Consider the following 57,671-nt stretch of genomic DNA (forward strand, 5'->3'; position numbering starts at 1 on the left):
GGTCAGACCGCGTCGGACAGACTGGTAAAATTGAAGTCTCGCACCTTGAGGGGCGGCATGGCCACACCGGGCCCTCCTTCGCCGCCCGCAGTGCGCACGGCTTTACCGATGCCTTCGAGATTGTTCAACATGAAGAGCGGTGAATCATTGAATCGGAAGTTCTTGATGGATCGCGCGATCTTGCCGTTTTCAATGAGGAACGTTCCGTCACGGGTGAGGCCCGTGTACATGAGCGTGCGCTGATCCAGCGGGCGCAGGTACCACAACCGCGTTACCAGCACGCCCCGAGACGTTCCGGCGATGAGTGATTCCAGCGATTCCGCCCCATCGGCCATGCGGAGTCCGGCGGTGCTACCGGTTGGTGTCTTACCCTGCTTATTGGCCCAGAACCGATTGTAGGCCAGCTGATTGAGCACGCCGTTCTGAATCCAGGTTTGCCGGGAAAGCGGCAATCCTTCGTTGTCAAACGGGGAAGCGAGGATGAGCCCGTCGGATGGATCGGAGTACAGCGTGACCCGATCATCAACAATTTTCTCCCCAACCTTGGTGCCGCCGGTCTTGGAGAAGGCCGATCGTCCTTCGTCGGCCGCACGGGCCTGAAAGGCATTGGCCATGAGCCCCACCAGGTTGGCCGTGGCCTCTGGCTCAAAAATCACTGTGTACCGCCCGGGCTCAAGACCAACGGGGGTGCGAGACCGGCGCGCTTTTTCAATGGCGCGATCGGCTACCGACTTGAAGTCGATGCGGCTCCAATCGGTGTCTTCGGCGCCTACCCAGCCTGATCCCGTGCCGTCATTGGTGCGCGCGGTAAGTGTGTAGTTGGCCGTTGTGCCGCGGTGGTAGGCAAAGAGCCCGGCATTGGTGCCAATCGCGGTCGCGGCAGCGTTGCAGATAATGAACCCGGCCACCGTGAGCTCGTTGCCCGCCCGTGCCGGTGCCAACGCCGTGAGTGCGGCGCGCGCGCGATCGTCTGCCGACAGTTCGGCGGTACGATCACTCCACGACTCAATAGCCCGGTACTGCTGCGCCGGCAACTCGCCCAGGTACTCCGGGTCTTCGGGCGCCAGCCTGGCCAGCGCTTCTGATTGCTGCACCGCACGACGCAACCCTTCATCGCTGCGGTCGTTGGTCACCACACTGGCTTTGCGTTTGCCAAAGACACTCTGCACGCGAATGGTGGTGTTGGTGGTCACCCCACTCGTGGACATCTGGTTGTCGGCAAAACGCAGATTGGTTTCGCGGCCGCTTTGCACCGACACGCGCACGGCGTCGGCTTTGCTGAGCTTTACCGTGCGCTCCACCAGCGCCTGGGCCTCCTCGCGTGACAGTACGCCCGTGGGAGCTGCGGCGCGGCTGATGTGGAACAGCGACTTCGGCGCGTCGTTATCGGAAAAAGTACTCACAGCGCGCGCCCCGTGTTGATGATGTTCGCGTTCTTGAAGCGGGCCGGCGGACAGCCGTGACTCACCGCGTTGCTCTGACCGGGCTGCCCCTTGCCATCGTTGAAGGTGCCGCCGTGCATGTAGCTCTTCTGGCCGCCGAGCATGTCGAGGGTGTTCCAGAAATCCGGCGTGCGCATCTGGTAGGCGGCGTCCTTCACCTGACCCACGATTTTCCCCTTGCGGATTTCGTAGCACAACTGCGCGCCGAACTGCGCGTTGTAGCGCTGCTGATCGATGGAGTACGACGCGCGCCCGATCATCGCGATCCCCTTGTCGGTCGCGGCGATGAGATCGTCCCAGCCGATATCCTTGGGGCCGGGCTGCAGCGACACGTTGGGCATGCGCAGGAACGCCACGTCCGCCCAGCTCTGCGCGTACGAGCAGCCGTGCGAGCGTACGGGCTTGCCGGTCTTCGCGTAGTACTCGCGCAACCACGGCGCCTGTTCGCGGTTGGTCTGGTAGTCCACGAAGATGCCGTCTTTGATGATGTGGAACTCGTCTGGCACCACGCCGTCGTCGTCGTAGCCGATGGTGGCGAGTGCGCCGGGTTCGCTGCGATTGCCGATGACCTGCATGATCGGCGAGCCGAACTTGAGTGAGCCGAGCACCTTCTCCGGTGGCGCTACGAACGACGTGCCGGCGTAATTGGCTTCATAGCCCATCGCGCGGTCGAGCTCGGTCGCATGCGCCACGGATTCGTGAATGGTGAGGAACAGCTGCGACGGGTGCAGAATGAGATCGTAGCGCCCCGGCTCCACCGCCTTGGCGGTGAGCTTTTCGGCCGCTTCACCGGCCCACACCTTGGCGTTGTTCACGATGTCGGCTTCGAGCACGTATTCCCAACCGCGACCGGCAGGCTGGACGACTTCGGGGCCACGCACGGCGCTACCCGTACGATCGGGCGACACCGCGGTGCAGGACATCGTCACCCAACTGCGCACGTAGTCTTGCGTGGTGACTGTGCCGTCGGTGTTGGCGTAGTTGCGCTCTTCCTTCACGAACGACAGGCCGCTGTTCACAAAGCGCACCGTGGGCACGGTGAGCGCGGCGGCGTTGGCACGCAGCAGCAGGTCGGCCTTTTCTTCCACCGCAATGGTGAACGGATCGACGGTGTACGCGGAGCGCCAGGTCTTGTCCACCTGTGCCGGGGCAGGGGCGAGTTCCACGCGGCGATCGCGGGCAATGCGATTGGCTTTGGCAATGGCGACCGCTTCCTGGGCGGTACTGCCCACGCCAGCCTTGCTGAGCTCCTGCGTGGCGGCAAAGCCCCAGCAGCCGTCTACCAGCACGCGCACGCCGCACCCCATGGTGTCGGTATCCACCACGTCGGTGACCTGCTTTTCGCGGGCCTGCACGCTGTTGTTGCGATTGCGCGAAATGCGCACATCGGCCCACGTGGCCCCGGCCCGTTTGGCGGCGTCGAGCGCCTCCATCATGAGCTCACGGGTAGCGGCATCGGTGTACAGCGCCGGCAGGGCGGGCGCCCCGGGCATGGCCTCGAGGAGGCGGGGACCAACGGCGAGCGCACCCAGCGCCGCGCCACCGGTCGCGAGAAAATCGCGGCGGGAAGTCATGCCCAATACTATGGCCCAAACGTCCGGTTCGTTGGGGGATCAGGGTAACTCTGCCGCAGGGCCTTAACTCTAGACTGAAGACTCCAACTGAAAACTGAAGACTCCAACTGAAAACTGAAGACTCCAACTGAAAACTGAAGACTCCAACTGAAAACTGAAAACTCCCCGGGCATCACGCGATACCCGAGGGAGTTCTCAGTTCTCAGTTCAAGTCGTCAGTCGTCAGTTGGAGTTTTCAGTGCTCAGTATCCAACGGCCTTCACTTCAAATTCGCCTTGAAAAACGCCGTCGTCTTCTTGAACGCATCCTCGGCCGCCGCCTTGTCATAGGCCTGACCGCTGGGGTTGGCGAAGGCATGGTTGGCGTTGTCGTACACCGTGATCGTGACCGGCTTGCCAGCCTTGCCCATCTGCGCTTCCATGGCCCGCACGCTGTCGAGCGGAATGCCCGTGTCCTTGCCACCAAAGAGACCAAGGACCGGCGCCTTGAGGCGGGCGAGGTCGGTGGCGTTGGTGATGGGGGCGCCGTAGTAGATCACCACCGCATTCACGCCCGTGCCCGCGGCCAGTCCGGTGCGCAGCGACCAGTGTCCGCCAAAGCAGTAGCCCACCGTGCCCACCGACGTGGCGCCGTTGGCGCGCAGGTACGACACCGCGGTGGCGACGTTCTGTTCACCGGCGGCAATGTTGGACATGCCGGCCTGGTACAGCTTCATCGCCGCGTCGGGCGTGGAGGCCACCGAGCCACCAAACAGGTCTACGGCCAACACGGCGTAGCCTTCGCCGGCGTAGCGATCGGCCATCGCCTTGATGTTGTCGTTCAGTCCCCACCACTCGTGCACCATCACAATGGCCGGGCCAGTCTTGAAGTTGGCCGGCTTGGTGAGATAGCCCTTGATCTGCTTGCCATCGACAGTGGCGTACACCACCGACTCGCCCACCACCGCACGGCGTGGTGCAATCGTGGCGCCCGCCGATGCGGTGGGCGTTTCGTTCATGTGCTCGCGGTGCATGGCCGCGGCGTAGTCCGCCTGGGCGGGCTTGTTCTGGGCGGCCAGCGGAAGCGAAAGAAGCGTGCTGGCCACAACAAGGCCGGCGAAACGAACGGATGTCTGGGACATGGACGGACTCAGAGAAGGGGCTGGAACAGGGAAAGCACCCACCGCAGATAACACACTACTAAGGTAGTTGGTTTCCTGAACAGGCACGACGGTCGGCAGCGAACCGATCAGTCGAGCGCTCGTCGCATGCGTTCACAGGGCACCACGACACCATCGGGGAGCAACACCGGAACGGCCTCAACGGTCTCAAACCCCAGAGTGCGGTACAAGGGCACACCGGGCAGCGTGCCCATCAGTTCGAGGGCCAGAAACCCTGCCGCACGCGCTTCGGCAGCACAATGCTCGTACAACTGCCGAGCCAGCCCGCGCCGGGCGAAGTGCGGGTGCACAAAAAACGCCCGGATCCGCGCTGGTACAGTAGCCGGATCAACGGGCGCATCGGTACCGCCGTGATGGTGATGGCCGTGGTGGTGCTGCGCGGGCGTTGCGGCGCTTTCAGACGCCTTATGCTGGTCGCCACCAAAAAGCGTTTGCCGTCCACTCCAGCCGCCACACGCCGCGAGGGTACCGTCCACTTCAATCAGGAAATACGTCCCATCAGTTACCAGTTGCGAGTCGACGCCAAACATATGCTGCATGGCGCTCTCAATCTGCGCGGGGGTGTAGTAGCCCACCGCGAGTTGCCGCACGGAGTCGTTAATGAGCGCGTTGAGTGGCGCAATATCGGCCGCCGTGGCGCGGCGCAGCAGCACGGCCATGGCGTCAGGCCGCCCCAATGGCCCGCGCCAGAATGGCCGGGTCAATATTGCCCCCCGTGGTGACCACGAGCGTGGTGCGGTCGCGGGTGTCCAGTTTGCTGCTCAGCAGCGCTGCCAGCGCCGCCGCACCGCCGGGCTCAACCACCAGCTTGAGTTCGCGCACCGCAAAGGCAATAGCGCTCAGGACCTCGTCGTCGGTAACCCGCAACCCGGCCCCTACACGCGGCTGGTTGATGGAAAAGGTGAATTCGCCGGGAATGTCGGTCACAATGGCGTCGCATATGGAGCGCTTGCCCGGTTCGTTGGCCACACGATGCCCCAACGCCAATGACCGCGCCATGTCGTCAAACTCGGCCGGTTCACACGGGTGCACGACGGTAGACGGCGACACCGCTTCAGCGGCCAGCGCACACCCCGCCGTAAGCCCACCACCGCCGCAGCACACCAGGAAGGTGTCTGGGGTGTACCCCATGGCCTGCGCCTGCTCCAGCGCTTCCAGCGCCAGTGTCCCCTGTCCGGCTACCACATCGGCGTCTTCGAATGGCGGTACCACCGTGGAGCCACGCTCGGCGGCAATGCGGCCGCCAATCGCCACCCGATCTTCGGTATAACGATCATAGAGGACGACCTCCGCCCCAAATGCCCTCGTGCGCTCGATCTTGAGCGGCGGGGCATCCTTGGGCATCACAATCACCGAGCGCATCCCCAGCAGGGTGGCACTATAGGCCACGGCCTGCGCGTGATTGCCCGACGAATAGGCCACCACTCCGCGCTCCCGTTCCTCGGCGCTCAGCTGCAGCAAGCGGTTCAGCGCACCGCGCAACTTGAAGGACCCGGTGTGCTGCAACACCTCGGCCTTCAGCAAGACCGTCCCGCCGGCGACGGCGTCGAGGGCCGGAGAGCGGAGCAGCGGTGTGACGGCAGCGTGCGGCGCAATGCGCGCGCGGGCCGAACGGATGTCGGCGATGGATGGGGCGATGAGTGTGGAGGCCATACGGAAGTATCAGCAACTGTCGGGCGGCGGGCCAGCAGGCCGGGCAGGTGTTCTCGAATTCACGGGTGTGCGGGTGATCAGTGCAGTAGTCTTTTGTGCACGCCACCACGGTCGGATTCCTGTCTCCGGAGTACCTGATGTTCTCGCTGCCACTTGGATTGTTGTGGGGCCAGTTGTTAGTGAGTAGCGCTGTGCCCACCCCACCCCGTGCGGCGCCGGTGGCCGCCCCCAACGACAATCGCACCACCGTCGTGGGCACCGTGCCGGCGGTGGCGCTGACGCTGGTGGAAGCCCTCTGGAAGCCGGAGGGGGGGCAGGGCCCCGCGCTGAACGTGTGGGCCATGACGTCGTCCGACAGTTTGCCCGTCGTCCCGTCTCCACTCATCCGGATGGCACGGGGGCGTACGCTGCAGCTGCGTCTCACCAACACGCTGCGGGACACCATTGATGTGCACGGACTCCGGGCCACACGTGAGGCCAACGATGTGGTGGTGCTGTTGCCGGGTGAGTCGCGCACCATTTCGGTCACGTATGGGCGCTCTGGCCAGTTTCTGTATTGGGGCGGTCGCCATGGGCAGTCCTTTGACGATCGCGGATGGGAAGAAGGACAGTTGACGGGCGCGATTGTGGTCGACGATCCCCAGCAACCGCGCGGCGGCGATAGGGTGTTTGTCGTGACCGAATCGTTCAAGTTTGAAGAAGTAGCCGGACGTCGAGAGGTCGTTTCCCAGCTGGCGGTGAATGGCCTCAGCTGGCCGCACACCGAACCGCTGCGCTACGCCATGGGTGATTCGGTGCACTGGCGGTGGCTGAACGGTGCCACCATTCCGCATCCCATGCACTTGCACGGGTTCTACTACCGGGTCAGTGCCATGACAACGCTCGCCGCCGAAACGCGGACGCCTCCGGCGCGCCAGCCACTGGTGGTCACGCAATACCTGCCGCCGGGGAACACCATGCAGATGGCGTTCCTTCCCACGGAGCCAGGCAATTGGGTGTTCCATTGCCATTTCGCGCAACATGTGAATGGCGTCTCGACGGCCGATACCGTGTATCGCGATGCGGAGCGTCGGATGGCATACACCCTCGAGGGACGCCACATGTCGGGGTTGGTCATGGGGCTCACGGTGACTTCGCCGGAGCCGACCCCGGAGCGCGCAGCCACACGTCACCTCCGGCTGTTCATGGACAAGAAGTCCACACCGTTCACGCACGGCGGCGAGGGGGTGGCCTTTGCCCTCGCTGACAGCACCGGTGCCGTCGCGCAGAATGGATTCAGGGTACCGGCGCCGGTGCTGTTGCTCAAGCGTGGTGAGCGCGTGGCAATCACGTTGGTGAACCGGCTACCGCAGGCCACTTCGGTGCACTGGCATGGGTTGGAGATCGAGAGCTATCCCGATGGCGTGCCACATGTGAGTGGGCGCGATGGAAAACTGCTGCACCCAATTCCGGCCGGCGATTCACTGACGGTGAATTTCGCACCGCCACGCAGCGGGACGTTCATGTATCACTCGCACTTCAGCGAAGCCTCGCAGATGAATGGCGGGATGTACGGCGCCATTCTCGTGTTGGACGACCCGGCTCGGTATAGCCCGGCCACCGATCATCTGTTCGTCATCGGTGGCGGCGGCATTCCTGCGGTCCCACTGGGGACCGCGAGCCCGTGGGGATTGGTCAACGGACGGACCTCCCCGCCGCCGGTCTCCATGAAGGTGGGCGAGCGGCATCGGTTCCGGTTTGCCAGTATCCATCCCGACTGGGAAGTCCGTGTGACGCTGGGGACCCTTACGCAGGCCATGGCATGGACGCCGGTAGCCAAGGATGGCGCCGAGCTGCCAGCGGTATTGCGTACGCCGGTTCCTGCCACCTGGATGGGCGGCCCCGGCGAAACGGCCGACTTCGAGGTGACACCGAGCAGGCCGGGAGACTATCTGCTGCAGGTGCGTACGGAGAGCTCGGGGTGGTCCATCGTGATCCCGGTTACGGTGAAAGCGGTCGGACCGCGCTGAGCAGGAGCTGCGCCCAGCAGTCCGTTCCCGGCAGGCGTATATGAACGATGCCGAGCCTCTTCCTATCCCTGAAACGTCCCCGCTGGCAGCCACTGCTGTTGGCGGGGATCTGCTGTTTGGCCATCGTGCTGGCGCGCCCCTCCCAGATTGCCGCACAGCGTGCGGTGACGGTGAATGGGGTGGATCACCGGGTCTATCGCACGTCGCGCGAAATCACGCTCGACGGGCGCTTCACGGAAGCGGATTGGGCGCAGGCGGACTCCATCACGGACTTCCGCCAGCGAGACCCGGTCGAGGGCGCACCGAGCACTGAACGCACGGTGGTGCGATTGCTGGCGACGCCGGTTGGACTGGCCATTGGCTGGTGGTGCTACGACTCGGATGCGGCCAATATTTTGCGGACGCAGGTGCGTCGCGATGCGGAATTGCGCAGCGACGACTACGTGTCCATGGGCATTGATGGGCTGCACGACAAACGCAGTGCCTTCTATTTTCGCACCAATTCCAACGGCGCCATGTGGGACGGCGAGCATGTGGATGCCGAAACGGGAAACGAAAGCTGGGATGGCGTGTGGGACGTGCGTACCTCCATCACCGGGGAGGGCTACTTCATCGAGATGCTCATTCCATGGGCCACCTTGCGCTACGCCGAAGGCGACAGCGTCATGGGGATGAACTTCCGTCGGTTCATGCCACGGAAGAATGAAGAAACGCTTTGGCGCGCCTGGCGGCGAACCGAAGGGTTTCGGTTTCTCGAGCAGGAAGGGCTCATCGGGAATCTCGACGGCCTCCCTCGCCGGCCGCGTGTGGAAGCCCGTCCGTACATCTCCGGTGAATCACGACTCACGGAGCGACGGTATTTCGCGGTCTCGGGCGATTCCGTCTTGGCGCCGTCGGCCAGCGATGGCAATATCGGGCTCGATCTCAAGGTGCCGATCACCAACACCATTACGGCCGATCTCACCTTCAATCCTGACTTTGCTCAGGCGGAAGTCGATCGGCAGATCGTGAATCTCACCCGCTTTCCGCTGTTCTTTCCCGAGCAGCGTCCGTTTTTCACGGAAGGCTCGGCCATCTTTGATTTTGGTCGGCCGCGCGAAGCGCAGATGTTCTATTCCCGGCGCATTGGCCTGGGGGCGAGTGGTACGCCGGTCACCATTCCGGTGGGCGTGCGCATGCAGGGACGGGCTGGCAGTCGGCAAGTGGGGTTTTTGGCTGCACGCACGTCGGGTGACGAAAAAAGCTCAAACGCCGTGCTGCGCGTCAAACAGGACATTTTGGGGCGGGGCTACGTCGGTGCCATGGGCACCTTTGCCGGTGAAACCGGTCGTCCGGGCAGCGCGGCGGGAGGCGTGGACTTCGTGCTGCCGTACATCGTGCAGGGCGGACAAAATCTCATTCTGCTCGGCAACGCGGCCTTTAGTCGCGATTCTGCCGGAGGTGAGACAGGCGCCCACTACCGCTTCATGGTGGATTACCCCAACGACAACGCCGATATTGTCGTGCGCTTCGATCATATCGATGCGGCCTACGATCCCGCCTTGGGGTTTGTGCAGCAGCGGGGCATCAATCGTATTGCCGGCAATACGCAGTTCACACCGCGCCCCAAGAAGCGCAGCCGCTATATCCGGCGCTATGAATTCAACGTGGCCAGCTACGATCTGGTGTGGGGCGTCAACGGCGGGCTGGACAACGCCTCATTCTCTGTGAAACCGTTTGGCCTGCAGTTCCAGAACGGCGATCGATTGGAAACCACGGTGCGTCGGCGTTTCGATGCGCCCGACCAGACGTTTTCCCTGTTCACCAACGCCAATGTCGCTCCTGGGCAGTACTGGTGGACGCGCGGGGAGCTGCAGTACAATGGCGCCGAGGCGCGTCCGGTGAAGGTGACGCTGAACGTCAGCGCCGGCGATTTCTACAACGGGCAGTCGCGCGATGTGTCGAGCAGTGTTCGACTGCGTCGGGCGCCGCACATGCTGTTGACGTTGGAGGCGCAGATTTCGGATGTCACGCTCCCCGTGGCACGCTTCACGGCGAAGACCGTGCGTGTGCGTGGGGACTACGCATTCAATCCGCGCCTCAATGCCACACTGTTTGCGCAATGGGAGAACCAGTCGCAGCGCGCCAGCACCAACGCGCGCGTGCGCTGGACGGTGAAACCCGGCAGCGATCTGTATGTGGTGTGGAACAGTGCCTGGCCCACTGGGCTCGAGCGTGCCATTCCGTGGGCGCGTCCGGCACGCGGTGGTCTCGTGGCGAAGTATGTGTACTTCTTCCGGGCATAATTGCGCCGCTGGCGATGAGCTGGGCTTCATGTAGATTCGGCGGGACTCCACCCCGGATCCCACCATGCCCCCAATGCCACGCCAGCTGATCACCGGACGGCTGATAGCGGCGGTGCTGCTGTCAGCCGTTTGCCTGTACCCGTCCGTCATGGTGCAGGCGCAGTCGCCGCCGGCATCACCCGGTACATTGTTCATCGTGGGGGGCGGCACGCAGCCCACGTCGCTGGTCCAGGACTTTGTGCAGCGGGCCGGTGGCCCGGGCAAAGCGCGCATTGCCGTCTTTGCCATGGCCAGCACGGTTGGCGAACGGAGTGGAGAGGCCAAGGCCAACGATCTCCGGGCCATGGGGGTGGACGCTCAGGCCATCTGGATCACACGCGCCCAGGCCGACGAGGACTCGGTCGTCCACCTGCTTGATCGGGTCACCGGGGTGTGGTTTGGCGGTGGCGATCAGAACCTGCTCATCGCCGCGCTACGCGGCAGCAAAGTGGAGTGGGCCATTCGCGCGCGCTTCAACGCGGGTGCGGTCGTTGGCGGTACGTCGGCCGGAGCGGCGGTCATCTCGTCGCCCATGATTACCGGCGAAGAACTGCTGCGGCGCGACACCACCGAAACATGGACACGCATCCAGCGCGGGACCGTTCAGGTGGACAGCGGCTTTTCCTATCTCACCAACGCCATCGTGGACCAGCACTTTTTGCGTCGCAAGCGGCACAACCGGCTGCTGAGCCTCGTGTTGGCCGACGCGCCGCATCTTGGCGTGGGTATCGACGAGGGCACCGCACTCATTGTTGAGCCATCTGGGCTCTGGCGCATTGCCGGCGCCAGCGCCGCCCTCATCTTCGACGCCCGCGAGGCCACGCGCACCTCCGCGTCGTCGCCTGTGCTTGGTGCCGCCTCGGTACGCATGCATCTGCTGCCGCATGGGGCCACCTTTGACCCGCGCACGGGTACCGCGACGCTCCCGGCCGCGATCAAGCCGTAGCCGGTCCCATTGTGGTGGTGGTCACTACGCGAGCGCCCTCTGGCAGGTCGAGGGCCACCGTGGTGCCTACCGGGTGCAACACAAAGCAGGTAGCCCCGCTGCCGCTCATGAGCCCAACGGACGCGTGCCCCTGCGCGGTGAGTTGGCGAGCGACGTCGCGCACGGCCGGTAGCACCAAGGCCACACCGGCATGCAGCGACGGCACGACCTGCTCAAAATCGTTGGTGGCCAGCGCTGCCACAAAATCCCACGAGCCAAAAGCATCTGGCGGGTACGCGTAGGCGCTCACCGTCTCACCGCGGGCCACTCGCGCGTCGGCAAATGCGCCGTACGCGGCGCCGGTATTTACGCCCTCAGAAAACGCCACCAACGTTGCGGCCATGGCCGGAAGCGCAGGCAGCGGCAGCAGACGATCACCGCGCCCCCAACCCCAGGCCAACGCTTCTTCACTCACCAGAAACGGCACGTCCGCTCCAAGCCGTCCGCCAATCTCCAACAGCCGTGCCAGGCCAAGCGGGGTGGGGCAGAGCGATTCCAACGCGCGCAACACCGCCGCCGCATCGGCGCTGCCACCACCCAGCCCGCCCCCCACCGGAATGTGCTTGGTAATGGCAATCTGCCAATTCGTGCCCCACGCTGCGGCCGCACAGTACGCTTCGGCCGCGCGCCACGCGAGGTTCTGCTCGACGGGCCCAAGGCCGTTGGCGGGCATGCTGGGCCCGGCGCAGGTGAGCGATTTGGGGGCATCACTCACCGTCACGTCTACCACGTCGTGCAGCGCGAGACGTTGGAAGAGCGTTTCGATGCCGTGATATCCCGACGCTTCGCGCGCGAGAATACGCAACACCAGATTGAGCTTGGCGTGTGCGGTTTGTGTGCGCGAACGCGCGGCGGTGCTCTCTTGTCCCATCACGAACGTTCCTTCACCGGAGTAGCAGAGGGCGGCTCACGGGCCGGGGGCGCGTTGAGCCTGCCGGACTTCGCCCATATTCAGTCCGACGCGCGCGAAGTATATCGCGCCAATGACGGTGATGGGGATGAAGCTGAGCAGGTGATAGCCCAGCGCCCAGGTCACGGCAATTTCCTTGGGGACACCGTACACGGCCAGCCCCACGTTGGCGGCCACTTCAAACACCCCGAAAAAGCCGGGTGAGCTGGGGACAGCCACCCCAATGGCCAACACGCCCTGCAGAAAGAGCGCCGCACTCACGGGCACGTCCATCCCCACGGCCAGAAAGCCCAGCCACAGCGCCAGCGCATGCGTGAGCCAGTGCAGCACGGTCCAGAGCAGCACGGCTCCAAAGCGGCGGGAATCTTTAAGCACCGCCAGACTGCCCACGCCCAGTTCCACAAAGCCCACCACCGTATCGCGCTGGGCGGGCATGAGTCGCGCCGCCACGGCGCTGGTGAGGCCCACCACCATGCCGGGGCGCAAGACGATCACGTAGCACACCGCCAGGGCGGCTCCCACGAGCCCAACGCCACCAATGGCAATCTCACCCAGTGTGCGACCCGCCACCGTGGCCCCGGAGGGGAACCGGGGGTCGAGCATGGCGGCGAACATCATGGCAAACACCACCAGCGCATCAAAGATGCGATCGACGGCGAGTGACCCGAGGCTCGTGGTGAGGGCAACGGCTGGCACTTCCCGGGTGAGCGCAAAGGCCCGCGCAAACTCTCCGGCGCGCAGCGGGAACACATTGTTCATCATCACGCCAATGGCGGTGCTGCGCCACAACGGACCGTAGGGGACTACCCCGACCACGGGCTCCAGAATGGGCTGCCATTTCCGCGCTCGGATGGGCACAATGGCGGTGGCCGCCGCCGCGGAGAGCGCAAACAGCACCCCGTTTGCTGCGCGCAGCACCTCCCACACCGCCGCCAGCTCGACACCCCGCAGCGTCCACCAGAGCAGGAGGGCGCTGAGCAGAAAGCCGAGCAGGGTGCGGCCGGCCTTCACGCGCGCGTCAGGTAGTAACGGCCAGGTCGAGCAAGTCGCTCAGTTCCTCGAAGAGCGCCTGGGCGTCGGGCTGCGCGAGCGATCCCCGTTGCCAATGCACCTTGAGCTGATCGCGGACCTCGCGTGCCCGCGTGACCGCCGAGTGTCCGCGATAGAGCAGCGACTCAATGGACACGATGGCCACCTCGGGGGCCGGCGCCCCGTTCCAGGTGACATTGGCCTGCTTCACCTGCGCGGCCAGCTGGGCGTCGGTGAGTTCGCGGTTCATGAGCAGCTGGGCAAACCCTTGCACACCGGCGCGCTCGGCCGCATTGGCCAGCGGAGCGCGGGCCATTCTGGTGACCAGATTGGCGATGCTGGCGGCGCCATAGCTTTCCGCCACGTCGGCCAATCCCAGCAGGGCCCGGCGCACACCATCGGCCAACGCCAGCTGAGACGGTCCGGCCGGGCTGGTGGCCAATGCGGCCGCCTCGCGGGCCACGCCGTCGGCGGCAGCCGCGACGTCGCTGCGGAAGCGTTGGGCGAGGGTAATGGCCGGCGTCGGATTGCGCTGCAGAATGGCGGGCATGCCGTCATCCGGGAAAAAGCGCGAGATGGGCACGACCTGCGCCGTCGGCGATTCCGCCGGCGCCTTGGTGGCCAGATAGCCCGCGGCCACTGAGGCCAGGGCCACCGACTGCGTGCGGGCCCGTCGCTGCTCGCCCTCAGCCCACATGGGGGCCTTCTCCACCAGCTGGCGCAGTTCCGCCAGCGCCCCGCGCACCGCGAAATGCAAACGCTGATCCCAGCGCAGCTCCTGATCACGCAGCCCGGTGGCAATGCGCTCCAGGGTCGAGGCAAAGTCGGGGAGCCCATCCAGACGCGTCATGGTGGCGCTGCCGCGCAACGCGCGGGCGCTGGCCAGAAACGCTGCCGCATCAGGAGCCCCCGGATCGGTGAGCAACTGATCCAGCCGGTCGAGGTATTCCGTGGCTTCCTTCTGGAAGAACTCGATAAGCGCCTGCGGTGCACTCATGCGCGGGAGAGCTAAAGGAAAATTCAGAACCGATCGGCTTCGCGGGCGTCGTCCATGGCGGCACGAACCTCCCGCACGGCAGCATCCAGTCCGATAAAGATGGCGCGTCCGATGATCGCGTGCCCGATATTGAGCTCCTCGATCTCCGGAATAGCCGCTACCGGGCCCACGTTGTCCACCGACAGGCCATGGCCGGCGTGCACGGCCAGCCCCAACGACACGCCAAGGGCTGCCGCGTCCTTGAGTGCCTGCAGGGTGGCCGGGTTTCGCGGCGCATGCGCATACGAACCGGTGTGCAACTCAATCGCGTCGGCATCGACCGCCTTGGACAGGCGAACCGCCGCCGGATCGGGGTCAATGAACAGACTCGTACGGATCCCCAGGCGTTTCAGGCGTGTCACGGCCTCGCGCACCGCCGTCTCATGGCGCACCACATCGAGCCCGCCCTCGGTCGTCACTTCTTCGCGCCGTTCAGGAACCAGCGTCACCTGCGCGGGCCGAAGTGTTTCGGCGAGACGGAGCATGTCGTCGGTTATGGCACACTCCAGATTGAGGAGGGTGGTCACCGCGGCGGCCAGCCGGTGGATATCGTCGTCCTGAATGTGACGACGGTCTTCACGCAGATGGGCGGTGATCCCATCGGCACCCGCCTTTTCACAAAGCACTGCCGCCGCCACCGGATCGGGCGTCTCGCTGCGGCGGGCCTGCCGCACGGTGGCGACGTGATCGATGTTGACGTACAGACGCTGGTAGCGAAGCGACATCTCTGGGGTAGTCCTGGAAGAAGCGGGCGGGTCACTCGGACCGCCCTGACCACAAAAGGTACCGGCCCCTGGCCGGTTGGACATGTGCGGCACGGAATGGTGATAGCTTACACCATTGCACGTTTACACCGAAGGTAAGGAGGCCTTGGTGCTCGGACAGCAGCTCAAGATGCGAAAGGGGTTCACGCCGCGGGTGGCCATCATGGCCGTCGCGACCATCCTGTTCACCAGCGCGTGCGCCCGTCAGGCGGTTTCCACGGAAACCCGTTTGCCCGGCGCGACCGCCGTGCCCACGGTGGGCGGGACGCCAACGAGCATTGGTGGCAATACGGGGCGGGCGGCCGTGGAATCGTTCATGGCCGCCGTCAAGGCGCAGGATCTCCAGGCCATGTCCGGCCTGTGGGGGAACGGGAAGGGGCTGGCCCGCGACCAGTACAAGCGCGACGAACTGGAAAAGCGTCTTGTCATCATGCAATGCCTGCTCCAGCACGATCAGTTCCGCTTTGCCGAGAATGGCCCCCGACTGCAGACCGGCGGCCGGCAGGAGCACCTGATCGAGATCAAGAAGGCCAAGCTGGAAGCCCGGACCACGGTCATGACCGTCCCCGGGCCCGGTGGCAAGTGGCTCGTGGAAGACATCGACGTGAGCAAGCTGCGCGACTTCTGCCAGTAAGCGGTCGCCCCACAATGCCCCGGGCGGCCGTTCCGGCCCCCGGGCTATCCCCGCTGGACAGGCCGACTAGTATTCGGACAGTTCGACGAGCACCCCGCCGGTCGCGCTCGGATGCAGGAAGGCGATACGCTTGCCTTCGGCGCCAAGGCGTGGGGTCTCGTCGATAAGTCGGAGACCGGCGTCACGGCACTTCTGCAGCATGCCGTCGAGGTCGTCCACGGCGAAGCAGACGTGATGGATGCCAGGGCCGCGCTTGGCGACGTATTTCCCGATGGGTGTCGCCTCGGACGTCGAGTGCAGCAGCTCCACCAGTGATTCTCCGGCGGCGAGTCCCACAATCGTGGCGCCGTCGGCATCACTCAGGGGTACTTCAGGCATCTCCAGCACGTCTCGCATGATGGGGAGCAGCTCGTCGAGGGCGCGAACGGCAATCCCGATGTGGGCGATGCGCGTGCCGCGGCGAACGGAATCAGTCATGTCGGTCTTTATGGATCGGGGTGAACGATGCCGAATTCTAATCCTGTAAAGGGACACCAAGGCTGCGTGCCTCACGCGGCAGGTGACCCATGGAGCACACGATGGCGAACGCAGTCGAAGTGATGGACGATACCTTCGCGACGGAAATTGAGCAGCAGGCCGGTCTGTCGGTGGTGGATTTCTGGGCGACCTGGTGTGCCCCGTGCCGCATGATCGCCCCGATCGTGGAGCAGCTCGCGGCCGACTACGCGGGCAAGGTGAAGGTGGCCAAGCTCGACGTGGACAACAACCAGCGCACCGCCGCCAAGTTCAACGTGCGGTCCATCCCCACGATCCTGTTCTTCAAGGACGGGAAGCTGGTGGATCAGGTTGTGGGCGCGGTGCCGCGTCCCGCCCTCGAAGCAAAGTTCAAGGAGCATGCCTGAGGCTGACGTGAGTCAGCCCGGCACCACCCCCGATCTGCCGGCCGCTGAGGGTGCCTCGGCGCTGGCGGGGCGGGCGGCGGAACTCTGGCCCCAGGCAATCACGCCTGGGGCTTTGCACGTCGTAAGCACACCCATTGGGCACCTCGGGGACATCACCCTGCGGGCGCTGGCGGTGCTGCGCGAAGCGGCCGTGATCTGCTGTGAGGACACCCGGCACGCGCGCCCCTTGCTCGACCGCTACGGCATTGGCACCTCCACGCTGGCGCTCCACGAGCACAATGAAGCCAGCATGATTCCCCGGCTGCTCGACCGTCTGCGCGCCGGAGAAGGGGTGGCGCTCATCAGCGACGCCGGCACGCCCCTGGTCTCAGACCCGGGGGCGCGGCTGGTGGATGCCGCAATCTCGGCCGGGCTGCGGGTGGTGCCTATTCCCGGGGCCTCCGCCACACTGGCCGCTCTGGTGGCCTGCGGCCTCACGCCGCACCCCTTTACCGTGCTTGGCTTTCTCGACCGGAAGGGGAAGGAGCGGGAGAACGCCCTCGCCATGGCCGTACGCCTGCCTCATGCCGTGGTGCTCTTCGAGTCGCCCAACCGGTTGGTGGATACCTTGCGCGACCTGGCGGTGCTGGCCGGGACCGGGCGCGCCGTGGCCGTGGCCCGAGAGCTCACCAAGCATTTCGAAGAGATCAAGCGCGGAACGCTGGAGGAGGTCGCCGCGTATTACGAAGCGGTACCCCCTCGGGGAGAAATCGTGATCGTGCTGGCTGGCGCTACGGCCGCGGAACCCACGGAAGACGGCCTGCGCGCGACTGCCGATGCATTGCGCGCCGAGGGCTTCCGCCCGCGCGACATCGTTCGCATGCTCATGGACGAGCACGGCGCCAGTCGTAACCTTGCGTATCGTCTCGCCCACGACACCTGATCCGGTCCCGCATGCCACTCCCGCAGCGCCTGCTCCGTCCCGTCCTGCTCGCTGCGTGTCTCGCCGTTCCGGCCGGACTGGTGGCGGCGCGGCCGTTTGCAGCGCCCGTGACCGCAGCGACTGCTGGCCCCGGCCGGCTGGCCGTGGCGCGCCTGCAGTACGAAGGGGGCGGTGACTGGTACGCCAATCCGTCCAGCTTGCCCAACCTCATTCGCGCCATCGCGGAGCGTACCTCGCTTCCTATTGAGCGCGCCGAGGCCAAGGTCACGCTCACCGATTCGGCGCTCTTTGATTTTCCGTTTCTCCATGCCACCGGGCACGGGGAAATGAAGTTCAGTGAAGTCGAAGCACGCCGGTTGCGCGAGTACCTCACGCGCGGCGGCTTCCTGCATGTGGATGACAACTACGGGCTCGACGAAAGCTTTCGCCGCGAGATCGTGAAGGTGTTTCCCGATCGCCCGCTGGTGGAAGTGCCCACGTCGCACCCCATTTACCATCTCGTGTATGAGTTCCCCAACGGCCTGCCCAAAGTGCATGAGCACGACGGCAAGCCGGCCAAGGGGTACGGCATTTTCATTGGGAACCGGCTCGCGCTGTACTACACCTATTCCGCCGATCTCGGAAACGGCTGGGAAGACGTGGGCACGTATCCGGACCCACCAGCTATCCACGAGCAGGCGCTACGGCTTGGCGTGAATCTCTTTACTTACGCGGCCACCAGCCGCGTGCAGCCGTGATGCCCACATGACCGCACCGGCACTTGGTGGACTGCAGGCCGCGACACCCGCCGTTGGACGCGCACTCGAAACGCGCCTTGGCGGTGAACAGCAGGCGTTGGCAACCCGAGGGACGGCCGCTGCCGCGTTGGGCGCCGTCGCGGTGTTGGCGACAGGGCTGGCTCTCGCCGCCTTTGTGCTGGCCGACGGGCGGTGGCTCACTCTTCCCGCCCCGCTGCCGTTGCTGGCGGCCGTGGTGGCCGTGAGTGGTGCGGGCGCGATGTTTTTGTGGCGGTGGCGCAAGGTGCAGGCCGTACTGCAACTGCCGTCGCTGGCGGGCACCGTGGAACGCGAACAGCAGTTGCGCGAAGGCTCACTGCGTGGCGCGCTGGAAGTGGCGAGTACCGGTGCGTTGGGCGCCCGTGCTGCCGACGATGTCGCGCGTCGCCTTCAGGCCGGCCCACTGGTCCCGGCCCTGACCGGTTCGCTCACGAAAGCGTTGATGCTGGCCGCCGCAGCGGCGGCCGTAGGTGCGGCGCTCGTGGCTGGTGCCGCGCGCCTCGCGCCGGACGGGTTGGCGGCCGTGCTGCAGCCGGTGAGCGCATGGCGTGGTACGCTGTTGCCGGCGCTGGCCTTTGATGATCTCACCACCCGCGTCCCGCGCGGCATGCCGGTCACCGTGCGTGTGCTGGCCACTGGGCGACAGACGGTCACCATATCCCGGCGGGCCGAAGGGGAAGCGTGGAGTGATACGCTGCTGACCGTGCCGGAAAACGGCGTGGTCATGTTGGCGCTCGGGCCGGTGCGTGCGGCGACCTCCCTGCGTGTGTCCGATGGACGGTCGGAGGAGCTGTCGGCCACGCTGGTGGTGGAAGAGCGCGGCTGGATTGGGGAGGTGTCGCTGCGGGCCATCTATCCGGCCTACCTCGGTCGCGCCGACGAAACGCTGGAACCGGTACCGCCCCTGCGCGTGCCACGTGGGACGCAGATTCGCCTGCGGGCCATGCTGCGCGGTGGTGCCCGCAACGCCGTGCTGACCGACGGACGGAGCCGTGTGCCGCTCACGGCGGTCAACGGCGGCACAGGCGAAGGGGGCGTGGCCGAAGGGCTGTTCACCGTTGATCGTGATGGCGCGTGGCAGTGGCAGGCCGAGGCGACGCCGCGGGCCGATGGCGCGGTGTTGCCCCCAGAACTCCCGGATTCATTGCCGTTCACCGTCATTCCTGATCAGGTGCCCGCTGTGGTAATTGTGGCGCCGGCCACCGACACGGCCATTGGGCCCACGGGTGAAGTGGCCGTGATTGTGGATGCCGGTGATGATCATGGCGTTGCACGGGTGCATCTGGTGATGTGGAAGGAACTGGCCAACGGCGGTGGCTCCATTACGCGTGAGCGGGTGGAGGTGGCTACGCCGCAATCGCCGGTGTTTGAAGGCGGCACGACCATCACGTTGGACGGGCGTGGGCTGGAGCCGGGCGACAAGCTGCACGTGACCGCCGTGGCCACCGACGACTCGCCGTGGGCGCAGCAGGCACAGAGCGCCGAAGTCATTCTGCGCATGCCAACGCTGTCCGAGCAGCGCGCCATGGCGCGCTCCATGGCCGACTCATTGGCCGCCAAGGCGCTCCAGTTGGCACAGCAGGAAAAGCGGTTGCAGCAGAACACTGCCGACGCCTCACGCAGCCGCGACCTCAAGGCCAATGGTGGCGATCAGTCTTCGTCGAACGGTGCCAAGAGTGATGCCGCCAAGCAGATGAGCTTCACGCAGGCGGAGAAGGCCAAGCAACTCGCGCGCGATCAGCAGCAGCTGTCGGCCAAGGTGGATTCGCTGCGCATGAACGCCAAGGAACTTGAGTCTCGACTCAAGAACGCCAACGCGCTCGACACCACCATGGCGTCGCGCATGCGCGACATCCAGAAGATGCTGCGCGATGCCATGACGCCCGAAATGCAGAAGCAGCTCGAGGCGCTGAATAAGAATTCGGACAAGCTGAGCGGCTCCCAGGCCCAGCAGTCCATGCAACAGTTGGCCGACGCGCAGAAGCAGATGCGCGAGCAGCTCGAGAAGAGCGCCGAAATGCTCAAACGGGCGGCGTTGGAAGGCGCCATGCAAACACTGCGCGACGACGCCAAGGAGCTGTCGAAGGCGCAGCAGCAGATGGCCGACCGCATGGACGGCAAGAACGACGGCAAGTCGCCGCAGCAGGGGCAGGGCAAGCCGGGCGAACGGAGCACCACGCCGGCCAACCAGGACCAGGACCCCCGTTCGCTGGCCGACCGGTCGCGCGATTTGGAGCGTGAAGTGCAGGCGTTGGCCAAGCGTCTCGAAGAGGCGGGGGCCAAGCCCGGCGCATCCAAGACCCGCGAAGCGCAGCCGCTGGCCAAGGAAGCCGCCGACGCCATGAGCAAGGCCGCCGAGCAGCAACGGCAGCAGCAACAGGCGCAGCAGCAGGGCCAGCAAGGCCAGCAACAGCCCGGCCAGCAACAGCAGGGTCAGCAAGGACAACAGGGCCAGCAGGGCCAGAAGCAGCAAGGGCAACAGGGCCAGCAGGGGCAGCAAGGCCAGCAGGGCCAGCAAGGGCAACAGGGTCAGCAGGGCCAACAAGGCCAGCAAGGCCAGCAAGGCCAGCAGGGTCAGAAGTCGGGGGCCGAACAGGCCCGTCAGGCCGCCGAGGCCATGGAGCGTGCGGCACAGCAGCTGTCGCAGGCGCGCGACGCACAGGTGAATGCGTGGAAGGGGGAGCTGTCCGATCAGCTCGACCAGTCCATCAACGAAACCATGCAGCTGGCGCGGCAGCAGGCCGAGTTGGAGAAGAAGATGCGCCAGCAGGGGCAGCAAGGCGCGCAGGGCATGCAGGGGGAGCAGAGCGCCCTGCAGCAGGGTGTGCAGCAGGCGGCCGAACGGCTCGAAGAAGCTGGTCGCTCGTCGTCGTTGCTGTCGCAGCGTTCGCAGAAGCAGATGGGTGAAGCGCAGCGCCGGGTGCAACAGGCCACGCAGGCCATGCAGCAGGCAGGGCAGGGACAGCCCGGCGGCAGCGAGCAGGCGCAGAATGCCATGAAGGACGCCACCGAGGCGCTCAACCAGGCGCTCAGCTCACTCGTGCGCGACCGCGAACGCGTGAACAACGCGCAGTCGGCCTCCGGCTTCACCGAAATGATGGAGCAGCTCAAGCAGCTTGCTCAGCAGCAGGGGCAGCTTAACAGTCAGATGCAGGGGCTCAACATGATGCCGGGCGGCGCCAAGGGAGATCAGGCGCAGCAACAGGCGCGTGTGCTGGCGCGGCAGCAGCGCGAAGTGGCGCGCAGCCTCAACGACTTCTCCGACGCCGACGAAACCGGCCGCACGGATGCCCTCGCCAAGGAAGCGCAGCAGCTGGCGCAGCAGCTTGAACGGGGCGGGCTCGACCCCGCCGTGGCCGCGCGTCAGCAGCAGCTCTATCGTCGCCTGCTCGACGCCGGTCGCTTCCTCGAACAGGAGGAGCGGGATGACCAGGGACCGCGTGAAGCCAAGGCGGGGAACGGCGCCGGTGGTCGTGTTGATGGGTCGCAGTCTGGGAAGGCCGCCAGCAAGTACGCGCCGCCCACCTGGAACGACCTGCGTGGCCTTGGCCCCGACGAGCGTCGTCTGGTGGTGGAATACTTCCGCCGACTCAATGGCAGCACACCGCCGTAACAGCGGGCGTTCGCCGCTTCGCCGTTGCTGCGCCATTGCTCTCGGTGCGGTGGTTGCGGCGTGGCCGCTTCCTGCTGTGGCGCAGGCTACGACGCCGGCCACCAGCGCCGCCGACGCGCTCACACGCGCGCTGGAGGCAGAAGACAAGCGCAACACCGCCGTCGCCTCTGTCGCCTATCGTGAGGTGCTCCAGCGCGCGCTCACCGTTGGCAACACCGATGGTGATCGGGTGGCGCTGGCCATCCTCGGGCTCGAGCGCGTGTGGGTGGATGCCGGAATGCTCGACTCCATCGTGCCGGTGGTGACGCGGGTGCTGCAGCTCCGCCCCAACGATCCCACGGCGCGTTCGGTACAACTGCGCACCCTGGTCACCATGGGGCGCGACAGCGACGCGCGCGAAGCCTTTACCACCTGGCGTCGGGCGGCCGGCAACGATGCCGCCCCCTTTCGCGAGTACGCTCGGCTCCTCATGCAGCAGGGACGCACGCTGGCGGCCGATAGTGTGCTTGCTGACGCGTCGCGGCTGATGGGCGCCGGTGGCGCCCTCTCCGGAGAAACGGCGCAGTTGCACATTGCGCTGCAACGGTGGGTACCGGCAGCGGCCGCGTTTCGCGAATCGCTCACCGAGCAACCGTGGCTCGAAACGGCGGCGCTCTTTGGTTTGCAGCGGGCCCCTGCCACCGTTCGCGATTCCATTCGTACCGTGTTGCTGGCCGACCCCGTTACGCTTGGCCCGCGTCGTGTCCTGTCGTCGCTGGAGTTTGCCTGGGGCGAACCACGTCGCGCGTGGAGCGCCATCAGTACCGTGCCCTCCAACGATTCCACCACGGCGGCCTGGCGAGGATTTGCCGAACGCGCCGAGTTGAACGAGTCGTGGCTGGTGGCGCGCGACGCGTGGATGGCGGTGCTCGACAAGGCCGGCGATCTCGAGGCGCAGCAGCGCGCTGCCGATGCCGCGTTACGGGCCGGTGATGCGGCCGGGGCACTCGCACTGGTACGCCGCAAAGCCACCGGCGCCGGCAAGGGAACCGACAGCCTGCGTGTCAGGGCCCTGCTGGGGCTCGAAATTGCCGCGCTTGGTGAGTTGGGGCGCGGCGCCGAAGCCCAGCAGCAACTCAACGATGCGGCCCGGAAATTGGACCCCGATACGCGGGCCGCGTTGGCGCGCCCACTGGTTGGCGCCTGGTTGCGCGCCGGCGATGTGGAGCGGGCCCGCTCTGCCATGCAGGGGTCGGACTTGGTGGACGACGACGAAATGGTGGGCTGGCTGGCGCTCTACGACGGCGATCTGCTCACGGCCCGCAAGCGACTGGTACGCGCGGCCTCCAGCCGACCGGAGCTGGTGGATGCCCTCGGCATTCTGGCGCGCACTCGCGTGGACCAACTGCCCGGTGTAGGACAGGCATTTGTGCTGTTGGCGCGGAAGGATTCCACGGCGGCGGCCACGCGGTTTGCGCAGCTGGCAGATTCGGTCGGGAACGCTGCGCCGGCATTTCTGGCCCAGGCGGCAAGACTCTCGCCACGCGCCGGGGCCGTCAGTATCCACGAACGTATCGTCCGCGACTTCCCCAAGAGCCCCGAAGCGCCCGAATCGCTCCTGGCCTGGGCGCGCGCGCTACGCGATGCGGGCGACAAACCCGGGGCCATTGCCAGACTCGAACAGTTGCTGGTGGAGTACACCACCAGTGCACTGGCGCCGCAGGCGCGACGGGATCTCGAGCGCCTCAAAGGCATGGTGCCGCCGCTGTAAGGGCGCGCCACCAGACAACCAGGATACATTTCGGCATGCGCATGTCGCGGCTCTTTCTCCTGTTGGCCCTCTTCCTGAGCGGCGCGCCCCTCGCGCACGCGCAGCATCTGCTGCTGCCCATGGACGACGGGCAGCGCAATCACCTCAAGGCATACGGGGTCACGTACCAGGCGCTGAAGGCCGGCCAGAAAGCGGAGTGGCTGCTCAACTACCGCGGCGGTGCCTTCCTGCTCCCCGATGTCCCGGATCTCCGTAAGCGCGCCGCACTCGATGGCGTGACCGTGGAACCGTACACCGACGCCAACGTGGCGGCCGCGCGCGCTGAAATTGCCGGCGGCAACATGGACGCCGTGGTGCTCGAGCGCGCACCGAAGATTGCCATTTACCGTCCGGTGGATCAGCCACCCTGGGACGATGCCGTGACGCTCGCGCTGACTTACGCCGGCATTGAATTCACGTCGGTGTGGGATGATGACGTGATGAAAGGCGATCTGTCCAAGTACGATTGGGTGCACTTGCACCACGAAGACTTTACGGGACAGTACAACAAGCTGTATCTCGCCTATCGCGATGCCCCGTGGTTTGTCGCGCAGCGTGAACGTGATCTCTCCACTGGTCGCAAGTTCGGCAAGAATGACGTGCCAGGGCTCAAGAAGGCGGTCGCCGACAACATTCGCGGCTTTGTGGATCGCGGCGGCTTCCTCTTTGCCATGTGCGGCGCCACGGAGTCGCTCGACCTGTCCATTGCCTCACTGGCCGTGGACATCGCCGGTCCATTCTCCGATGGAACGCCGCCCGCGGCCGACGCCGACGCGCGTCTCGATTGGACGCGCGCGCTGGCCTTTCAGGGCGCCCACGTGGAGCCCTCGCCGTATGTGAATGCCCTCAGTGACATTGACGGGCATCAGGTCAACGTGCCATCGCGTCGTCAGCCGCTCGGGGCGTTCTCCCTGTTCGGGTTTTCGGCCAAGCTGGACCCGGTGGCCACCATGTTGGTGCAGAACCATCGCACCGTCATCTCCGACTTCTACGGCGTGACCACCAGCTTCAACAAAGCGGTGGTAAAAGCCAACGTGACGGTGCTGGCGCAGGAAGAAGGCGCGCCGTGGTCCAAGTATCTGCACGGCGACTACGGCAAGGGTTCCTGGACCTTTCTGGGTGGGCACGACCCGGAAGATCCGCAGCACGCCATTGGCAGCGCGCCCACCGATCTGTCGTTGCACCCCAATTCCCCGGGCTATCGCCTGATCCTCAATAACGTCCTCTTCCCGGCCGCCAAGAAGAAGCCGCGGAAGACGTGATGGAGTATTGAGCGCGTCGTGATGCTGGGGGAATCTGGTGAAGCGCGGCTGCTGCCCAAGGCCGCTGCCGCCATTCGTACGCAAATCAAACTGCATGGGGGCAACGAAGTCTGCTTCGTGTGCACCCTTGATGAGGACGGGCACCTGGCCACCGCGCGCAAGGTGGCGGCGGGCGACGTGCAGAGTGTGCTGGCGCTCCCCGGCGTGGCCGAGCGCGGCGAAGTGTTGGTGCACAATCATCCGTCGGGTGAACTCACGCCCAGTGATGCCGACATGGAAGTGGCCTACCGTCTGCATGGCAACGGGGTGGGCTTTGCGATTGTCGACAACGAGGCCACGCGCGTCTACTTCGTGACCGAAGTGCCTACCAGCAAGGCACTGGTACACGTGGACGCGGATGCGGTAGATGTGGCGCTGGGCCCTTACGGCCTCATTGCGCAGGCCATGCGTCAGGTACACGGCGCGCGGGAGTACGAAGACCGCCCCAGCCAGCGCGCCATGGCGGTGCAGGTCACGGCCGCGTTCAACGAAGGTGGCGTCGCATTGCTGGAAGCCGGCACCGGCGTGGGCAAGTCGTTGGGCTATCTGGTGCCCGCCTTGCGTTGGGCCGCCGCCAATGGTGAACGCACCATTGTAAGCACCAACACCATCACGCTGCAGGAGCAGTTGGTGGCCAAGGATTTGCCGTTCCTGCAGCGTGCGCTCAGCGATCAGCCGGTTCGCTTCGCGTTGCTCAAGGGGTGGCGCAATTATCTCTGTCTCTATCGGCTGGAGCAGGCCCAGGGCGCCGGCGCGGCACTCTTTGAGGACAACGCCACCGAGGAGGTGGCGAAGATTGCCGAGTGGGCGCTGCGCACCAAAGATGGGTCGCTTTCCGACCTGGCCACCGCGCCGCGCCCTGACGTGTGGGATGAAGTCGCTGCCGAGCCGGATTTGTGTGGGCGGCTCAAGTGCTCGTTCTACAACGACTGCTTTCTCTTCAAGGCGCGCAAGGAAGCGGCCAACGCCGACGTCGTGGTCGTGAACCATCATCTGCTGCTCTCCGATCTGGCCGTGCGGCGTCAGGCGCAGAATTGGGATGATGCGGCCGTGTTGCCGGCGTACAAGCGTCTGGTGGTGGACGAGGGGCACCATCTCGAAGACGCGGCAGCGTCACACCTGGGCAGCTCCATCACCCGTCGGGCGTTGGCCCGCATGTTCAATCGGCTCGAACGGCGCGGCAAGGGACTCTTGCCTGCGTTGTCGGCACGACTGGCGGGGAGCAAGGATCTGCTCAGCGTCGCCAGTCTCGACCTCGTGAACGAACGCTTGTTCTCAAGTGCCGTGACGGCGCGCGATCGTGTGCAGCTGTTGTTTGAACTCCTTGGCGCCGTGCTCGAAATGCAAGGCACGCCCGTCATGCGCCTCACGGGTGAGTTTCAACAGCACGACCTGTGGCGCAACGGCATTGATAGCACGCTCAAGGAACTGCTCAACGAAATCGATGCGCTGGCCACCGGCCTCAAGGTGGTACGCGAACGTTTAGAGAGTGACCAGAAACGCGCCGAAGAGCTGGCCCCGTTGCTGAACGAAGTGCGCGCCGTCATGCGGCGGCTGGGGAGCGCTGGAGATGCCCTGGCCAAGGGGCTCATGCCCCCGGCCGACGGGCCGCCCGTGGTGCGCTGGATGGAGTTTCAGGGCAAGCCCACGGCCCCCGAACGCAATCTGGCCGTGCATTGTGTTCCGCTCGATCTGGCGCCCGTATTGCGCGAAGATCTGTTCGAGCGGGTGGAGACCGCGGTGATCACCAGTGCCACCCTGTCCACCCACGGCGGCTTTGATTTTCTCGAGCAACGCTTGGGCATTGATGACGCTCGGCGCAGCAAGCGCACGGCCGTGTTCCCGTCGCCCTTCGATTATCCCACGCAGGCCATGCTGGTGGTGCCAACGGACCTGCCGGCGCCGAACGAGAATGCGCGTGAGCATTTCGCGGCGGTATCGCGGCATCTGCGCGATCTCATGACCGCCAGTGACGGCGGCATCTTCGCGCTGTTCACCAGTCACCGCGATGTGCGCGAGATGGCCGAGTGGTTGCGCGGGCCGGGCAACGGCGGTGGGTGGCCGTTGCTCGTGCACGGCGAAGAGCCGCGCGACATTCTGCTGCAGCGGTTCCGCGACGCGGGGCGCGCGGTGCTGCTGGGCACCGCGACGTTCTGGGAAGGGGTGGACGTTCCCGGTGATGCGCTGCGCGGGCTGCTCATTGCCAAGCTGCCGTTCCGCGTGCCCACCGAGCCCATGGTGGCCGCGCAGTGCGAAGCCATTGAAGCGCGTGGCGGCAACAGCTTTGGAGAGTTCATGCTGCCGCACGCGTCGTTGCGGCTCAAGCAGGGCTTTGGCCGACTTATTCGCACGGGGACCGACGCCGGGGTGGTGGTGCTGAGTGATCCCCGAGTGGTGACCAAGCGCTACGGACGCGAATTGCTCGACGCCCTGCCGCCGGCGAAGCGAGTGGTTGGGGCATGGGGGGACATCCGTGGTGAAGTGTCCCGCTTTTATCGGCAACGACGGCCCCAGCCATAGCGCTCGGCGTGTTTCGCTGAAGATTACCCGAGTTCGCGATGTTCTCCTGAGTCTCGCCGTCCTCCGCCCCCGCCATGAAGCCGTCCAAGATCGTCTGTGTTGGCCGTAACTACCTCGCGCACGCCCGGGAAATGGGCAACGATGTGCCCAAGGAACCCTTGCTGTTCCTCAAGCCGACGTCGTCCATCATTGCCGAGGGTGAGGCCATTGTGCTGCACCCGGTGTCCACGCACATCGAGTACGAGGGCGAAGTCGCCATTGTCATGGGTGCGCGCCTCAGCAAGGCCCAGAGCGAGGCCGAGGCCGTGGCGGCCATTGGCGGGGTGGTGGCGCTCAACGACGTGACCGCCCGCGACCTGCAGAAGAACGACGGGCAATGGGCCCGCGCCAAGGGGTTGGACACCTTCTGCCCCATCGGCACGCCCGTCCCCGCACCGGCGGATCTCGACAGCATTGAACTGATTACCCGTCTCAACGGTACGGTGGTGCAGCACGCCAAGGCCGGCGAGATGGCGTTCAAGATCCCGTTTCTGCTGCACTACATCTCCCAGTACCTCACCCTTGAGGCGGGGGATATTGTGGCTACTGGTACGCCGGCCGGGGTCAGCCCCATCAAGCCCGGGGATGTGGTGGAAGTGGAACTGGTTGGGCTGAGCCGGGTGTCAAATCCTGTAGTCGCCGGCGCCTGAGGGCGCCCCCGGGTCGATTTCGCCAAAACCGAGTAGATTTATCGTATGTCCGCCCCTCTCCCTCCAGCGACGCCGCCCGGCGACCGCTTGCCCGATTCGTCGGGGCAGGGGGAGGCGCCCAGGTCCGTAGCGCGCGCGCAGAACAGGCGCTCGCTGGCCACAAGATTGTCTGGGCTGCCGCAGGGGGAGAAGCGATCGCCGCGAGCGGTGGCCATCGCGGTGGGACTGCACGTGGTTGTGGGCGCGGTGCTCATTCAGGCGCTCACCTTCGGACACGGTATTCCTCAGTGGCTCCGCTTCGGTAATCAGGATGTCGCCACCGAAGAACGCCTCACGTACGTAACCCCGCCGGCGCCGGTTCCTCCGCCCAAGCCGGTCGCGCAGCGTCCGGTGCCACGCGAAGTGCCGCCGTCCACATCACCAACGCTCAGTGCACCGCCGGTGGGCCCTGTCGCCCCGCCGCCGCCGGTGCGTCCGGCCACGCCACAGGACACCGGGAGTGGCGGATCGGTGGGCAATGGCATTGGCGCCATCGATCCCAACACCCGTGGCGTGAAGCCGAACTACAACGACGAGCGCGTTTGGCGCGGACCGGTGGGTGAGGGCGGTGCGGGTGGCGGTGGTACCGGGGTGGGCACGGGAGACCGGGCGGACAAGCTCGACAGCATCATGCGTGGCGTGCTGGTGGCGGCGCGTGATTCGCTTGATTCCATTGCGCGGGCGCAGGGGCGGTACGGCCGCGCGCCCGGCGATTGGACCAAGACCGACAAGAACGGCAACAAGTGGGGCTGGGACCAGCAGGGCATTCGTTTGGGCAAGGTGATGATCCCCAACGCGCTGCTCGGGCTGTTGCCCTTGAACGCGGCCACTGCGGCGCAGATGTCCGGCAATCCCACTGCCATGGCGCGTGAATCACGCCTCGCCGCCGGCCGCGCTGACATTCAGCGCATGTCTGAACGCGGCATGGGCGAAGCCGAGTTCAAGCGCATCGTGAAGGAAATGGACAAGCGCCGCGACGCCGAGCGTCGAGAACGGTTGCGCGCCCCCAGCGCCAGCGTGGCCGCGCCCGTCAAGACGATCGAGCCGAAGGCGGACAAGTAAACGGGGGCTGGCCCGGCCGTTACTAGGCCGTCTGCCGCAGGTAGGCCACCGACTCGTTGATGCGCGCCAGTGAGCGCTCGCGCCCCACATACAGCAGCACATCAAAAATGCCCGGGCTCACCGTGAGACCGGTGAGCGCTACGCGCAGCGGTTGAAAGATTTTGCCGCCGGAAATGCCGCGCTCTTCGGCCAGTTTGCGCAGCCCTTCTTCCATGTGTGCCGGCTCCCAGTCGGGCAGGCTGGCCAGGCGCTCCTGCGTGGCTTCCAGAATGTCCGCCGCGCCGGCGGCATCCCGCCACTGCTTGCTCACCGCTTCCGGATCGTACTCGACGCTCTGCACAAAAAACGGTCGTGCCTGTTGCACGATTTCGTCGGTAAGCCGAGCGCGAATACGCAGCAGCTCCAGCACGCCACAGAACCACTCGTGGCGTTCGTTGAGCTCCGCCACCGTGGCCAGACCGGCGCGCTCCACCATGGGGGCCACGATCTGTGCCAACTCATTAATGGGGATGAGCGCCATATGCTGCCCGTTCATCCACTCGAGCTTTTTGGTGTCGAACACCGCGGCTTTGGCGTGCAGCCCGTGCGCGCTGAAGCGCTGAATGAGCTCGGGCATCTGCATCACTTCGATGTCGTCGCCCGGGGACCAGCCCAGAAGCGCCAGGAAGTTCAGCATCGCTTGCGGCAACAGTCCCTGATGCTGATAGTCGCCCACCGCCGTGGCACCGTGGCGCTTGGACAGCTTTTTGCCGTCGCTGCCGTGAATCATGGGCACGTGCGCGAACTGCGGCACCTCGGCGCCCAACGCCCGGTAGAGCAGAATCTGCTTGGGCGTGTTGGAGATGTGATCGTCGCCGCGCATGACCAGCGTTATCGCCATGGCAATGTCATCGCTGACCACGGCCATGTTGTACACGGGCGTGCCGTCGGACCGGAGGATGACAAAATCCTCGATGTCCTTGTTGGGGAAGGCAATGCGCCCATGCACGAGGTCCGGCCACTCGGTGGTTCCTTCGGGGACCTTGAAGCGAATGGCGTACGGTTCGTTGTTCGCGAGCTTCAGCGCGAGGTCCTCCGGGCTCACTTCGGCAAGCGCCCGGTCAAACCGGAACGTCTCCCCTCGGGCTTCGGCATCAGCGCGAAGCTTTTCCATGACCGACGGCGGCGTGAAGTCACGATATGCGGCACCGGTCTCCAGCAGACGATGGGCGTCGGCGTAGTGCCGGGCGACGTTGGCGCCCTGGTACACGACCTCTTCGTCCCACGTGAGGCCAAGCCACTCCAGCCCTTCAAAGATGGCGCGGGTGCTTTCGTCGGTGCTGCGGGCCCGGTCGGTGTCTTCGACGCGGAGCAGGAAGTCGCCGTCGAACTTCTTGGCGTACAGCCAATTGAACAGCGCGGTACGCGCACCACCCACGTGCAGGAAGCCCGTGGGCGAAGGAGCAAAGCGTACCCGGGGGCGCTTCGCAGGAGTCGCTGCCGTCATATGAACCACAGACCGAAGAAGGTCGAAACGCGACGAAAAGTCCAGACAAAAAAATGCGCGGGCCCGCCGGCAAGCCAGCGGACCCGCGGCACGGAGGGAGCGGGATTCGAACCCGCGATAGGGGTTGACCCCCTATGCCGGTTTAGCAAACCGGTGCCTTCAGCCTCTCGGCCATCCCTCCCAACCACACGGATACAGCCAACTGCTTACGAACAAACAGCTTGTGTATCTCGCGCCGCCTTGGCTCGCAGGAACCACGCGGAGCGGAAATGTAGTGGTAGGCGAGCCGTGGAAGCAATGGCACCCCACCGCAAAAACGGGTATCGGAGCCGGTTGTGGCCATATCGGTGAAATCCCGACTGCTGGCCCCGAGTGTGCACCTTAGCGTCCACATGAACGCGGTTGCCGCTGTCTGCTACCGGCTCACTGCCAGCTGCTCCCTGCTCCCTCCCTCCAATCGGAGTGCCACATGTCGAAAGCCGCTCTCGAACCCCCCCATCGCACCCGTGTCGATCTTCCACAGGACACCCTCGTGGCCATTGGGCTCATTCTCAACGAACGACTGGCGGATGTTCTCGATCTTGAACGGCAGGCCAAGCAGGCGCATTGGAATGTGCGGGGCGCCCGCTTCCAGCCCTTGCACCAACTGTTCGACGCCGTAGCGGCGTTGGCGGTTGGCTGGGCCGACGATCTCGCCGAACGCGCCGTGCAGCTCGGGTGTGTGGCCGAAGGCACGCTGCAGGCCGTATCGGCCCGTTCGGAACTGCCCGTCTGTCCGCTCAACGTGAACAGTGCCGACGAATGGCTTCACGTCATTGCGGAAGCGCTGGCGTTTTGTGCCAACGCTGCCCGGGCGGACATCAAGGAGGCGGCCGCGGCCGACGATGACATTACCGCGGATCTGCTGACGCGCATTACCGGCGAAGCCGACAAGCAGTTGTGGTTTGTGGAAGCGCACCTCGACCAGTCCTGACAGACGGGTAGCCCGGTGGCGCCAGCGCGTGGCGGGCTAGAAGTCCAGCCGCCAGAGTTTGCCGTTCGCGCCACCAATCCAGACCGTCCGGCCGGCGGCCGACACGCCGGCCGTGACCGTGCTGGTAATGGTGGTCCAGCTACGCCCTTCATCCAGGGTGTAAAAGGCACCACCAAAGCCCACGGCGACCGCAACACCGGGCCCGGCGCCCGGAACCCAGGTCACTCCGGCCAATGCGCCAGGAAGGGGCGGGCGGGGGCGCATTTCCCAGGTGCGGCCGGCATCGCGGGTAATGCCCACCACCGACTGTGACGTATCGGTACGCAGCCGGTTGATATCGGCACCCACGGCAATGCCCAGGGTGGCGTTGGCAAACGAAAGCCCCGTCATCCCGGCGGCGGTGCCCCGGGTGAACGGGGTGTTCTCCACGATCCAGCTGCGCCCCGCGTCGCGGCTGCGAAACAGCCGAGCTCCCGGCGCACCGGTGGCGACAAACACGGTGTTGGCGTCGCCGTGCACCACGCAGAGTCCACTGGCGGCAAAGGCCCCCTCACCGGGGAGCGGCGTCGGCACGGCGGCCGGAGCAAGCAGCGTCCAGGTGGCCCCGGCGTCGTCGGTTCGCAGCAGGTTCGTGCGCTTCTGCGATGCGTCGCCGTAGGCTACGCCCGTTGTGCCGTTGCCAAAGGAAAAACAGTCGTAGAACGCCGCGCTGTCCGGATTGAGGAACTGTAATCGCCACGAGGCGCCACCATTGGTGGTACGATAAATGCGCGATTTGCTGCCGTCCCCCGATGACAGAATCCAGGCACTGTCCGCACTCACCGCGTGGATGTCGCGATATTCGAGCGTGTCCCCGGCCGGCGTTTCAAAACGCTCCCAGGTCCGCCCGCCGTCGCGCGAGCGCAGCACGGTGCCCTTGTGCCCTGAGGCCCACACCACCTGCTCGTTCACGGCGTGTACCGCCTGCACCAGCGCGCTGGCCGCGCTGGGAAGCTCCACGATGCGCGGGGGCGTTGACGGGCCGGCTTGCGCTCCGGCGGAAACGCCAATCGCCGCCGAAAAGACGGCGGCGATTGTCACTGGAACGTACGTGCGTGTGTGCATAGCGGGGGGAGTGGGATTCGAACCCACGGTACCCTTTCAGGTACGCCGGTTTTCAAGACCGGAGCCATAAACCACTCGACCATCCCCCCGGGGCGGCCCGACCACGACCGCAGCGAAATGTAGTGAGGGGACGGCCCGGCGTCACGCCGCGACTTTCTGGCTCGCCTTCAGGGCCATACCAAGCACCGACGCCATCTGGTGCAAGTACGCCATGTGTTCATCGGTCCACGCCTTCTGCTCGCCGCAGTGTTCGCAGCAGAGCACCATGGTGGGCTCGTCACGCACCAGCACCACATGGTCCAGCAGGGAGCGGATATCCAGCGGGGTGAAATAGATCTCGTCGAAGCAGGAGGTGGCGGGGTGCGTCAGCGCGTCCGGGGCCACGATCTTGAGATCATGACGAATGGCCGCGAAGTAGTCGCCAAAATCCTCCTCCTTGAGCGTCACGCCGCGAGAGACCGAGCCGTCCCGCGAGTCAAACAGACAGTCGCTGGTAATGGCATCCTTCAACGACGAAAACGTCCAGACGCTGGCGCGGGTAGCGCCCACATTCTCCACAATGTCGCGGCACACCGCTTCGTAAAACTCCGCAAGTGCTGCGGGATCCTTCTTGACTGCTCCAAGTGCCTGACGGGCACGCTGCATGATTCCGTTCTCCGCGGAAAGGGTTTGCAGAGAAGTGTCGGCAGAAGGGACGCCGGGCTTAATTCCCTGCGCTCGCCACCGGTCGGGATCCTCGGGGGCTACCTTACCACGAGCATAATCCCGCGATATCAGTCATCATCCCGCGGTCCGGAGCCCCCGTGGAGCAGCTCGACGTTCTCATTATTGGCGCAGGCCTTTCCGGTATCAGCGCCGCCTGGCATCTCCAAATGGAATGCCCGGCGTTGTCATACGCCATTGTCGAGGGACGCGAACGGATGGGCGGCACCTGGGACCTGTTCCGCTATCCAGGCATTCGCTCCGATTCCGACATGTACACCCTCGGCTATCGCTTCCGCCCCTGGCGGCACGCGAAGGCCATCGCCGACGGCCCGTCCATCAAGGCGTACATCGAAGACACCGCGCGTGAATCGGGAGTTGATCGTCGCATTCGTTTTCAGCACCGGCTGGTGCGCGCGGAGTGGTCGTCGTCGTCGGCTCTGTGGACAGTGACCTTGGAAGTGGGTGCTGATCGGCACCTGGAGCAGCTGCAGGCGCGTTTCGTATTCAGCTGCGCCGGCTACTACGACTACGCGCTGGGCTATACGCCACAGTGGCCGGGTATGGCGGAGTTCACAGGCACCGTGGTGCACCCGCAGCACTGGCCAGACGGGTTGGACTATGCCGGCAAGCGCGTGGTGGTCATTGGCAGCGGCGCCACGGCGGTCACGCTGGTACCGGCCATGGCCATGGGGCCGCGCGCTGCTGCCCACGTCACCATGTTGCAACGCTCTCCCACCTACATCGCCACGTTGCCGTCGGAAGACGCGATGGCCACGGCCCTGCGACGTGTCTTCCCCTCGCGTGTGGCGTATGCGTTGACACGCTGGAAGAACGTTGCCCGCAGCATGTTCTACTACCGTCTGGCGCGCTCGCAACCGGAGCTTTTCAAACGGGGCCTGCGGACGGAAGCACGCAAGCAGTTGGGGAAGGACTATCCGGTGGATACCCACTTTTCACCGCGCTACCAGCCATGGGACGAGCGCCTCTGCATGGTCCCAGATGGCGATCTGTTTCAGGTGATCCGCGAAGGACGCGCGTCGGTTGTAACGGACACGATTGCCCGGTTTGATGCCACGGGGATTGTGCTGGAATCGGGCGCGCGCGTGGATGCCGACATCATTGTCACGGCAACGGGGCTGCGCATGGCGATTCTCTCGGGCGTGTCGCTGGTGGTAGACGGAACGCCCGTCGATTTCGGCCGCACGTTGCTCTACAAAGGCATGATGCTGAGCGACGTACCCAACATCGCGGCGTCAGTGGGGTACACCAACGCCTCGTGGACGCTCAAGAGTGACCTCATTGCACAGCATGTCTGTCGCCTGCTCAACTACATGCAGGCGCATCGCTATCGCCAGGTCACGCCTCGCCGAGAGCCGGGAATGGAGGAAACGCCTGTGTTTGATTTCACCTCCGGGTATGTACAGCGCGCTGCGTCGCAGTTGCCTCGGCAGGGTACACGGGCACCGTGGCGGTTGTATCAGAACTACGTGAAGGATCTGCTGTCGCTCCGCTACGGACGCGTGAACGATCCGGCGCTTGAGTTCCGCGCACAGGCCTCGTCCGCCGTGAACGCCGCTCCGGAGATCCAGAGGGCGGGGCATGCGTAATCGTCTGTCGCTTCGCGACCGGACAGCGGTCATTACCGGTGCCGGCAGCGGGATTGGACGCGCGTTGGCACAGTCGCTGGCGCAGCGTGGCTGCCATTTGGCGCTGGTCGATGTGAACGCACACACGCTGGCGGAGACGGTGGCGCTGCTGCCTACCGGAGTGCGCATATCGCAGCATGTCTTTGACGTCGCAAACCGCGACGTAGTGGCGGCGTTTCCAGTGGCCGTGGTTGATGCCCACGGCGGGGCCGATGTGCTGATCAACAACGCGGGGGTCGCGCTTGGTGGCACCTTCGAAATGGTGTCCGAGGAAGACTTTGACTGGCTCTTTGGCATCAACTTCCACGGGGTGGTGCGCATGACCCGTGCCTTTCTGCCATTGCTGCGGGCCCGTCCGGAGGCGCAGCTCGTGAATATCTCCAGCATCTTCGGCATTGTGGCACCGGCCGAACAGGTGGCATATGCGGCGAGCAAGTTTGCCGTGCGCGGATTTTCGGAAGCGCTTCGCCACGAGCTGGAGGGGAGTTCCGTGGGCGTGACCGTCGTGCACCCCGGTGGGATCCGCACGAACATTTCCGACAGTGCGCGGGCACCGCAGGGCGCTGAGGCGGCAGAGGTGCAGCGCCGACGTGAGGCGTTTCGCAAATTTCTGCGAATGCCGCCGGAGCAGGCCGGTGAAATCATTGTGCAGGCGATTGAACGGCGCCGGAAGCGGGTGCTGGTAGGGAGTGATGCGGTCGGCCTCTCGCTGCTGTCGCGCGTGGCGCCGGTCTCGTACTGGTCCCTCATGGCGAAAGGACTGCCCAAGTGAACGTGACGACGGTGCTGGTCACGGTGCTTGTCTCGGCGTTGGTGGTCGGGTTGGCATTGGTGCTGTTTGCCGCCTCCACTTCCCGACGCGTGGAGCGTGCGCTCCCACCCACAGGAAACTTTGTAGAGGTAGACGGCGCGCGTATTCACTACGTGGAGGATGGCAACGGACCACTTACGCTGTTATTGGTCCATGGCTTGGGGGGAAACGCCGGGCACTTCACCCACTCGCTCGTTGAGCGGCTCGCCCGCGAGTATCGGGTCATTGTCATGGAGCGTCCGGGCTCCGGCTATTCCTCCCGCGCGCCCGGGGCCGCTGCCGGACCCATAGCGCAGGCGCAAACGGTCGCGGCCTTCATTCGCGCCCTGGGACTCGATCGACCGGTGCTTGTTGGGCATTCGTTGGGAGGGGCCGTATCTCTGGCGACGGCCATCGCAGAGCCGTCCCTGGTACGCGCCCTGGCCCTCGTCGCGCCGCTCACCATGCTCCCCTCGGAGCCCCCGGCGGTGTTCAAGGGATTGGCGGTGGCCAGTCCACTGCTGCGCACCATGATTGGCTGGACCCTCGCGCTCCCGCTGTCGATTGCACGCCGGGAGGTCACCCTCACCGCGATCTTCGGTCCCGAGCCGGTCCCCCGCGACTTTGCAATTGGTGGCGGCGGTGTACTCGCCATGCGTCCGAAGGCGTTTGTCTCTACCTCCACGGATTTCATGGCGGTGCCCGGGGACATGCCGGCGCTCATGCAGGCCTATGGGGCAATGCGTGTGCCGGTGTCGGTGCTGTACGGCACGCACGATCGTATCCTCGACCCGGCGCTGCATGGCGACGCCTTCCGGGCCCTCCTCCCGCAGGTGCGCCTGGAATACGTGGACGGGGCAGGGCATATGTTGCCGCTCACCGTCCCGGAGCAGGTCGCGAGCTTCGTGCGAGCCGTGGCCCAGGGGTAACGGCGCGGCGCCCCCCAAGTCATTTTTGTCACATGCCAGAGCTTCGCAAACCCTATTTGTTGTATCTGGGCGACGCCCAGTATCCCACCGACGCCAAGACGGCGTGCGGCCTTCGTGATTGGTGCCGCACCGATGTCGTGGGTGAATGGAGTCTCCCGGCGGCCACGGTCAGTGTGGGCGTCCCGCGACTGTCGCCAGCGGATGCCGCGGCGCAAGGGGCGGGCAGTCTGGTCATTGGCATCGCGTCGGTAGGGGGGAAGCTCCCCGACGCCTGGGTGCCTGACCTATTGGCGGCCATTGAGAGTGGTCTCGATATCGTAAGTGGCATGCACACCCGGCTCACCAGCTTTCCGGCGCTGGTGCAGGCCGCGGCGGCGCGTGGCGTGCGCCTGGTGGATGTGCGGCACAGCGACCAGACCTTTCCTGCCGGCACCGGCGCCAAACGGACAGGGATGCGCATTGCCACGGTGGGCACCGACTGCGCACTGGGTAAAAAGTATTCGGCGCTGGCGCTCACCAATGCGTTGCACGCGCGGGGGCAGAAGGCCACGTTCCGGGCGACCGGACAAACCGGCATCATGATTGCCGGCAGCGGCGTGGCCATTGATGCCGTGGTGGCCGACTTCATTGCCGGCGCCGCCGAAACGCTGTCGCCCGACAACGACCCCGATCACTACGATGTCATTGAGGGGCAGGGAGCGCTCTTTCACCCCGCCTACGCCGGGGTGACGCTGGGGTTGCTGCACGGGTCGCAACCCGACTGGATTGTGCTCTGTCACGATCCCAGCCGCAAAACCATCGAGTACCGCCCCGACTTCCCCATCCCCCCGCTGGGGGAAGCGGCCAAGCACTACCTGCAGGCGGCCCGCATTACCAATCGGGCGGTGCGGCTGGCCGGCGTGTCCATCAACTCCTCGTCGCTCAGCGACACCGAGTGGGACGAGTACCGGGACGTGGTGAGTCGCGAACTCGGGGTGCCGGTGTGCGACCCCCTGCGCGGCGGGCTGGACCCGATCGTTTCCCGGGTTCTTGGTGTAGAATGAAGACGTAGGGTTTCCTCAACCGACTTGAGCATATGCGCACAAACAATCCCGTTCTGTCCAAGTTCGCCGACACGGCGCGTTCCACCTTTGGCCTTACCAGCCCGGGGGCCATGACGGTGGCCGGCACCGCCGGCAAGGCGTCACTCCTGCTGGCACTGGTGGTCTTTTCTGCCGCCATGACCTGGCAGCAAGTGGCCGCCGGTCGCACCGATCTCGTGATGCCGGCCATGCTGGTGGGTGGCCTGGGTGGTTTTGTCTTTGCCATGATCACCAGCTTCCGTCCGCAGTGGGCACCGTGGACGGCTCCCATCTACGCGTCGCTGGAAGGCATTCTATTGGGCGCCATCTCGGCGCTGTACAACGCGCGCTTCAATGGGCTGCCGCAGCAGGCCGTGCTGCTCACCTTTGGCGTCACGCTGGGTGTGCTCACGCTGTATCGCTTCCGTGTGCTGCAGGCGAGCGCCGGCTTCAAGCGCATGATGCTGGGCGCCACCATGGGTATCGCGCTCTTCTACCTGGGCTCCATGGTGCTGTCGCTCTTCGGCGTGCAGATCGGCTACTTCACGTCGTCAGGCTGGCTCGCCATTGGCATCAACGTGGCCATTGCCGGTGTGGCGGCGCTCAACCTGGTGCTCGACTTCGATCGCATTGAAGAAGGCGCGCGCATGGGCGCCCCCAAGGCCATGGAATGGTTTGCCGCCTTTGGTCTCATGGTCACGCTCATCTGGTTGTATCTCGAGTTGCTGCGGTTGCTCTCGCGGTTGCAGGGGCGGCGCGACTGATCACGCGCGACTGATCACGATGGTGTGATTGAAAAACGGCGCGCATCCCGACTGGATGCGCGCCGTTCGTTTTTGGGGTGGAGCCCGCTCTGCTCACGAGTCACACCCGCAGCACTTCGTGGTTACTTCGGAAACCCCATCGCCGCCGCTCCGAGCGCTGGCATGATGCGCAGCGCATTCTGGTAGTACACCTTCTTCAGCACGGCATCCGGCAGGTCAATGCCGTACAGCTTCCAGAAGGCGTGATAGTCGCGGTAGTAATCGAAGTAGTCGTCACGCGTTTCGAGCACGCGCCAGTAGTACGGATACTCTTCCGGCTGGAAACTGTCCTTGCCGAAGAGAATGCGGTCCTGGTACTTCACGAAAAAGTCGTGCGCCGCGCGCGGCTGACGGCCAATGTCGTAGAGCACCGCCCCCATTTCGCCGAGCACGTTGGGCATGGCGTCGAACATCTTGCCAAGGCGACCGAGATCGTTGGCGTGCCACCCCAAATGCGCCGCCACGAACGTGGTCTTGGGGTGCCGACGGAAGAGGCTGTCCCGCTCGGCCATGAGCTGATCAAAGCTCGGATAGCGGTCCTGCGGATACCGACGCTCCGGAAAGAGCGACTGCTCGAGCCACCGCTCGTTGGTGTAGTCCACCTCGCGGAAGAACTCCTGCGGGTCGGCGGTGTGAATGAACACCGCGAGCTTGAGGCGACCCGCCGCTTCAAACACCGGGGCGAGCTCGGGGTCGTTGAGCTTGAGGCGTGATCCGTCGGCCTTTTTGGCGGACAAGCCGAAACCCTTGCCCACTTCGCCAATGCCCACCGCGCCCGCCTTGGCGTCGGCTTCGAGCTGCGCAATGGCCTTCTGTGCCCACCCCGGCGTCCCCACACCATTGAAGCTGATGCCGGTGAGGAAGCGTACGCGGTCCTTCATGGTCTTCGACTGATTGACCAGCGCGATTCCCTGCGTGAGTCGATCGCCCGACACGTTGCCGGCCACCACCATGAGGCGCACGTTGATGGAATCGAGCGTGGGGCCGAAGCGCTCCAGCGCCTCCACGCTGCCAATCTGCGCGCCGCCCGGATGCCCGTGGAAATCCACCACCGGGAACTTGGCCTTCATGCGCATGGTGGACGGCACCTTGAGCGTGCTCTTGGGGCGGTAGTCCACGATGCTCGGCACTTTGCCTTCGGGGGCCAGGCAGGTGCGTGGACGCACTTCGGTGGTGCCGGCGGGGCACTCTTCACCGGCCTTGATGGTGGTGCCGCCACGAAAGCCCTGCGCGGCGAGCGTGCAGGGGAGTGTGAGGGCGAAACCGGTGAGCAACGAACGGGAAACTCGACGCACAGCGGCTCCTTATTACTTGGAAGTGTCAGGCGGCAGCAACAGCTGCTGCGCGGCGGTGTCGGCACCCGGCGCAATGGGCAGCTGCGGCTGACGGTCAAAGCCAAACACCTGCGCCCGGCGCATGGCGGTGGCAATGCCCTTCGCCTGCTCGTACACGGCACGCGACTTGTCTACCTGGCCACTCTGCGCCAGTGCTTCGGCCAGCGTGACCCCACTGATCACGTACAGGTCGGGGATGCCCACCGAGGCATCGTCCACCCAGCCGTTGCGGGCGGCCAGTGACTTGGTGGCCGTGAACACATCGTTCCACAGCGCGTACGACCGCTCCACATCCACCGCGCCTTCGCCCGGAATGAGCACGATGTTGCCACCCGGTACGACCTGCTGCGGCAGCAGCTTCTTGGCCATGCCGTGCGTTACCACGTACCGCTCGAGACCCAGCTCGTACGGGTAGCCACCCGCCGTGCGGCTGAAATACATGGCGCGGTCGGGGAAGGCGTCGCGAATCATGAAGTAGATCATCTGATCGGCCTTCATGATCTGCGGCAGCCGCGGCTGCGCCACAATGTCGCCCTTCTGGAACGCCGCGTTCTCCGGCGTCGCAATGGCGAGCGGCAGTGCGTCGGCTTCGTCGAAGGTCATCTTGACCGGCGGGCCCGAGGGCTTCTTCCAGTTACCACCCTTGTAGATGGCCGGTCCCTTTTCCGCGTCGTACTCGTACACCGGTCGGCGCAGCAACTGACGCACGTACCAGTCGGTGTTGAGCAGCGACGTGTTGGCAATGATGACGTCCTTGCGGATGCCTTCCACTTCCTGCGCGTACCACAGCGGGAAGGTGTCGTTGTCACCCACCGTAACCAGGATGCCGTACGGCTCCACGCTGTTCAGCAGGTCGCGGGCAAAGTCGGTGGTGTCGGTCTGGCCGGCGCGTGACGCCTGCGTCCAGTTGCCGAAGAGCGGGATGAACGCCACGGCCAGCAGCGGTGACGCCATGATGAAGCTGCGCGTGCGCGGCTCCACCACGGTTTCCTTGCCCAGCTTCACTTCGTCGGCGCCAAAGAGCGTGGCCACCGTCTCCCACAGATAGAACAGCCCCAGCGCGGCCCACACGGAAAGCGCCGAGAAGCTCCAGAGATAGAAGTAGTCACGGTCGCGCACTTCGCGCGGTACCGAGTCGCCCAGATCGAGCGCCTGCGAGTGACCGTACTTGAAGTTGAGGTAGAAAATGAGCCCCAACGTCATGGTGCCGACCAGCGGACCAAAGAACCAGAAACTTCGTCGGTCCTTCTTGAAGTGCATCCACCCGCCAAGAATGACCAGAATGAAGTAGAACACCGCGAGCCCGTTCTGCAGCCCCGGGTTCTCATTGTAGGCGTCGCGCAGCCACTGCCACTTGAAGTACAGCCAGTACATCCCGAGCTGCGCCGTGAACGGCGCCTGCCGCTCGCCCAGCTCCGGCTTGCCGTACTGCCCGCGATTGAAGTTGTACATGAAGCGATCGTACGTGAGCGCGCTGAACGTACAATCGGCCTTGAGCTCGGTGACGCAGCCGGTGGGTTCCCCTTCGTTGATCGCGGGGAAGTGTCCGGCGCGAATGGGCTGCGTGGCAAAGGGCGTAAGGCCAAACACCAGCGCGGCGGCACAGGCCACCAGCAGCTTCCAGCGCAGCAGCGTTTGCGGGCGACGAATGAGCACCGCAATGCCCACTGCCGGCGCGGCCAGCATGCCGGCCATGTGGTTGGTATAACCAAGACCCAGCAAATACGCGATCAACACCATGATACGGTCGGCCGTGGGGCCTTCCGGATCGTCACACCAGCGCACCGTAAGCCAGCAGATGATGGCCAGCCCCACCAGCGACACCGTGTACACCTTTTCGTTCACGACTGACTGGTTCCACACCGTGAACGCGGTGGCGCCAATAAGCACCGCCAGCGAACCGCCCACAATGCGCTGCCAGCGGCGCGGCATCCACTGCACCAGCACCCGCTCGGTCACGAGGAACCAGAACATGGCACTCACCGCACTCGACAGCGCGGCCAGCACATTGATGCGCATGGCCACCGTGGGCGCGATGGGGAGAATACTGAACACGCGCCCGATGAGCACGAAGAACGGGTTGCCCGGCGGGTGCGGAATACCCAGCACATAGGCGGCCGCGATGTATTCGCTGGTGTCCCACATCGACGTGGTGGGGGCCAGGGTGACCAGGTACAACAGGAAGGTCACCAGCCCCGCAATCGCGGCGGCGAGGTAAGACGGGCGGTAATCGAGCTCGGCGACGGCGGCGCGGGTCGCGCCGTAGCCAGTCGAGGTCGCAGTTGCGGTCGCAGCGACGGTCATGGACTGATCGGAGGGTGTGCGGCCGACGCCCGGGCCGGGCAGCGGCATTCAACGGATCTGCTACAATCACCAAAGTTCGCCCCGGACGACTATGGGCACAACCGCCCGGGCAGCCCTCCGGGGCGATACCTTTACAGGAATTGCCCCTTCAGGGCCCGACTCCCAACCCGGGGACCGGCGCCTCGGTCACATTTGCCCCCTTCCGTCCCGCACGGCCATGCACAAGCGCGACTTTCTCCGCACCGTTGGCGGCGCCACCCTGGGGCTCCTGCTTCCCCCAGCTCAGCTCCGGGCACTGGCGACCCTGACGCCGGGGGAGCTGGCTCGGCGGGACGACTTCTGGACCGCACTGCGGGGGCAATACAAGGTGCCCGCCGAGTTCATTCACCTGGAGCACGGCTACTATTCCATGCAGTCGCAGCCGGTGCTGGAGAAGTACGTGCAGCACATCCGGGATGTGAACGCCCTCAGTTCGCGCTACATGCGCACGGTGCAGGTACCCAACAAGGCCCGCGTGCAGGCCCGGCTGGCCGCGCTGGCAGGGTGTACGCCGCAGGAGCTGATCATCACCCGCAATACCACCGAGTCACTGGATACGGTGATTTCGGGCTTTGATTGGAAGCCGGGCGACGAAGCGGTGATGGCGGTGCACGACTATGGCGCCATGCTCGATCAGTTCAAGCTTATGGAGCGACGCTGGGGCATCGTGAACAAACGCGTGACGGTCCCGATAGACCCGCAGAGCGACGACGAGGTCGTGCAGGTGTACGCCAACGCCATCACGCCGCGCACCAAGCTGCTCATGGTGTGCCACCTCATCAACATCACGGGGCACGTGCTGCCGGTGCGCAAGATCTGCGATATGGCACACGCGCGCGGGGTGCCGGTCATGGTGGACGGGGCGCATGCGTTTGCGCAGCTCGATTTCCGTATTCCCGATCTCGACTGTGATTTCTACGGCGCCAGCCTGCACAAATGGCTGGGCACGCCACTAGGTGCCGGCATTCTGTACGTGAAGCCGGGATCGGTAGAGAAGTTGTGGCCGCTGTACGGCGACGAAGGCTTTGCCGCCAACGACATCCGCAAGCTCAATCACACCGGCACGCACCCGGTGCACACCGACCTCGCCATTGAAGACGCCATTGCCTTTCACGAGGCCATTGGCATTCAGCGCAAACAGGAACGGTTACGCTGGTTGCAGCAGTACTGGACGACCAAGGTACGCGGCAAGAAGGGGATCAATCTCTTCACGCCCAGCGATCCCGCCCGCACCGGCGCCATTGCCAACGTGGGGATCGTGGGGATGAAGCCAGGCGATCTCGCCACGGCGCTCATGGAGCGCTACAAGATTTTCACGGTGGCGATCAACACCGCCGGGGTGGCCGGCGTGCGTATCACGCCGCAGCTGTTCACCACCACGCAGGAACTCGATGCACTGGTGAACGCGCTGACCGCGCTGGCCGGGTAGTTCTGCATGCTGGGGTTGAAGATCGTCATTTCCATGCTCGCCGGCTTGGCCATCGGCCTCTTTTCGTGGAGCCTTCGCCAGGCATACCGTCGGGTGGGGCGCACCGAGGCCGTCGTCTATGTCATAGCGGGGCTGGTTCTACTGCTGCCCGTGAGCAAGGTGCAATTCATTCTCTTTGAGCAGCCGCTGATGGTGCTGGTCTCAGCGGCCGGCTCGTATTTGGCCACGCGCGAAATTGCCACCAAGCTGGGGTGGCTGGAGCGCAGGTAATACTCACAACTCGATACCCAAACTCTAAACCCGGAACTGATCAGTTCCGGGTTCTGAGTCCGAGTCTTGAGTTGTGGGTGATGCCGGGTGATACGGAGTGGCTTAGTGGCGGAACAACCGCTCGCCCGTGAACACCATGGCAATGCCATGCTCGTTCGCAGCGGCAATCACTTCTTCGTCGCGCACAGAACCGCCTGGCTGCACAATGGCCGTGACACCGGCCGCCGCCGCCTGATCAATGCCGTCGCGGAAGGGGAAGAACGCATCCGACCCCAGCGACGCCCCCTTGGTGTCGTGCCCCAACGTGGTGGCCTTGTGCACCGCTACGAAGCTGGCATCCACACGGCTCATCTGCCCGGCGCCAATACCGATCGTGGCGCCGTTGCGCGCCAGCACGATGGCGTTGCTCTTCACACTCGCCACACTCTTCCACGCGAAGAGCAGATCGCGCTGCTCTTCCGGCGTGGGCTGTCGTGACGACACGACGTTCCACTGCTGGGGGTCGGTGGGCGACGGCGCCCGATCCTGCACCAGCAGGCCACCGCGCACGCGCTTGTAGTCCATGCCGTGGGCCGGCCAGCTGGCTTTGCCCTCGAGCACGCGCAGGTTCTTCTTGCGCCCCAGAATTTCCACCGCTTCTTCGGCAAACGACGGCGCCACGATGCACTCCACGAACAGGCTGGAGATCGCTTCGGCCGCCGCAATATCCACCGGCACCGAGAACGCGATGACGCTGCCAAAGGCGCTCACCGGGTCACAGGCCAGCGCCTTCTTGTAGGCATCCAACGCATCGCTCCCGGTGGCAAGACCACAGGGGGTGGTGTGCTTGATAATCGCACACGCCGGCTGCGCGCCGAACGGTTCAATGGCCAGCAGCGCGCCTTCAAGGTCGAGCAGGTTGTTGAAGGAGAGCTCCTTGCCTCCCTTCTGCACCAGCGCGCCCAGTCCGGCGCCGGGCTTTTCCACGTAGAACGCGGCCCGCTGCTGCGGATTTTCACCGTAACGCAGCGACTGCTGCTTCTCGAACGCCAGCGGTAACGTGGGGGGAAACGGTTCGCCACGCTGCTGGGCGAACCAGGTGGCAATGGCCGAGTCGTAGGCGCTGGTGTGGGCGTACACCTTTTCGGCGAGCAGGCGACGGAAGGCCAGATCATCGCCGCCGGCATTCACGATGTCGAGCACGGTGGTGTAGTCACTCGGATCAACAATGACCCACACCGACTCGAAGTTCTTGGCCGCCGAGCGCAGCATGGACGGGCCGCCAATGTCGATGTTTTCAATCACCTCTTCCGGATGCACCCCCGGCTTGGCCGCCGTTTGCCGGAAGGGATAGAGATTCACCACCACGAGATCGATGGTGCCGATGTTGTGCGCCTTGATCGCCTCCATGTGCTCCGGCAGATCGCGGCGCGCCAGCAGGCCACCGTGCACCACCGGGTGCAGCGTTTTCACGCGCCCATCGAGCATTTCCGGAAAGCCGGTGATCTCACTGATGTCTTTCACGGCCAGCCCAGCCTCACGCAGAGTGCGCGCCGTACCACCGGTGGAGACCAGTTCAACGCCTTTGGCCGCCAGTCCCTGAGCAAACGGGACGAGGCCGGATTTATCGGAGACCGACAGCAGAGCGCGCATCTATGTGGAGGGCTGAGTGCGTGAACAGCAATTGGAGACTACGGTGAACACGGGGCTGCAGGAGCGTATGACGCAATGCACTAACAACTACGAACGGCGATTACCGCGGAAACAGACGGGCCACATCGGTTGCAAACAGTGGCGCATCGTTGGCGACATCAGCCACCAGGCCAAATCGCCATTCCGGCGCCGCCAACCCTACCGGAACATCGAGGTGCCCGTGCACGCGGCCGTCGTCGCCCAGCACAATGGCCCCGCTGGCCACGGCGGCCACACAGAGCGGGAAGAGCCGATGTTCCACGCGCAGAACGCGCGCAGCCAGCATGGCGGGCGTATCACCGGGCAGCACCGGAACCGGCCACTGGGCAATGATGGGCCCACGATCGTAGTGCTCATCCACGAAGTGCACCGTTGCGCCGGTCACCAGCGCACCGTGCTCGATGACCGCCGAATGAATGCGCATGCCGTACATGCCCGGCCCGCCAAACGCCGGCAGCAGTGCCGGATGAATGTTCAGCAGTCGGCCCTGAAAGGCGCGTACGACCGCTTCCGGGATGAGCCTGAGATATCCGGCCAAGACCAGGAGATCGGCGCCCGCAGCATCCAGTTGCGCAATGATGGCGCCGCCGTCGGCCGGATTCGCAATCACGCCGGTGGCCACTCCCGCCGCTTGGGCGCGGGTCATGGCGCCGGCGGTTGGCTTGTCCGATCCCACCCACACAATGTCGCCCATATGCGACGCGGGGCCGGCAAAGTGATCAAGGAGCGTCTGCAGGTTGGACCCGCCACCAGAGGCCAGCACGGCAATGCGCGAGCGCACCGGCACAGGCAACGGGGCAGGGGACGTCTCACGGTCGGTGGTCATGACCGATGGCTCGAGTGGTGGTTCGAGAACTGGTTCTGCCGAGCGTCGTGCTCGGGCAGGTCACCCACCCCAAGGCGGGTCAGGGCCAACATGACGGCGTCCAGCAGTGTATGGCTCACCGCGATGTTCGGGGCGGTGCTGCGATGCGCGGTATCCACGTCGCTGGCAGGCGTTTCCGCCCCGGGCACCAGAATGCCCAACCCACCGGTCGCGAGCGCTGGCTGCGCATCACGCCAGCGGTCGCCAATGTAGGCACTCTGCGCGAGATCGAACCCGTGTTCGCGCGACGCTTGCTCATACATGCCGAGCGCCGGCTTTCTGCAATTGCAGGCTCCGGTCAGCTCGGCCAGGTGTGGGCAGTGATACGTCGTCAGGACCTCGGCCCCCCCGGCCTGCAGCAACGCCACCGTGCGGTCTCGCACCGCTTGGTACTGCGCTTCGGTGATCAAGCCGCGGGCAATGCCTGACTGATTGGTGACGATGACGACCGGGACCTGCGCGCGATTAGCCAGAGAGACGGCCGCTACCGCATCGCGCAGCAGTCGCACGCCCGACGGGTCGGCGAGATAATGCGCGTCGGCAATGATGGTGCCGTCGCGGTCGATGAACAGGGCCCCGCGAGACGGCTCAGCGGCCACGGTTCACCGTATCACGCTTTACCGAGTCCCGTTTCCCCGGGTCACGTTTCGCGGCGGTACTGTCGCCGGCGATGCTGTCGACCTTCGGTTTGGGAATCGTGAAATTGCGGGCGGGCGCTTTCACGATGCTGTTCAGGCTGATCACGCCGGTCATCTGCAACCGGTACGTTTTCCCGGGGGTGAGCGCGCTGTCGAGCGTGATGTACGCTTCCTTGTACACCTGCGGCCGGTTCATCTTGGGAAGTGGCAGCGTATCCGGCGGAGCCACTCGGCCGCCACGCAGGCGCGCCGCCTGACGCGCGGCTTCCCGCTTGGCCCGATCGGCCGCGGCCACACTGTCGGCGCGGCGCACCAGCACCAGCGAATCGCGGCGGGCGCGCTGTTCGGCCGACAGCGTGTCCTTCTTGGCCGCTTCCGCCGACAGCGAATCGGCCTTGCGTTTGGCGTTCAGGGAATCGAGCTGCTTCTTCTGCGGTGCCGTTTGCACCAACGAGGCCCCCATGCGCACCGAGTCCGGCGCGCGCATGAGCCGCACCCCGTCAGGTACGAAGAACTGGTCCAGCGCATACGGCTTGTCGAACGTCACTTTCAGCACGCGGTTGCTGTCGAGCGGTTCGATTTGCTGGATGCGCAACCCCACCGTGTCGCGGGCAAAGGTATAGAACTCCGCCTCCGCGTACCCCGTGAGCGTGACCCGGAGCGAGTCCCAGATTTCGAGCGGCTCGAGGTCCTTGTTGTTGTTGCGATCACCATAGGCGCGCAGCAGATACGGGCCAATAGGGATGTTGCGCAAATCGTACCGCCCAGCCGAATCGGCCACGACCTGATACACCAACGACGTGTCGGCCGACACCGCTTCAATCACGGCGCCTTTGAGCCCACGACCTTCGGTCCAGTCAAAGGCCACCCCCTTGATCCGGGTCTCCGGAATAGGGAGCCCCGTGGAGAACACCACGCTCAACGCGGTGTCGAGCGCATTGTTGTAGAGGTCCTGCAGCCCCGGCTTGATCTGCACGGTGTACACCGTATTCTGGCGCCACCCCTTGGCCGGTCGGATCTGGATGCTGGTGCGGTCCCAGTCCACCCGGGCCTCACCGCTTTTGGGGCTGATGAACACCAGCTCCGACAGATCCCGAGCACCCTTGGGTGTTTCGCTGATCACCTCGTCAAACCGGATGGTGACCTCGCCGGGTTTGCCCGTAACCGATTTGTTCTCCGGCGTAATCTTGACCACGAGCGGCGGGGCAAAATCTTCGGGACCGCCCGGAGGCAATGACTGGTTGGCGCACGCGGTCCCCGCCGCCAGCACCGCCCCGAAGAGCAGGAGGCGGCGCATGGCGGCCATGGGACGGCGTGACGAATCCGGGGCGCTCACGACGGTGGGATCACGCGGCAATCGCGGTGCGCTTCTGGCGCAACTGCTCCAGACGTGCGCGCCATTCGGCGGCCTTGGCGCGTTCCGCCTCCACCACCTGCGGCTTGGCCTTGGAGATAAAGCCGTCGTTGGACAGGCGAGCATCGAGGGCGGTCAACTGCTTGTCGAGCTGGGCGATTTCCGTATCCAAACGCTGCTTCTCCTTGTCGAGATCGATCATGCCGGCCAGCGGCACGACGAGTTCGACGCCGCCCGAGAGCAGCACCTGCGCCGCCGCGCCGCCGGGGTTGGTCGTCTCCACGCGCACTTTCGAGCGCGCAAGCGATCCTACGGTATCGGCCTGCGCCACCAGCATGCCCTGCGCGTCACCGGAAGCCACCAGAATGGCCTCCACCCACGCGCCCGGATTCACATTGTACTCCGCACGGACCTGTCTGATCGCCGCCACCGATTCGCGCACCATTTCGAAGCCGGCGCCGGCGCCAGCCGCCTCGCCGCTGGCCACTGGCCACGAGGCCTGCGCAATGAAGGCGCCCTGTGGAGTCTGTGGCAGCTTCTGCCACAGCTCTTCGGTGATGAACGGCACGACCGGATGCAGCAATCGCAACGCACCGTCAAAGGCATGAGCCAGCACGGCCCGGGCCACTTCGCGGTCGGCGGTGCCTTCGGCCGCGAGACGCGGCTTGATGCTTTCGAGATACCAGTCGGCCAGTTCGTTCCAGACGAACCGCCGTGCGGCCTCCGCGTACTCCGACAGTCGCAACCCGCGACCGCGCTCCTGCTCAGTCCAGGTGGCCAGGTCACTCGGGCGCGCCGGCCCCAGTGCCGCATCGCAGTCGGCAATGGCCACGTCGAGGCGCTCCAGAATCCAGCGATCCGCCGGGGCCAGCTGCGCGCGATCCAGCGAGGCCACAGGCGCCACGGGATCGGTGCCCACGCGTGACAACAGGAAGCGCCCGATGTTCCACAGCTTCGTGCAGAAATTGCGCCCGGGGGAGAACGACTTTTCGAGGTCGTTGGGGTCGAGCATGATGTCCACGCCAAGCCCCAGTCCGGCCACCATCGTCCACCGCAGCGCATCGGCGCCGTACAACTTCACCACGTCCAGCGGGTCGATACCGTTACCGAGCGACTTGGACATCTTGCGGTGCTGCATGTCGCGCACCGTGCCGTGCAGGTACACCGTGTGGAACGGCGCCTTGTCCAGGAACCAGCAGCCGCTCATCACCATGCGGGCCACCCAGAAGAACAGAATTTCGGGGGCGGTGACCAGTACATCGCCGGGGTAAAACGCCTTGAGGTCCGGCGTCTTCTCGGGCCACCCAAGGGTACTGAAGGGCCAGAGCCAGCTGGAGAACCAGGTGTCGAGTACGTCCTCATCCTGGCGCACCGTACCCTGACAGCCCGGGCAGGTGGCTACATCGGTGCGCGACACGATGGGCGCTTCGCCGCACGCGGCCGTGCAATACCACACCGGCACCCGATGGCCCCACCAGATCTGACGCGAGATGTTCCAGTCTCGAATGCCTTCGAGCCAGTTCACATACACGGCTTCCCAGCGTTCGGGGAGAATGCGCAGCTCACCCGTACGCAACGCGGCCAGCGCCTTGTCGGCGAGCGGCTGCATCTTCACGAACCACTGGTCGGAAAGCCGCGGCTCCACCACGGTGTCACAGCGGTAGCAGTGCCGCACGCTGTGCGCGTGGTTTTCGATCTTCACCAGGGCGCCTGCCGCTTCCAGCAGGGTCACAATGGCTTTGCGCGCGGCAAAGCGATCGACCCCCGACAGCTCGGCCGGCACGCGGCCAGCGGCGCCTTCCACTTCGCGCACCACGCCTTCGGCATCGATGATGACGGGCATGGCGAGGTTGTGCCGCTTGCCCACCTCAAAGTCGTTGGCGTCGTGCGCGGGCGTGATCTTCACCGCGCCGGAACCGAAGGTGGGGTCGGTATAGCTGTCGCCAATGATCGGAATGCGCACACCGTTCAGAGGCAGCACCACGTCGCGGCCAATGAGCGGCTGATAGCGCTCATCGTCCGGATTTACAGCGACGGCCACGTCACCCAGCATCGTTTCCGGACGCGTGGTGGCCACCGTGATGGACTGCGACGGATCGTCGGCCAGCACGTAGCGCAGGAGATACAGCTTGCCGTTGGTGTCGGTGAACTCCGCTTCTTCGTCGGACAGGCTGGTGCCGCAGCGCGGGCACCAGTGAATGACGCGGTGGCCCTTGTACACCAACCCATCTTCGTGCAGCCGCACAAATGCTTCCCGCACCGACTTGGACAGCTCGGGGGAGAAGGTGTAGGCCGTCCGCGTCCAGTCGGCGCTGGCGCCAATGGACTTGAGCTGATTCAGAATTTCGCCACCGGTCTTGTCCACAAACTCGGCAACACGCTGCACGAACGGCTCACGCCCCAGGTCGAAGCGGGTCTTCCCTTCGGCGGCGAGCTGCTTCTCCACCACATTCTGCGTGGCAATGCCGGCGTGGTCAGTGCCCGGCACCCAGAGTGCCTCGTCGCCAGCCATACGGCGCCAGCGAATGAGTACGTCCTGCACGGTGTTGTTGAGCCCGTGACCCATGTGCAGCACCGCCGTCACATTGGGCGGCGGAATGACGATCACAAAGGGTTCACGGGACGCGGCCCGGGCAGGGTCGGCGGTGAACACCCCATGTTCAGTCCATGTGGGGTACCACGCCGCCTCCGTTGCAGCAGCGTCGTAGGTCGTCGGGAGAGCGGAATCAGGCCAAGTCATAGCCCGAAAAGATAACGAGATCCCCCCAACTCCGTTAACTGCAGAAAAAGCGTCATGGGTTATGGGTTGGCGGGGCACCGAGTAACTGCGGGCACAGCCACCGCGGTTACTCGGTGCCTGATAACCCATGACCCATAACGCCGTTACAGCTTTTGTCCGCTCACTGCCAGCAAGCTCACCACTGCCGCCACGTCCGGTACTCCCTTGGCTAACACCACGGCGTACTCCGCTTCCGAGGCCGCTTCCACCCACCCGGTCAGCTCGATCACGCCCTCGTCGTTGGCGCCAATATCGATGGTGCGTTCGGCCAGCAGGAGGTCATTGCGGAACACTTCCAGCACCCGTTCTTCCAGCTCAACGGGATCAACGCCGCTGGTCGCCGCCGGTACAACGGGGCGCCGCGGGGGCGTCCGGTAAGACTCCGAGGGGTGCGAAGACCGGGACGAGGGCTCAGGGTACCGGCCCCGAAGGTGCAAATGAGAGATGGCCTCGGGGGCGAGCTCGGAGTCATCGTCTTCCAGCTCGTCGAACGTCTGGGAGCGGCGCTCATCGCCCCGCCAGCCATCCTCCCGATGCCGACGCTGGCGCCGACTGGTCTTGCGGCGCAGCAGCCCGTCCATGCCACCGGCCCGATCGGCGATGGCCATGCCAATCGCCAGTCCTGCCACGGCGCCGAGCGCCACCAACAACAGCTGTCCGGATCTGCTGGCCCCGGACCGTCTCCCACGTGCCATCTGAAACCTGCCTCGCATGGTGCCTGCCGCATCCGCGGTGGATGCGTGTGTCTTGGCGTAAGTCCTCTAGCAAGGATAACTTGGAGGGACCTGTCGAGCGAGGTCGACTGCCACGGACCGTAGCCGTGCGTCCTTGTGTCCCGCGATGGTCCATCCATCGGGGCAGATCATGCTCGCATCCTTTTGCTGTCCTGCCCGATGATTGCCGGTATGCCGTCTGTAAGTTCCGATGCCCTGATCGTTCTCACGCTTCCCGATGGCTCCACGCGGGAAGTTGCCCCGGGCACCCTCGCCCGCGATGTCGTGGGCAGCATCGGCGCCCGCCTGCTGCAGGCCTCTGTGGCCGTGGCCGTTGATGGCGAGGTCCAGGACCTCATGACCCCGCTGCGCAAGAGCGGCGCCTTTGTGGTCATCACCGACAAGGATCCGCGCGCACTGGCCGTACTGCGCCATTCGGGCGCGCACATTCTGGCCACTGCCGTACGTCGCCTGCGCCCCGATGCCAAGATTGGCTTTGGGCCGGCCATCGACGACGGCTTCTACTACGATTTCGAAGTCGAAACGCCGTTCACGCCGGAAGATCTGGCGGCGTTCGAAGCCGAAATGAAGAAAGTGGTGGCCGAGAAGTATCCGTTCATGCGTGAGGAAGTGTCGCTGGACGAGGCGAAAGTGCGCTTTGCCGATGACCCCCTCAAGCTTGAGCGGCTGGCGGACTTTGAAGGCACCGACGAAGTGATCTCCACATACACGGACGGGCCGTTCATCGACTTGTGCCGCGGCCCCCACGTGCCCGACACCTCGCACCTCAAGCACTTCAAGCTGCTCCACACGGCGGGCGCCTATTGGCGCGGCGATGTGAAGCGGCAGATGCTGCAGCGCATTTATGCCACGGCCTTCTTCAAGAAGGACGAACTCGAGACGCACCTGCACAATCTCGAGGAGGCCAAGAAGCGCGATCACCGCGTGCTCGGCAAGTCGCTGGGGTTGTTCCAGATCTTCCCGCAGGCTCCCGGCGCCGCGTTCTGGACGCCCAAGGGGACGCAGCTGTACAACACCCTCGAAGGGTTTGTGCGCGAGCGGCAGAAGGAAGCGTTCCAGGAGATCAAGACGCCCCTGCTGTACAACAAGAAGTTGTGGGAGCAGTCGGGGCACTGGGGCAAGTACAAGGAGAACATGTTCCTCGTGCTCGACAACGAGACGGGGGAGCACGACATGTCGCTCAAGCCCATGAACTGCCCGTCGCACCACGTGTTGTACGCGTCCGAAAAACATTCGTACCGTGAACTGCCGGTGCGCTATGTCACCTTCGACGTGCTGCACCGCAATGAGTTGTCCGGCGCGTTGTCCGGGCTCACGCGCGTACGGCAGTTCTCGCAGGACGACTGTCACGTCTACCTGCGCGAAGATCAGATTGAAAGCGAGGTGAAGTTCCTCATGGACTTCATTCTCTCGTACTACGATACGTTCGGCCTTACGGCGCGCCTCAAGTTTGCGACGCGCCCCGAACAGCGCATTGGCAGCGACGAGCTGTGGGATCGCGCCGAGGGGGCCCTGCGTGCAGCCCTTGAAAGCACGGGACGTGAGTACGAAATGAAGGAAGGGGACGGCGCGTTCTACGGCCCCAAGATCGACTTCGACGTGACGGACAGCATCGGGCGTGCGTGGCAGCTGGGCACCATCCAGCTGGACTACAACGCGCCGGAGCGTTTCGATCTGTCGTATACGGGAGAAGACAACGCCCCGCACCGCCCGGTGGTCATTCACCGTGCCGTGAGCGGTTCGTTCGAGCGGTTCATCGCCATTCTCATCGAGCACTTCGGGGGCGCCTTCCCCGTGTGGCTGGCGCCGGAGCAGGTGCGGGTCATTCCCATCGCCATCGACTACAACGAGCACGCGCAAGCGCTGGTGACGCGTCTCAAGGCCCACGGCATTCGCGCCACCCTCGATGCCCGCAACGAAACGCTCAACTATCGCGTGCGGGAAGGGGAAGTGGAGAAGGTGCCGTACATGTGCGTGATTGGCCGTCGTGAGGCGGAAGAGCAGACGGTCGCGCTGCGGGCCCGTGGCGGGGGCAAGAAGCAGGATATCTTGTCGCAGGACGCGTTCCTCGAGCGGGTGCTTGAAGAAGTGCGTACCCGTGCCCTCCCGGTTCCCGCTGAGAAGGCGGCCGCGGCGGAGGCCGACGCGTGACCCCCGAGGCGCTGCTCGACCTATTCCTGCTGTCGCCGGTTGGGCTTGTGGAGGTGGACGAGTCTGGCGCGGTGGAAGTCGCGAATCTCGCGGCGCGGCGCCTGCTCACCCCGTTCACCAGCACGGGGTCGTTGGAAGATCTGTTCAATACGTTGAGTGCCGTGGCCCCCGACCTGCCCGCGCGTGTGCGCGGATTTGACGGCCCCCGCGGCATTATCGTGGACAATCTCGAACTGCTCGCCCCCGGGCAGCACAGCGGCGTGTTCCTCTCGCTGGTGAAGGTGGCCAACGGTCGCATCGTTGCCGTGGCCACCGACGCCTCCTCTCTCGCCTCGGCGCGTGGCCTCGTGTCACGCTACGAGCAGCGGTTGAACGCGGTGGAAGGGGCCGTGCGCGAGTACGCCATCTACACGGTCGATGCCCAGGGGGTGGTGGATAGCTGGAGCACGGCCGCCGAACGGGTGCACCAGTGGAATGGCACCGCCATTGTGGGGCAGAGCATGACGCAATTGCTCCCCCCCGATCATGGCGGCGCCACGTACCTGCAGGACACGCTGGCGCTCGCGGCACGCAACGGCTGGTGCGAAGAAGAAGGGTACCGTCAGCGGCAGGACGGCACGACGTTCTGGGCCACCACGGTGGTGACGGCTTTGCGCGATGCGGCCGGTGAGGCCGTGGGCTTTTCGGTGGTCTCGCACGATGTGTCCGAGCGCCGTCGGCTCGAAGAGCGGCTGCGTGATGACGCCTCCAGTACGACCGACTATCTCACCGGTGTCTCCGCGCGCCGGGCGTATTTCGACGTGGCGCAAAGCGAAGTGGCGCGTGCACGGCGTTACGGACAGCCGCTCACGATGCTGCTGGTGGACCCCGACCACTTCCGGGAGCTGGTGGATCAGCACGGCGAGCCCTTTGCCAACGAATGGCTGCGCGCCATTGCGTGGGTATGTCGTCAGGAATCCCGCACCACCGACGTCGTGGGCCGCATTGGCGGTGAGGCGTTTGGCGTGCTGTTGCCCAGCACCGAGCTCTCCGGTGGTCTCGTGCTGGCCGAACGTATTCGTGAACGCATGGCGCGCCACGTGTTCTCCGGGGACTTCTCCGGCGTACGCGGAACGCTCTCCGTTGGCGTGGCCGAAGTGAGCGACTCGGTCACCAGCGTGGACGGACTCCTGAGCGCGGCCGGTACGGCGGTGGCGCGCGCCCGGCAGGCGGGGATGAACCTGGTGGTCGGCTACGACGACTGATCCTGCCTGGACGGGCCTCAGCGATCGCCAGGGCGGCGTCGCTGACCCGTCCAGATGACAATGCTGCCGCAGCCGTTGCGACTCTGAAATTGCGGCGGTGTTGATCCGTTCCGGGTGTACACCTCCACGGCGCGCACCTCGGGGGCGGACACCAGGCCGTCAATGACGCCGTCCGGTACCGGGGTGTTCATGCCGTTGAGAAACACGGCGGGAACGCATGAGCCGGCGCCGGCGGATCCGCGCATGAGCACGCGGTCGCGGCCGCCGTTGGCGCCGGGCTGCACGGAAATGCCCGGCATGCTGCGCATGATGTCGCCAACGAACAGGGCGTTGCGCCGCTCGAGTTGCTGGTCGTCCATGAAATAGCCGCCGCCCTGCTTTTTGCGTTCCTCAAAGGCGCCCATTTCGCGCGTCCAGCGATCGGCCTGCACGCGCACCGTATCCAGGCGAGGGGCCAATCCTTCAAGGCTGATTTCGGCCGCTGACTCCGTGCCGTCGATGAGGTCCACGGCCACGCGCCGCGGCTCAAATCCTACCGCGCGGGCCTCCACCATCCACGACCCGCCGGGCAACTGGTCAAAGGTGAACGCCCCGCCGCCGCCCGACGTCCCCTCGGTGCCGGTCCCGGGGACCGATACACGAGCACCCACCAGAGGTTTGCCCGCACTGTCGCGCACGATGCCCCGCACCTTGCTGGTACCCTTCAGCAACGTCTGCGGGCGTTCGGTGGGACCGGCAGGCGGTTTTACAATGCGCTGCGGATTGGCCACGTACAGGTCGCGCAAGAGCAGTCCATGGCGCGGCATGGGAAGTTCCACCACGCCGCTCGAGTCTATCCCGGCGTACGCACGGGTGGTGATTGTGGCATCTGAGGGCACCCCGCACAGCAGAAAGGCGCCGCTGGGGGTCGCGTCCGCAAAGCGCGAGGGGAAACGTCGCGACACGCCGGTCGGAGACACGGTGGTCTCCAGATACTGCACCCGCACGCGGGCATTGCCTTCCAGAGGCGTTCCCCGCGCTGAACGTACTACGCCCATGAACGCCCCCTTCTCCATCCCGGCGCCCTGGCCACCACACACATTGGCCAACATGGTGGCCGGCGACGGCAACCCCAGTGACAGCGACACATCTCCGCTGCCCACAATGTTCACCTGAATCACCCGGCTCTCGAGCCCGAGGCGATCCACCTGCTCGTGAATCATCCCCACGATGTAGGTGCCCACGCGCATGGAATCGAGCACGAACAGCCCCACCGAATCGGTGCGTACCGAGCGCACGTTGGCCGGGTTCTCCGATTCCACGAACTGCACAGTGGCCCCGACCAGCGGGCCACCGGCGATGCTGTCGTACACCTCGCCGGTGATACGAGCCAACGGGATCTGGATTGCTGGCGCTTTGGCCGGCACCGCGACCGGCTTGGGCGGCGGCGCCGGCTTGCGGGGAGGTTGGCGAACCTGGGCGCCGGCCAAGGCCGGGAGGAGCAGCAGGAGAAGCGGTAGGGCGGTACGCATGCTGCAAACTCGGGAATGTGGCCTCGCAGGTCCAGTGGGGCCTCGCTCCTGGGAAGCGGCCAGCCGCACTGCGCGGTCGCTCTCCCCCCGCGCCCCGTCACAGGGCTGATCGGCATTTTCAGTAAACGCCAAACCTGATGGCGTATTCGTTAGCTTTGAAGGCTGTCCCACTCCCCAGTCTTCCCATCTGTCCGTCACCACACTCATGTCTGACCTTTCCCGCCAGCCCGTGATCGTCGGTGCCGCGCGCACCCCGATTGGCCGGTATCTCGGAGGCCTCGCCTCCCTCGGGGCGCCCGACCTCGGCGCCATTGCCATCAAAGCGGCGCTCCTGCGTAGCGGTGTCGCGCCCGATCAGGTGCAGGAAGTCATCATGGGCCACGTGCTGCAGGGCGGCACGGGGCAGGCGCCGGCCCGGCAGGCCATGCTCAAGGCCGGCGTGCCGAGCACGGCGTCGGCGCTCACCGTGAACAAGGTGTGCGGCTCTGGTCTCAAGGCGGTCATGCTGGCGGCTCAGGCCATCAAGGCCGGAGATGCGCAGGTGATTGTGGCCGGCGGACAGGAAAGCATGAGCAACGCGCCGCACTACGTGTACGGTATGCGGGGGGGAGTAAAGATCGGCGATCAGACCATGGTGGACGGCATGATCAAGGACGGGCTCTGGTGCCCCACCTGCGATGTGCACATGGGATCGCACGCCGAGTACACCGCCACCAAGG

The 57,671-nt window shown here is 65.2% G+C and carries 46 protein-coding genes and 2 tRNA genes (1 of these 48 cut by a window edge); 24 read left to right on the top strand and 24 right to left on the bottom strand.

Features of this window, described 5'->3' with window-relative positions:
- Nucleotides 1-2: 2 nt before the first annotated feature.
- The 5 genes from GEMMAAP_RS07160 to GEMMAAP_RS07180 all read right to left on the bottom strand — a co-directional run bounded on the left by GEMMAAP_RS07160 (nucleotide 3) and on the right by GEMMAAP_RS07180 (nucleotide 5,828).
- The gene (locus GEMMAAP_RS07160; protein WP_082821140.1) at nucleotides 3-1,403 is read right to left on the bottom strand and encodes a TldD/PmbA family protein; all 1,401 of its coding nucleotides are present in this window, start codon (nucleotides 1,401-1,403) and stop codon (nucleotides 3-5) included.
- Nucleotides 1,400-3,016, bottom strand: coding sequence for a TldD/PmbA family protein (locus GEMMAAP_RS07165; protein ID WP_043581356.1), 1,617 nt, complete (start codon nucleotides 3,014-3,016; stop codon nucleotides 1,400-1,402). Before GEMMAAP_RS07165 ends, GEMMAAP_RS07160 begins: the two co-directional genes overlap by 4 nt.
- A gap of 259 nt (nucleotides 3,017-3,275) precedes the next feature.
- On the bottom strand, nucleotides 3,276-4,136 hold the full coding sequence (locus GEMMAAP_RS07170) for a dienelactone hydrolase family protein (RefSeq protein WP_026850419.1): 861 nt from the start codon (nucleotides 4,134-4,136) through the stop codon (nucleotides 3,276-3,278).
- Nucleotides 4,137-4,243: 107 nt separating this feature from the next.
- Nucleotides 4,244-4,834 (bottom strand): GNAT family N-acetyltransferase, encoded by a 591-nt coding sequence (locus GEMMAAP_RS07175; protein WP_026850420.1) that lies wholly within the window; start codon nucleotides 4,832-4,834, stop codon nucleotides 4,244-4,246.
- Nucleotides 4,835-4,838: 4 nt separating this feature from the next.
- Complete coding sequence (locus GEMMAAP_RS07180; RefSeq protein WP_026850421.1) at nucleotides 4,839-5,828, bottom strand: threonine ammonia-lyase; 990 nt, start codon at nucleotides 5,826-5,828, stop codon at nucleotides 4,839-4,841.
- A 191-nt stretch (nucleotides 5,829-6,019) separates the two neighbouring features.
- Between GEMMAAP_RS07180 and GEMMAAP_RS07185 the strand changes: the two genes are divergently transcribed.
- The 3 genes from GEMMAAP_RS07185 to GEMMAAP_RS07195 all read left to right on the top strand — a co-directional run bounded on the left by GEMMAAP_RS07185 (nucleotide 6,020) and on the right by GEMMAAP_RS07195 (nucleotide 11,107).
- A complete protein-coding gene (locus GEMMAAP_RS07185; protein WP_158514764.1) occupies nucleotides 6,020-7,837 on the top strand; it encodes a multicopper oxidase domain-containing protein in 1,818 nt (605 codons plus the stop codon).
- Nucleotides 7,838-7,884: 47 nt separating this feature from the next.
- Nucleotides 7,885-10,122: a carbohydrate binding family 9 domain-containing protein gene (locus GEMMAAP_RS07190; RefSeq protein WP_026850423.1), complete on the top strand. Its 2,238-nt coding sequence runs from the start codon at nucleotides 7,885-7,887 to the stop codon at nucleotides 10,120-10,122.
- Between the two features lie 73 nt (nucleotides 10,123-10,195).
- Nucleotides 10,196-11,107 carry a cyanophycinase gene (locus tag GEMMAAP_RS07195; protein WP_026850424.1) on the top strand — a complete coding sequence of 304 codons (912 nt, stop codon included), beginning with the start codon at nucleotides 10,196-10,198 and terminating at the stop codon, nucleotides 11,105-11,107.
- On the opposite strand, the gene GEMMAAP_RS07200 is transcribed toward GEMMAAP_RS07195, so the two are convergent.
- From GEMMAAP_RS07200 to GEMMAAP_RS07215, 4 genes are read right to left on the bottom strand one after another with little or no spacing between them, the layout of a single operon-like run.
- On the bottom strand, nucleotides 11,097-12,017 hold the full coding sequence (locus tag GEMMAAP_RS07200) for a 4-(cytidine 5'-diphospho)-2-C-methyl-D-erythritol kinase (RefSeq protein WP_053334369.1): 921 nt from the start codon (nucleotides 12,015-12,017) through the stop codon (nucleotides 11,097-11,099). The genes GEMMAAP_RS07195 and GEMMAAP_RS07200 overlap by 11 nt on opposite strands.
- Nucleotides 12,018-12,053: 36 nt before the next feature.
- On the bottom strand, nucleotides 12,054-13,067 hold the full coding sequence (locus GEMMAAP_RS07205; RefSeq protein WP_026850425.1) for a lysylphosphatidylglycerol synthase transmembrane domain-containing protein: 1,014 nt from the start codon (nucleotides 13,065-13,067) through the stop codon (nucleotides 12,054-12,056).
- A 7-nt stretch (nucleotides 13,068-13,074) separates the two neighbouring features.
- Nucleotides 13,075-14,082 (bottom strand): Hpt domain-containing protein, encoded by a 1,008-nt coding sequence (locus tag GEMMAAP_RS07210; RefSeq protein ID WP_026850426.1) that lies wholly within the window; start codon nucleotides 14,080-14,082, stop codon nucleotides 13,075-13,077.
- A gap of 23 nt (nucleotides 14,083-14,105) precedes the next feature.
- The gene (locus tag GEMMAAP_RS07215) at nucleotides 14,106-14,846 is read right to left on the bottom strand and encodes a pyridoxine 5'-phosphate synthase (protein ID WP_026850427.1); all 741 of its coding nucleotides are present in this window, start codon (nucleotides 14,844-14,846) and stop codon (nucleotides 14,106-14,108) included.
- A 115-nt stretch (nucleotides 14,847-14,961) separates the two neighbouring features.
- On the opposite strand from GEMMAAP_RS07215, the gene GEMMAAP_RS07220 reads away from it, so the two are divergent.
- Complete coding sequence (locus tag GEMMAAP_RS07220; RefSeq protein WP_158514765.1) at nucleotides 14,962-15,519, top strand: hypothetical protein; 558 nt, start codon at nucleotides 14,962-14,964, stop codon at nucleotides 15,517-15,519.
- A gap of 66 nt (nucleotides 15,520-15,585) precedes the next feature.
- Here GEMMAAP_RS07220 and mce read toward each other — a convergent pair whose 3' ends face one another.
- A complete protein-coding gene (gene mce / locus GEMMAAP_RS07225) occupies nucleotides 15,586-15,996 on the bottom strand; it encodes a methylmalonyl-CoA epimerase (RefSeq protein WP_026850429.1) in 411 nt (136 codons plus the stop codon).
- A 101-nt stretch (nucleotides 15,997-16,097) separates the two neighbouring features.
- On the opposite strand from mce, the gene trxA reads away from it, so the two are divergent.
- The 9 genes from trxA (at nucleotide 16,098) to GEMMAAP_RS07270 (ending at nucleotide 29,132) form a co-directional block, all read left to right on the top strand.
- Nucleotides 16,098-16,421, top strand: a complete 324-nt coding sequence (gene trxA / locus GEMMAAP_RS07230; protein ID WP_026850430.1) for a thioredoxin — start codon at nucleotides 16,098-16,100, stop codon at nucleotides 16,419-16,421.
- Nucleotides 16,414-17,343, top strand: coding sequence for a 16S rRNA (cytidine(1402)-2'-O)-methyltransferase (gene rsmI / locus GEMMAAP_RS07235; RefSeq protein WP_053334370.1), 930 nt, complete (start codon nucleotides 16,414-16,416; stop codon nucleotides 17,341-17,343). Before trxA ends, rsmI begins: the two co-directional genes overlap by 8 nt.
- 11 nt (nucleotides 17,344-17,354) lie before the next feature.
- Entirely contained in the window at nucleotides 17,355-18,080 is a 726-nt protein-coding gene (locus GEMMAAP_RS07240) for a DUF4159 domain-containing protein (RefSeq protein WP_082821142.1), read from the top strand.
- Between the two features lie 7 nt (nucleotides 18,081-18,087).
- Nucleotides 18,088-21,732: a DUF4175 family protein gene (locus GEMMAAP_RS20515; protein ID WP_026850432.1), complete on the top strand. Its 3,645-nt coding sequence runs from the start codon at nucleotides 18,088-18,090 to the stop codon at nucleotides 21,730-21,732.
- 76 nt (nucleotides 21,733-21,808) lie between these two features.
- A complete protein-coding gene (locus GEMMAAP_RS07250) occupies nucleotides 21,809-23,482 on the top strand; it encodes a tetratricopeptide repeat protein (protein ID WP_145979040.1) in 1,674 nt (557 codons plus the stop codon).
- A gap of 35 nt (nucleotides 23,483-23,517) precedes the next feature.
- On the top strand, nucleotides 23,518-24,783 hold the full coding sequence (locus GEMMAAP_RS07255; RefSeq protein ID WP_053334371.1) for a hypothetical protein: 1,266 nt from the start codon (nucleotides 23,518-23,520) through the stop codon (nucleotides 24,781-24,783).
- Nucleotides 24,784-24,804: 21 nt separating this feature from the next.
- Nucleotides 24,805-27,342 (top strand): helicase C-terminal domain-containing protein, encoded by a 2,538-nt coding sequence (locus tag GEMMAAP_RS07260; protein ID WP_053334372.1) that lies wholly within the window; start codon nucleotides 24,805-24,807, stop codon nucleotides 27,340-27,342.
- A gap of 74 nt (nucleotides 27,343-27,416) precedes the next feature.
- Nucleotides 27,417-28,031, top strand: a complete 615-nt coding sequence (locus GEMMAAP_RS07265) for a fumarylacetoacetate hydrolase family protein (protein WP_043581357.1) — start codon at nucleotides 27,417-27,419, stop codon at nucleotides 28,029-28,031.
- Nucleotides 28,032-28,076: 45 nt separating this feature from the next.
- The gene (locus GEMMAAP_RS07270; RefSeq protein WP_145979041.1) at nucleotides 28,077-29,132 is read left to right on the top strand and encodes a hypothetical protein; all 1,056 of its coding nucleotides are present in this window, start codon (nucleotides 28,077-28,079) and stop codon (nucleotides 29,130-29,132) included.
- Nucleotides 29,133-29,154: 22 nt separating this feature from the next.
- On the opposite strand, the gene gltX is transcribed toward GEMMAAP_RS07270, so the two are convergent.
- Both gltX and GEMMAAP_RS07280 read right to left on the bottom strand, forming a co-directional pair.
- Nucleotides 29,155-30,618, bottom strand: coding sequence for a glutamate--tRNA ligase (gltX, locus tag GEMMAAP_RS07275; RefSeq protein WP_026850436.1), 1,464 nt, complete (start codon nucleotides 30,616-30,618; stop codon nucleotides 29,155-29,157).
- A gap of 91 nt (nucleotides 30,619-30,709) precedes the next feature.
- A tRNA-Ser gene (locus GEMMAAP_RS07280) sits at nucleotides 30,710-30,799 on the bottom strand.
- Nucleotides 30,800-31,087: 288 nt separating this feature from the next.
- On the opposite strand from GEMMAAP_RS07280, the gene dps reads away from it, so the two are divergent.
- Nucleotides 31,088-31,591: a DNA starvation/stationary phase protection protein Dps gene (dps, locus tag GEMMAAP_RS07285; protein WP_026850437.1), complete on the top strand. Its 504-nt coding sequence runs from the start codon at nucleotides 31,088-31,090 to the stop codon at nucleotides 31,589-31,591.
- 36 nt (nucleotides 31,592-31,627) lie between these two features.
- On the opposite strand, the gene GEMMAAP_RS07290 is transcribed toward dps, so the two are convergent.
- The 3 genes from GEMMAAP_RS07290 to GEMMAAP_RS07300 form a co-directional block, all read right to left on the bottom strand.
- Entirely contained in the window at nucleotides 31,628-32,671 is a 1,044-nt protein-coding gene (locus GEMMAAP_RS07290) for a WD40/YVTN/BNR-like repeat-containing protein (RefSeq protein ID WP_075071457.1), read from the bottom strand.
- A gap of 26 nt (nucleotides 32,672-32,697) precedes the next feature.
- Nucleotides 32,698-32,784 (bottom strand) — tRNA-Ser (locus tag GEMMAAP_RS07295).
- 52 nt (nucleotides 32,785-32,836) lie between these two features.
- Nucleotides 32,837-33,340: a GAF domain-containing protein gene (locus GEMMAAP_RS07300; protein ID WP_026850438.1), complete on the bottom strand. Its 504-nt coding sequence runs from the start codon at nucleotides 33,338-33,340 to the stop codon at nucleotides 32,837-32,839.
- A 158-nt stretch (nucleotides 33,341-33,498) separates the two neighbouring features.
- Between GEMMAAP_RS07300 and GEMMAAP_RS07305 the strand changes: the two genes are divergently transcribed.
- Genes GEMMAAP_RS07305 through GEMMAAP_RS07325 form a run of 5 tightly spaced genes read left to right on the top strand, consistent with a single transcriptional unit; the run spans nucleotide 33,499 to nucleotide 38,590 of the window.
- Nucleotides 33,499-35,007: a flavin-containing monooxygenase gene (locus GEMMAAP_RS07305; RefSeq protein WP_053334375.1), complete on the top strand. Its 1,509-nt coding sequence runs from the start codon at nucleotides 33,499-33,501 to the stop codon at nucleotides 35,005-35,007.
- Entirely contained in the window at nucleotides 35,000-35,818 is an 819-nt protein-coding gene (locus GEMMAAP_RS07310; protein WP_026850440.1) for an SDR family NAD(P)-dependent oxidoreductase, read from the top strand. The genes GEMMAAP_RS07305 and GEMMAAP_RS07310 overlap by 8 nt, the downstream gene beginning before the upstream one ends.
- Nucleotides 35,815-36,765: an alpha/beta fold hydrolase gene (locus GEMMAAP_RS07315; RefSeq protein ID WP_043581358.1), complete on the top strand. Its 951-nt coding sequence runs from the start codon at nucleotides 35,815-35,817 to the stop codon at nucleotides 36,763-36,765. Before GEMMAAP_RS07310 ends, GEMMAAP_RS07315 begins: the two co-directional genes overlap by 4 nt.
- A gap of 32 nt (nucleotides 36,766-36,797) precedes the next feature.
- A complete protein-coding gene (locus GEMMAAP_RS07320) occupies nucleotides 36,798-37,808 on the top strand; it encodes an N-acetyltransferase DgcN family protein (RefSeq protein WP_026850442.1) in 1,011 nt (336 codons plus the stop codon).
- A gap of 32 nt (nucleotides 37,809-37,840) precedes the next feature.
- Nucleotides 37,841-38,590, top strand: coding sequence for a Bax inhibitor-1/YccA family protein (locus GEMMAAP_RS07325; RefSeq protein ID WP_026850443.1), 750 nt, complete (start codon nucleotides 37,841-37,843; stop codon nucleotides 38,588-38,590).
- A gap of 122 nt (nucleotides 38,591-38,712) precedes the next feature.
- Here GEMMAAP_RS07325 and GEMMAAP_RS07330 read toward each other — a convergent pair whose 3' ends face one another.
- A complete protein-coding gene (locus tag GEMMAAP_RS07330) occupies nucleotides 38,713-39,924 on the bottom strand; it encodes an amidohydrolase family protein (protein WP_145979043.1) in 1,212 nt (403 codons plus the stop codon).
- A 12-nt stretch (nucleotides 39,925-39,936) separates the two neighbouring features.
- Nucleotides 39,937-42,267: a glycosyltransferase family 117 protein gene (locus tag GEMMAAP_RS07335; RefSeq protein WP_158514766.1), complete on the bottom strand. Its 2,331-nt coding sequence runs from the start codon at nucleotides 42,265-42,267 to the stop codon at nucleotides 39,937-39,939.
- A 217-nt stretch (nucleotides 42,268-42,484) separates the two neighbouring features.
- On the opposite strand from GEMMAAP_RS07335, the gene GEMMAAP_RS07340 reads away from it, so the two are divergent.
- Nucleotides 42,485-43,735, top strand: a complete 1,251-nt coding sequence (locus GEMMAAP_RS07340; RefSeq protein ID WP_026850445.1) for an aminotransferase class V-fold PLP-dependent enzyme — start codon at nucleotides 42,485-42,487, stop codon at nucleotides 43,733-43,735.
- A 6-nt stretch (nucleotides 43,736-43,741) separates the two neighbouring features.
- Nucleotides 43,742-44,005: a hypothetical protein gene (locus GEMMAAP_RS07345; protein WP_053334377.1), complete on the top strand. Its 264-nt coding sequence runs from the start codon at nucleotides 43,742-43,744 to the stop codon at nucleotides 44,003-44,005.
- A gap of 102 nt (nucleotides 44,006-44,107) precedes the next feature.
- Here GEMMAAP_RS07345 and purH read toward each other — a convergent pair whose 3' ends face one another.
- The 6 genes from purH to GEMMAAP_RS07375 all read right to left on the bottom strand — a co-directional run bounded on the left by purH (nucleotide 44,108) and on the right by GEMMAAP_RS07375 (nucleotide 51,956).
- Complete coding sequence (purH, locus tag GEMMAAP_RS07350; protein WP_026850446.1) at nucleotides 44,108-45,637, bottom strand: bifunctional phosphoribosylaminoimidazolecarboxamide formyltransferase/IMP cyclohydrolase; 1,530 nt, start codon at nucleotides 45,635-45,637, stop codon at nucleotides 44,108-44,110.
- 100 nt (nucleotides 45,638-45,737) lie between these two features.
- Entirely contained in the window at nucleotides 45,738-46,502 is a 765-nt protein-coding gene (gene purN, locus GEMMAAP_RS07355; protein ID WP_053334378.1) for a phosphoribosylglycinamide formyltransferase, read from the bottom strand.
- On the bottom strand, nucleotides 46,499-47,140 hold the full coding sequence (locus tag GEMMAAP_RS07360; protein ID WP_053334379.1) for a D-glycero-alpha-D-manno-heptose-1,7-bisphosphate 7-phosphatase: 642 nt from the start codon (nucleotides 47,138-47,140) through the stop codon (nucleotides 46,499-46,501). Before GEMMAAP_RS07360 ends, purN begins: the two co-directional genes overlap by 4 nt.
- Nucleotides 47,130-48,515 carry an Ig-like domain-containing protein gene (locus tag GEMMAAP_RS07365; RefSeq protein ID WP_145979044.1) on the bottom strand — a complete coding sequence of 462 codons (1,386 nt, stop codon included), beginning with the start codon at nucleotides 48,513-48,515 and terminating at the stop codon, nucleotides 47,130-47,132. Before GEMMAAP_RS07365 ends, GEMMAAP_RS07360 begins: the two co-directional genes overlap by 11 nt.
- A gap of 10 nt (nucleotides 48,516-48,525) precedes the next feature.
- A complete protein-coding gene (locus GEMMAAP_RS07370; RefSeq protein WP_026850449.1) occupies nucleotides 48,526-51,273 on the bottom strand; it encodes a valine--tRNA ligase in 2,748 nt (915 codons plus the stop codon).
- 143 nt (nucleotides 51,274-51,416) lie between these two features.
- A complete protein-coding gene (locus GEMMAAP_RS07375; RefSeq protein WP_158514767.1) occupies nucleotides 51,417-51,956 on the bottom strand; it encodes a BON domain-containing protein in 540 nt (179 codons plus the stop codon).
- A gap of 261 nt (nucleotides 51,957-52,217) precedes the next feature.
- On the opposite strand from GEMMAAP_RS07375, the gene thrS reads away from it, so the two are divergent.
- Both thrS and GEMMAAP_RS07385 read left to right on the top strand, forming a co-directional pair.
- Nucleotides 52,218-54,197, top strand: coding sequence for a threonine--tRNA ligase (gene thrS / locus GEMMAAP_RS07380; RefSeq protein WP_026850451.1), 1,980 nt, complete (start codon nucleotides 52,218-52,220; stop codon nucleotides 54,195-54,197).
- A complete protein-coding gene (locus GEMMAAP_RS07385) occupies nucleotides 54,194-55,441 on the top strand; it encodes a sensor domain-containing diguanylate cyclase (RefSeq protein ID WP_026850452.1) in 1,248 nt (415 codons plus the stop codon). The genes thrS and GEMMAAP_RS07385 overlap by 4 nt, the downstream gene beginning before the upstream one ends.
- 17 nt (nucleotides 55,442-55,458) lie before the next feature.
- On the opposite strand, the gene GEMMAAP_RS07390 is transcribed toward GEMMAAP_RS07385, so the two are convergent.
- Nucleotides 55,459-56,952 carry a carboxypeptidase regulatory-like domain-containing protein gene (locus GEMMAAP_RS07390; RefSeq protein WP_026850453.1) on the bottom strand — a complete coding sequence of 498 codons (1,494 nt, stop codon included), beginning with the start codon at nucleotides 56,950-56,952 and terminating at the stop codon, nucleotides 55,459-55,461.
- A 205-nt stretch (nucleotides 56,953-57,157) separates the two neighbouring features.
- Here GEMMAAP_RS07390 and GEMMAAP_RS07395 point away from each other — a divergent pair, with 205 nt between their 5' ends.
- Nucleotides 57,158-57,671 carry the 5' portion of an acetyl-CoA C-acetyltransferase gene (locus tag GEMMAAP_RS07395; protein ID WP_026850454.1) on the top strand. Its footprint extends 695 nt past the window's final position, so the window shows 514 of its 1,209 coding nt (coding positions 1-514); the start codon lies at nucleotides 57,158-57,160; its stop codon lies off the right edge, out of view.

It is taken from the genome of Gemmatimonas phototrophica (assembly GCF_000695095.2).
GTDB classification, from domain to species: Bacteria; Gemmatimonadota; Gemmatimonadetes; order Gemmatimonadales; family Gemmatimonadaceae; genus Gemmatimonas; species Gemmatimonas phototrophica.

What these genes read in the sequence shown, in the direction of transcription:
- GEMMAAP_RS07165 (WP_043581356.1), bottom strand. Translation starts at nt 3,016, where the DNA reads ATGACTTCCCGCCGCGATTTTCTCGCGACCGGTGGCGCGGCGCTGGGT.
- GEMMAAP_RS07170 (WP_026850419.1), bottom strand. Translation starts at nt 4,136, where the DNA reads ATGTCCCAGACATCCGTTCGTTTCGCCGGCCTTGTTGTGGCCAGCACG.
- GEMMAAP_RS07175 (WP_026850420.1), bottom strand. Translation starts at nt 4,834, where the DNA reads ATGGCCGTGCTGCTGCGCCGCGCCACGGCGGCCGATATTGCGCCACTC.
- GEMMAAP_RS07180 (WP_026850421.1), bottom strand. Translation starts at nt 5,828, where the DNA reads ATGGCCTCCACACTCATCGCCCCATCCATCGCCGACATCCGTTCGGCC.
- GEMMAAP_RS07190 (WP_026850423.1), top strand. Translation starts at nt 7,885, where the DNA reads ATGCCGAGCCTCTTCCTATCCCTGAAACGTCCCCGCTGGCAGCCACTG.
- GEMMAAP_RS07195 (WP_026850424.1), top strand. Translation starts at nt 10,196, where the DNA reads ATGCCACGCCAGCTGATCACCGGACGGCTGATAGCGGCGGTGCTGCTG.
- GEMMAAP_RS07200 (WP_053334369.1), bottom strand. Translation starts at nt 12,017, where the DNA reads ATGGGACAAGAGAGCACCGCCGCGCGTTCGCGCACACAAACCGCACAC.
- GEMMAAP_RS07210 (WP_026850426.1), bottom strand. Translation starts at nt 14,082, where the DNA reads ATGAGTGCACCGCAGGCGCTTATCGAGTTCTTCCAGAAGGAAGCCACG.
- GEMMAAP_RS07215 (WP_026850427.1), bottom strand. Translation starts at nt 14,846, where the DNA reads ATGTCGCTTCGCTACCAGCGTCTGTACGTCAACATCGATCACGTCGCC.
- mce (WP_026850429.1), bottom strand. Translation starts at nt 15,996, where the DNA reads ATGACTGATTCCGTTCGCCGCGGCACGCGCATCGCCCACATCGGGATT.
- trxA (WP_026850430.1), top strand. Translation starts at nt 16,098, where the DNA reads ATGGCGAACGCAGTCGAAGTGATGGACGATACCTTCGCGACGGAAATT.
- rsmI (WP_053334370.1), top strand. Translation starts at nt 16,414, where the DNA reads ATGCCTGAGGCTGACGTGAGTCAGCCCGGCACCACCCCCGATCTGCCG.
- GEMMAAP_RS07240 (WP_082821142.1), top strand. Translation starts at nt 17,355, where the DNA reads ATGCCACTCCCGCAGCGCCTGCTCCGTCCCGTCCTGCTCGCTGCGTGT.
- GEMMAAP_RS20515 (WP_026850432.1), top strand. Translation starts at nt 18,088, where the DNA reads ATGACCGCACCGGCACTTGGTGGACTGCAGGCCGCGACACCCGCCGTT.
- GEMMAAP_RS07255 (WP_053334371.1), top strand. Translation starts at nt 23,518, where the DNA reads ATGCGCATGTCGCGGCTCTTTCTCCTGTTGGCCCTCTTCCTGAGCGGC.
- GEMMAAP_RS07260 (WP_053334372.1), top strand. Translation starts at nt 24,805, where the DNA reads ATGCTGGGGGAATCTGGTGAAGCGCGGCTGCTGCCCAAGGCCGCTGCC.
- GEMMAAP_RS07265 (WP_043581357.1), top strand. Translation starts at nt 27,417, where the DNA reads ATGAAGCCGTCCAAGATCGTCTGTGTTGGCCGTAACTACCTCGCGCAC.
- GEMMAAP_RS07270 (WP_145979041.1), top strand. Translation starts at nt 28,077, where the DNA reads ATGTCCGCCCCTCTCCCTCCAGCGACGCCGCCCGGCGACCGCTTGCCC.
- gltX (WP_026850436.1), bottom strand. Translation starts at nt 30,618, where the DNA reads ATGACGGCAGCGACTCCTGCGAAGCGCCCCCGGGTACGCTTTGCTCCT.
- dps (WP_026850437.1), top strand. Translation starts at nt 31,088, where the DNA reads ATGTCGAAAGCCGCTCTCGAACCCCCCCATCGCACCCGTGTCGATCTT.
- GEMMAAP_RS07300 (WP_026850438.1), bottom strand. Translation starts at nt 33,340, where the DNA reads ATGCAGCGTGCCCGTCAGGCACTTGGAGCAGTCAAGAAGGATCCCGCA.
- GEMMAAP_RS07310 (WP_026850440.1), top strand. Translation starts at nt 35,000, where the DNA reads ATGCGTAATCGTCTGTCGCTTCGCGACCGGACAGCGGTCATTACCGGT.
- GEMMAAP_RS07320 (WP_026850442.1), top strand. Translation starts at nt 36,798, where the DNA reads ATGCCAGAGCTTCGCAAACCCTATTTGTTGTATCTGGGCGACGCCCAG.
- GEMMAAP_RS07325 (WP_026850443.1), top strand. Translation starts at nt 37,841, where the DNA reads ATGCGCACAAACAATCCCGTTCTGTCCAAGTTCGCCGACACGGCGCGT.
- GEMMAAP_RS07335 (WP_158514766.1), bottom strand. Translation starts at nt 42,267, where the DNA reads ATGACCGTCGCTGCGACCGCAACTGCGACCTCGACTGGCTACGGCGCG.
- GEMMAAP_RS07340 (WP_026850445.1), top strand. Translation starts at nt 42,485, where the DNA reads ATGCACAAGCGCGACTTTCTCCGCACCGTTGGCGGCGCCACCCTGGGG.
- GEMMAAP_RS07345 (WP_053334377.1), top strand. Translation starts at nt 43,742, where the DNA reads ATGCTGGGGTTGAAGATCGTCATTTCCATGCTCGCCGGCTTGGCCATC.
- purH (WP_026850446.1), bottom strand. Translation starts at nt 45,637, where the DNA reads ATGCGCGCTCTGCTGTCGGTCTCCGATAAATCCGGCCTCGTCCCGTTT.
- purN (WP_053334378.1), bottom strand. Translation starts at nt 46,502, where the DNA reads ATGACCACCGACCGTGAGACGTCCCCTGCCCCGTTGCCTGTGCCGGTG.
- GEMMAAP_RS07370 (WP_026850449.1), bottom strand. Translation starts at nt 51,273, where the DNA reads ATGACTTGGCCTGATTCCGCTCTCCCGACGACCTACGACGCTGCTGCA.
- thrS (WP_026850451.1), top strand. Translation starts at nt 52,218, where the DNA reads ATGCCGTCTGTAAGTTCCGATGCCCTGATCGTTCTCACGCTTCCCGAT.
- GEMMAAP_RS07390 (WP_026850453.1), bottom strand. Translation starts at nt 56,952, where the DNA reads ATGCGTACCGCCCTACCGCTTCTCCTGCTGCTCCTCCCGGCCTTGGCC.